Below are 57,082 nucleotides of genomic sequence, written 5' to 3'. Positions count from 1 at the left end.
ATCCTTCTTCTCCCTGTGGAAGAGATCCTGCTGCACCTGTTCCCGGGGTACTATGCCGGAGACAATCACACCAGCTTTCTTGTACTGCTAGGCTTCTCTATTCCCTCTTTCTTCACTATCAAGGCATTATGACAAGAAATGTGGAAAAATACCTACTTCCGGGTAAGAAGTATGTAAGATTTAAAGATTAAGTTTGATATTAAGTCCACAGCATTTTTCCATACACTATGTACCGTCGCATAATCTTTATCTTATTTCTGGTGTTGGCTTTCTCATGTCAAGATGAAGCCCCGGATGATATTACTACTACTGGCCCAAAAGAAAAGCCAATACCAGAAAGCATGCAATACCTAGAGGGTACGGTTGCGAAAGAATTCAATATGAATGGCGCAAAAGTTTATAGCCTTCATGATTCAGCAGTGGTTCAGGATGGAAGCTTCCGGTTGCTTGTCAAGAAAGATTCCGAAGGTCAGATTTTTATTACAGATGTAACTGGTGAGAAAGTACTGGCTCTTGTCAACATAAAGCCTCAAGTATTGAAGCTAACAGTGGATGCTGAAAAAGTGAGCCATGGGCTACTTGACTTGCTGCCAAACTATGTCATGCTAGATGAAGAACAGCAAAATAATACTTTGGACGTTGATATAGCAAAGTCAGAACAATTCCTAACGTTGATTAAAGCTGTAACTGATGTGATGGCTGCGGGTAAGGATATCTATGACATGAAACATGAAGACCTTCTTCAAGCTATAGTGTCCTTGAACAGCCATATAGGTAAGGAATATTTCCCAGCAATTGATGAGGGAGGACGCTTATCCGATTCCGAACCAAACAACATTCAAAGTTGGCTTTATAGAGGAGGAAATGCAGGCAAACCCTATCTTTACAACCCTATATGGAGTCATGCTGAAGTGAACTTCAAAGCAATTTCAAGTCTTTCTTCCAATGAACTTGTAACAATGCCTCTAGACCCACGAGAATATTATATCAGTGATGAGTTTCAAGAGAAAGTATCCTTATCCAGCCTTACCGATGACTGCTTTGAGGTGAAAGTAACCCAATCAAGCCAGGCAGTTAAAAATAAGAATATAATTCGCCTTACAGGGGGACTAATCTCATTAACGATGGGTAAAATAATGGGTATGATGGATGGTGACGCAGTTGGAGCAGCGTGTGCCTACGATATGGCGGAAAATATTAGTAGTGAGTTACATAGTCAGTTCTTTAGTCAATTTGAAAAAGATGGAGACACAGGAGTATCAGAATTAGTTTCTTTAGGGGTAAATGTAAGTTTAAGTGCAGGGTTTAACTTTCTGAACTCTGATAAGTGCCACAAAATAAGTGGTGGTGTGTTGCTCAAAAGGTTTCTAGGAAGAAGAATTAGGGCAATCATAGAAGTAATAACAAAAGTTAATTCTTTGAAAGACAATGTACTTACCGACTATGCTACTTTCCGCCATTCAATTGTTGCTCTTGTAGAACCCGTAGAATTAACAGAAAAGATGCAGCTGCACGATAGTAAACTCAAGGAGGCTTGTGTGGAGGTTGTTAAAGATGGTACACTTAAAGTCGAGTATAGTGCTGGAGAGAAAATTCATCCTAGCATCAAGCTGATACCTCAATCTCAATATGCAGAATGGGAAAAAGCAGGTTTCAAAGTTAATTGGAAAGTAGACGCTGGAAACGGCAGTGTAAGTTTAGCTGGTATCAAAGTCAATGAAACAAAGACTGATCCTGAAGGAAAGGCAATCGTAGAATGGACATTACCCGAGGAAAAAACTGAGGAAGCTGTTCTTACAGCTGAAGTTAAAGACAAAGAAGGAGATCATATAGCAGGTAGTCCCATTAAGTTCAAAGTCAAGGTAGAAGATCATATTAAATTCTATGAGCTTGAAATAACCAATTATAGATCAGATTATTCTTTACTAAAGCCGGTTTTTACTTTGAAGCCGAATGATAAAATAAAATTACCTAATAGATTATTAGAAATGGTGCGTTTAAAATACAAGGGGACATATGTAAAAGTAGGTCCCTATGGTTTAGATGCAACTAATCATTATTTAAAATTAGATAAGTACCCTGTTGATGCAGATGACCATTATGTTGGTAAATATATTATAAGTATTAAGGATGTGACAAATAATCGAGAAGTAAGGTTTCCTATTGATCTAACACTTAATAATGAAATCTACCGAGGAATGGTGGGTAAGACTATAACAGCAGATATTCCCCGCTATGGATACAAGAACGCTAAAATAACCTTAAATACAGATCTAACTGCTACTCTTACCACTGAAAATGGTTATGTAGTCAAGGGTAGTTATGTATTGAATCACGGACATACTCACAGCCATATTTATGCAGACTGTCCTTCACTTGGTCCTGAATTTGGTCCAGTGGTAGATAAACGAATTGTTGGATATGTTTACTTTGGGGAGGCTTTTGGTGGAGTCTTTTATTCTGTAGATTATGTTGTGCTCTTTGAAGATGGTTCTTTAGGAGGTAGGCCCGATCTAGGTGTTTGTTCAGCTCCAGATGACAGTTATAAAGGTTCAATTACAATCAATGAATATCGGTTTTAAAGGGGGTGTAATCTCAGTTGTTGTACTGAACAGCTGGTGCTTTAAGCTGGAGTTCCCCAAAAAGACGGAGGGTTAGAAAAGGTTATGCAGCAGCTGCATAATGATTGATATTTTCGTATTCATTTGGGCTAATGTAGCCCAGAGAGAAGGCAGTGTTTTAGGAACTGTGTAAATGAAGGTTCGGGATGAAAAATCACGGACCTTTTTTATTAACTTTTATAACAGTTCCAAAGCTATGATTTCGAAAGAAGACTTTTTGAATGCGGAGTTTTTGCGGACGCCGCGCGGAAACAGTTCAAGGACTCTGGTGAGTTTGCCTCTTTTATGGAAGAGCTTTATGTGTCGTAGTCCCAGAGAGTTAAGCCATATTATTTTTTTTTCTGCCATTGGAAAAATTAGCTATTTCGAGCACGGATGGTTTCTTTCTTTTGCTGGGATAGTCAAGACTTTACCTGACAGATGATCCTTGAAACATCAACTGAACGATTACTCCTTTATCTTCCATACAAGGGAATATGCACACTAGCGAATATGTTCTTCCAAGATATTATATAATGTTTCTTCCAGCAGCGGTTTTGTTAGATAATTGGTAACTCCTGCATTTTTTGCCTGCTCAATATCTTTTGGGTTGAGCGATGTAGTGAGCATTACGATCTTCAAAGAAGATTTACCAGGAAAATCCATTTCTTGGTAAGCTTCTAGAAATGCAAAGCCATCCATTACAGGCATATTGACGTCCAGCAGAATTAATTCTGGAAAATGCGCTGGTTGTTTCAATAGGCCTTGTAACAAATCAATGGCTTCTTTACCATTACGCGCTTGAAAAAGCTTTTCTGTTACATCCATCTCTGTAATCAGCATTTCATTGATGATGTTAGTCGTCTCATCATCATCTATCAAAAGGACGGCCTTTAATCTCTTCATTTTTAAAATTATTTATCACTTTAAGGATGAGTTATGGCTTTTAAAGTAAACTAGAAAAGTTGATCCTTCATTCAGTTTACTATGTACCACTATCTTACCCTTGGCATTCTCAATGATTTTCTTGACAATGTATAAACCTATTCCCGAACCTTCCACATGGTCGTGCAGGCGCTTGAACATGGAGTATATTTTATCTTCGTTGGACAGGTCCAATCCAAGCCCATTGTCCTCTATGGAGAGCACCTGATGTTCTCCTTCAAAATAACAACTGATCCGTATCTTTAACCTCCGCTCAGGTGAACGGTACTTGATAGCATTAGATAGTAAGTTATAAACGATGCTTCGAGCATTCTTTGCAGAAAAATGAATAGAGGGGCAATTATTAAGTTCCAAATCAATAATTGCATTTGCCTGCTCTATTTGATAGACCAGGTCGGCGCTCACTTCACTGATGACTTGAGAAAGATCGACCTGTGATAGGTCTTCTCCTAGGCCCTCTTTTTGGATCTTGGTAATTTGGGTCAGATCGTTGATGGTCCGCTTGAAGCGTTCAATGGAATGGGTAATTAATCCTGAAAGCTTTTGAATAACAGGCGCTTGTCTACTTTCAGGACTAAGGTTTCTCATCATGGCGATCATCAAACCCTCAATATTGGAAATAGGAGCTTTCAAGTCATGGGAGGCTGTATAAATAAAATTATCCAGGTCGGCATTGATACTAAGTAGCTTTTGATTAGCCTCATGCAACTCCTCTAGTCCGGCCATCACTTCTTCATGAGAGGCCCTTAGTTCTTCATTGGCAGCTGCAAGCTCATTATTTTGCTGCTTGGTAAGCTGTAAAAGGTCTGAGTTTTCCTTAATGACCTCCATGAGGCTCTGGCGGGTAGCATCAAGGGTAATGGTTAATCTTTCTGCCTTTTCGGCTAGCCTTGCACTATGCATTGATCTGCTTTCTGCCAAATGCGCCAGTTGCTCCTGCTTTAGTAGAGGAGCTGTAATGTTCAGTATTTTCGTTAGCAGAGCAAGGTCTTTATCTCCAGGACACCCCCCTATCAAAACGGCAATGGCCCCATCAACTCCCCGAACAGCCACAGCCGGACATGTTTCATCCCGATAAGGGACATGCCCTTTATAAATAACGTCTTCACTGCTTTTGAGGAAGCTTTGCCAGCTCTTGCTACCCGGTAAAGTTTGTGGAAAGCCTATCCCAGGAAGAAGAACGTTCAACTCAGGATCTTTAAGAAAAATAATAAGGTCTTCGGCATTTAGCAGGACTGAAATTTTTCTTGCTGTTTCCAGTCTGTTCTCCCGGTTTGTAAAATGTACAAGATAATCTAACCAATCCATTCTGATTCCCTTATTCCGGGATCACACATACTACTGCAGTACAATTGTGGAAACCACTAAACTGACCATTCACCCGGGCTATTTGACCATACGTATTACAGCCTGCATAATTTGTATCTCCCAGGATACTTTTTACCTGCTCCAGTTCATGTATGAACTGATTTCCCATTCTAAGGCGTGTAGCTACACAATCAAAAAACAAAGCTACACTTGGCTTACTGCCTTTTAAGCTATCAATTGCCATGGCAGTAGCCTGCTCAGCAGCATGTTTAGCTGCTTCAGGTTCAATAGCCATAAACGAAATGATTGATCCGACTGGAATATCAGATGCACAGGCGATGGAGCCGTCTTGCTGTGAGGCAAGTGGTACCCTCAGTTTGAACCCTTGCTCAGTTTCTATTCCTAAAAGATTATGAAGAAAAAAAGGAATTGGATCGTTGAAATCCAACGACTGCCCGGTAGCATCTGCATACTCCTTAAATACCTCTGCTGCAGGAGCCCCGTTCAGGCTTATTATCCGCATTCCCTCTGAGGCGGTAACCCGCATCTTTTCTCCAACTGGCTTCCATCCATGTTTAACTCCTAAGCCCAACGGCTTTTTAGACAGAATTTCTAAAATAACAGCAGCATCTGATAACGCTTCCTCACCCAAAAACACATGGGTTTTTTGAAAGTTTGCATTATCGCCTGCACCTCCTCCAAAAAACTGGTAGGTACCTGTCTTTTCCGTTAGCATATCGATGATCTCATCAGTATGCCCGGATAATGCATCTGCCAGTACTAGGCCTGACTGAAATGGATAGTCAAACTTATTTAAGCCTTTCAGAGGTGAAAGAAGCTCCTGTACTACCTGACTGCGGCTGCTTTTAATGCCAGTGCCTACACCTGCAGAAAAGACCATGTCGGTAGAGTAAATAACGACCGCACTGGCTGAATCCGTTTCAAAATCGGCAGAGGTGAATTCACCTGCTGAAGAACAGCCAATCAGAATTTCAGGTGTACAGTTCCGATTTATGGATTGGAGTAGTACTTCATAATTATAGGCTGAGGAAGCAAACAGAATAAATACACTTGGCAACTGCCCATTAAGTGCTTTTAGCGCTTGTGTGGCCAATTCCCTTCCGGCTTCTTCACTTGACTTTTTGCTGGTAAAAACAACAGTAGATGTGGTCATTGTCAAAAATGGATCTGGATAGAATTATTCATTTACTTAATGTTACTATTTCTTAATTAAAAAACTCTTAGTGTTTTATCTAAGCATAAATACATTAAAATCAAGCCTTGTTAAAAAACCAACAAATTCCAAATTTGGCTTTCCATACAATGTAGTTGATTACAACCTCCCCCAAAAATTCCTTATCTATTTTTTTAGGTTTATCTTCAGTAACACAAATCAACATTACCCCAGCAGGGTTCAGGGCTACAGGCAGGACCGAATCTTCGGAGCTATGGAGCATTACTAAACACCTGTTATGAAGGTGCTGCACCGCTTCCCAATGGAAGAATAGATAAGCCAGATGATGTTTTCCTGTAACAAATGATACACCATAAGACACTTCATCGTTTGTCCCGGGGTTTTATGGAGGCATTGGCGCATGATGTCTATCAAGGGCACCTCGACGTTATGAAGTGCTAATCAGTCAGTATGTTTATTGCTATAGAAATCAAAGTTCCTGATGTTCTTGTCTAGGCCCATTGCCTCCAGTACTATCCGATTGAACTTTTAAAAATAGTTTTTGCAAACATGTTCAGCCCCAGATTCATAAAACCTGGTAAAGACAAAATAGTGTACGGGAAATTTCTTGAATTTTAAATCCAGAATGAGATGTTTAAGGAAAGTATACGGTTCTCTGAATTTCGCACCTAATGCTGATTTACCCTAATTATTGATAAGGCATATTGCCTCAAAAACTATATCTCTAAATACAATGAAACGCTTGATTTCTGCGATGCATATAGCAGAAATTGGGACTGGTGCTACATAATTGTGACCCATGCTGAAACCAGATTAGATAAAGCCATTTTTTTTGAGCAGTTGAGTTGCCTAAAGAGAGCTATGGGATTTTCTAACTAGTCCATAATGCCTGAGCTTTACAACTCAGCTATTCCAAATTAACAATCATCATACCGATCTTGAATCCACCTGATTAAGCAGGTCAATATCCTTCAAAATGGTTTCGCAGTCTATACATGCTCTAATCTTTGGCACACTAGCTGAAAAAGAAACATTACAGATACTTTTCAAGAATTCCCTGCAAAGATTCTTCCAACAGTGGTTTGGTTAGATAATCGGTAACCCCTGCATTTTTTGCCTGCTCAATATCTTTTGGGTTGGGTGATGTAGTGAGCATCACGATCTTCAAAAAGTATTTACCGGGAAAATCCATTTCATGATAAGCTTCTAGAAAAGTAAAGCCATCCATGACAGGCATGTTAATGTCTAAAAGAATCAACTCCGGCATAGTTGGTTGGGCTTGCCTGGCTAGTTCTTTTAGTAAATCTATAGCCTCTTTCCCATTACGAGCCTGAAAAAGCTGCTGGGTAACTCCCATCTCCAGGATAAGCATTTCATTGATGATGTTCGCCGTTTCATCATCATCTACCAGAAGAATGCCTTTTAGTTTCCTCATTTGATTATTCTCGATTTTAATTCAAGGAATAGTTCTGATGTAAAAAATATACCCTAAAAGTTGAGCCTTCATTTAATTGGCTCTGCACCTCTATTTTCCCCTTGGCATTCTCGATGATTTTCTTGACGATGTACAAGCCCACACCGGAGCCTTCTACGTGGTCGTGCAGGCGCTTGAACATGGCAAAGATTTTGCTATCCTCGGTCAGATCCATTCCCAGGCCATTGTCTTCAATAGAGAGCACCTGATATTCCTGCTCAAAATAACAGCTGATCCGGATCTTTAAGTCACGCTCAGGCGAACGGTATTTTACAGCATTGGAGAGCAGGTTGTAGACAATGCTTCGGGCATTCTTTGCGGAAAAATGAATGGGAGCACAATCTTTCATATTGATCTCAATTGCTGCATTTGTCTGCTCTATTTGAGGGGCCAAGTCAAGTTTTACCTCACTAATGATCTCAGTAAGATCAACCTGAGAAAGATCTTCTCCTATGCACTCTCTCTGTATCTTGGTAATTTGTGTTAGATCGTTAATGGTTCGTTTGAATCGTTCTATAGATTGGGTGATCAGTCCTGAAAGCTTTTGAATCGTAGGGGATTGCCTGCTGTCGGCAGAGAGGTTCCGCATCAAGGCAATCATCAAACCCTCTATGTTAGAAATGGGAGCTCTTAAGTCATGGGAAGCCGTATAGATAAAGTTATCCATATCTGCATTGATAAGGCTTAGCTGCTGGTTAGTTTGATGCAGCTCCTCGTTGCTGGCTTGAATTTCTTCGTTCGCGGCTTGCAATTCTTCATTGGCAGCCGCAAGTTCCTCTGCTAATTTCTGTGCGGCTTTTTCACTCTGCTCCTGTTGCTCTCTGGCTAAAACTTCTTTTGTTTGATCCTGCAAGGTGCCATTGAAGCGGTAAGCTTCCTTACCTTCGTTGAACCAGGCTCTACCCTTAGCCCTCACAATGCGTTCCTGCTTCGTATGAGGATGAACAATCGTATAGTCAATGTCATACTGCCCACCTGATTCGTACTGCCAAGCTTGGGCAATAGCGTCGGTTACACGCCCTCTATCTTTTTCTGCAATTACATCCAGCGCCAACTGGAGGTCGATCTCTTCATCGGGCTGCAGGCCAAACCACTCCTTTAACCTGCTATTCGCTTTCAGTTTATTGGTCAGTGGGTTTACATCCCAAGTACCAAGCTCTGTAGCCTCGATAGCAAAACTTAGCTCATCTCTGCTTTCTTCTAGTTGTTCTTTTGCTTTTATTTGTTCTGAAATATCTGAAATGAGTGCAAAGAAACCAACAACCTCTTCTTCCATCTTATGGGGAATATAGCTTACAGAAATATCTCTAAGGCCAGCTTCCTTGAAATAGGTTTTAGTTACATAATTTACAGTATCTCCTCTTAAAACTGAATTTATGTTGGGTTTAACATTGGCATAAGCAACATTCCCTATCACTTCTTCAATCTTTCTACCGCAAATTTCAGAAGAAGACTGCTGAAACCATTTCTCATAAGCTTTATTATTGAATCTATACCGTTCATCAGCATCTACGTAAGAGATTAGTACTGGCATAGCATCAGTAATCAGCCTCATTTGGTGCTCACTAGCTGCCAACTCTTTGGTGCGCGCTGCTACTCGTTCTTCCAGTTCATTATTTGTTTCCAGTAATTGTTCTTCGGTTGCCTGTAATTCTTCGAGTGCAGTGGCCAATTCCTGGTTTAACGCATGCAGTTCCCTCATGGCTTCCTGCTGTTGCTTCTGGGCTTTTCTTAATTCAGTAACATCGTGCATTACGACTACTGCTCCTAAGGTATCTCCACTTGAGGATCGGATGGGTTGGCCATCAGCCAGAAGCAGCCTTTTTTTCCCATTCTCCGGTGCAATCACGATTTCTGCACCTTTGAAAGTTTCTCCTCTAAAGGCTCTGTACAAGGGAATTTCGGCTGTGGCCAGCGCTGTTTCTCCATCGCCGCAGTAGAGGTTGAAATAGGAGGCCCATTGCTCGGGGGGGAGAGGCCTTTCACTCAAGCCATGCATTTCGCGGGTGGCTTTGTTGAAAAGAGATGTGTGGCCGTTCTCATCGCAGGCGATAACGCCATCGCTGATATGCTCAAGGATAGCCTTTAAAAAGTTACGCTCCTTCTCAAGCACTTCTTCGGCAGTTTTTCTAATCGCTGCCTCTAATTTTAGTTTTTCATTGGTTTGCTGCAGTTCTTCCCGAGAGGTTAACAATTCCTCAAAAGCTTCTTCTAACTCAACCTGCTGCTCCTGAAGCTTATGATTGAAGGCCTGATGTTCTTCTTCTTTAAGATCAACATATTGATTGAAAGCAAACAATTCTACCTGAGCATAAAAAACATCCAGTTCCTTGGCGATGGCCAAGCCTTTCTGCAGATCCGTGGTATACTGGCCTACAAAATCCAGCATCATTTGTTTGCGCACATGATACACCAATACCAGATCAGCGGTTGCCACACCTCCTCTAGGGACACTGGGGAGTGTATTTGTACGCCATTTCCGTATGGATTCTTTTGAATACTCCAGTGCCGTTTGTTGCTTCAATTGAGCAAAGAAGTTTTCCAGTCCATCTTTGACAAAAGCAAAAAATTCAAGATCGCTTAGATGACTAAATACTTTTAGCAGTGGTAGATTTACCTCTCTGGCCAATGCAATATTTGCTTCAGTTGCCTGCTGCAAATGATTCTCCAAAAGGTAGGTTGCAAAGTCTTTTAAATGGGAAAAACTTTTATCCGCAAGTGTAGAAACAGTCATACTACAGCATCTTTATGGATCAGAAGTCGTGTCAGCATTATTCAGTAATCAAACATAGAATAAATTTTCTAATACAACCATGAAGGTTTACCGCAATTGTAAAATCAAGAAAAGCAAATAAACTGTGAATGATGCTTTACAAATCTTTTCCTTGAAGTAAGGACAGGCTGATTGTGGAGCGAAAGCATATCACATCTCTGGTATAGTAAACAAATGTAGATCACTACACCGACCTTTTGCTAGCCTTCCCATGTAATTTCAGCAGCAAATCGTGCGCATGAAAAATGGGGAGAGATTAATGCACCTTTGGGCAACACTTATGTTGATATGCTTTTATAACTTCAAGGGCATTTTCTGAAGTGAGCGGCTTAAACAAAAAGTAATCTACCTGGTAATTTGCTGCCCTTGCTTTATCTCGTTCATCCATTGAGGAAGTCATCAAAACAACAAACAGTTTTCTCATGTCTATGCCGGGCAGATTCTGAACTTCCTCTAAGAGCTCAAAAGAGTTGAGGATTGGCATGTTGATATCCAGGAAAATGATATCAGGACAAAAACCATTTCCAGCACCTTCGCTAAGGTAAGCTGTCTTTAAATATTCCAATGCCTGTGCCCCATCTGGCAGGCAAAGGATGGTATCCACAAACGGCTGCTCCACAAGAATCGACCTATTAAGGAAGCAGGTTATTTCATCATCATCAACAATTAACACTTTCAACAAAGTATTATTCATAATGCACTTGTATAGAACCTGATATATACATTCAAATTAACATTTTATCATTCTTCTGCAGATCGTTCGCCAAACCGAACAACACACAAAAGGAAAGCATAAACCACTGCAAGCATTTATAAAAAAACCTAGGCTATCATCAACAGCCTAGGCACATACTTGCTTGCTTAATAAATATGAAGTTCAAAAAAATCTATGCGAAACTCAGGTAAAAAAATATGCAAGCTTGTGGGTATTACGTTATCACAATCCAAATGGTTAGGTTCTGATCAACATTTTTTTTGGAATTAGAAAGCTGAAATTTATTTGATAATCATCCTTGTAATTGTACAAATTATCAAACACAGCTTTTACACTTTCTGTTAAATTGTGACGCCTTACTTAAGGTGGTGGCGTTTAAATAAATTAGCCGGATTTTTTCTCCTGCAAAGCTGTGAAATAGAAGTACAGCAATTTTCGAAAAGCATTTATTTTTCTTTTGGAACAGGAAAATGTAACCTAAAGCATAAGGAGCAAAACTATATTGAATTGGCTGTTGATTTTCTGGCCAACTCACAAGGGATTGTAGGAGCCTGAGTTATACCATTCATGTAGAATGTTGCTGTAAATAACATTTAATACGTTAAACAGATAAGAGGCTTTTTTTTCCATTTGTAAATAGCTGGACTATCTTGCAAATCATGATTGATGATATCTGATCCGGTTAAGGCATGAAAAGAGATAAAATATATTCTGATAAAACCACCACTTCTCAGGTAGACTTTTCTACCTCCAGTGCAAATTTACTAATCCTGGAAGAAGACGAAGCTACCTATAGAATGTTGGTAGATAGTGTTAAAGATTATGCCATTTTTATGCTGGACGCAAGAGGATATATCAAGACCTGGAATATAGGTGCTCAACGCCTTAAAGGTTATGATAAGGAAGAAATCATCAACAAGCATTTTTCTGTCTTTTACCCAGAAGAAGCACTCAAGATAAATCATCCTGCTTATGAGCTTGAAGTGGCTTCAAAAGTTGGCAGATTCGAAGAAGAGGGATGGCGGGTACGGAAGGACGGCTCCCTGTTTTGGGCCAATGTGGTTATATCTGCTGTTTATAATAAAGACAAGCAACTGATTGGTTTCTCCAAAGTTACCCGAGACCTGACCGAGCGAAAAACTCTTCAAGACCAATTAAAGGAGAGCGAAGAAAGAGCTCGCTTACTCATCGAAAGTGTTAAAGACTACGCCATTTTCCTGCTTAACCCAGAGGGCTATGTTGTTACTTGGAACGAAGGAGCAAAGCGAATTAAAGGATATGAAGCCCATGAGATAATCGGTTGCCACTTTTCTAAATTTTATCCCCTGGAAGCCAATCCAACTGAATACACAAAATTCGAACTGGCCACTGCAATTGAGCAGGGAAGGTTTGAGGACGAAGGCTGGCGCGTGAAAAAAGACGGATCCAAGTTCTGGGCCAATGTTGTTATTACGCCCATCTACAATAAGGAACATCAGCACATTGGTTTCACAAAAGTAACAAGAGATCTAAGCGAACGGGTTCGCAATGAAAACCTCATGAAGAAGAACCAGGAGCTACACAGGCTTAACACCGATCTTGACAATTTCATTTATACAGCCTCACACGATCTTAAAACTCCTATATCTAACCTAGAAGGCCTTCTGACGCTTATGGCAACCAAAGTAGGACCTAAACTGGATAGTACAGAAGAAAAATTCATAGAGCTGATGGCAACTTCAGTACAGAAGTTGAATGATACAATACTTAGCCTGCTTGAAGTAACAAAGGTCCAAAAAGATCTGAACAGTAAAAAAGAACCTGTTTCTGTTCAGCATATGCTAGAGGATGTAAAAGCAGAGCTTGTTGAGATGATAAACCAATTCCAGGTGGAGATCCAAGAGCAACTAGAGGTTAAAGAGATCATGATAGCCCGTGCACATTTAAGAAGTATTCTCTTTAACCTATTGAGCAACGCCATAAAATATCATTCCCCTGAAAGGCAGCCTAAAATCATCATCAGGACAATGGAAGAGGATTCCTGTGTTGTATTGAGCATCAAAGACAATGGCTTAGGACTCACCAAACCTCAGGAAGCCAAACTATTCGGCATGTTCAAGCGCTTCCACAGCCATATAGGAGGGATGGGCATTGGGTTATATATTATCAAAAGAATTATGGATAGCCTTAACGGCAAAATCGAAGTTGTCAGCAAATTGGATGTTGGAACAGAGTTCAAATTGTATTTCAGGGAGCACACTTCGTAATAAAGCTGTTCTATTTCTCTTGGTCTTATTATGACTGACTTGTCCTGAAAAAAGTTAACCGCAAAAATGGTTAACTTATGGAAGAACTTTTTCAGCTACGCATGCAAGAGCATGAACTTTCAATGCGCCAGATGGTGGAAGAAATCCACCGAGGTCAGCTCAATATTGGGCAAGCGGCAGCCAAGTTTAAGGTTACTCGTCAGACAGTGAAACATTGGCTGGATAAAGTAGAAGGTGAGGCAGCAACAGCTAATGAACAAATTCAAGTAGGTCCTACTATGCTGCCTAAAAAGAAGAAAAGAAAATCTCCACGGTCGGTAGATCAATCAGTAACACAAGTGGAGGAGCTACAGGCTCGGGTGTTTTCCCTGGAGCAAGAGCTGGAAGCGGCTAAATTCAAGGCTATCTACTACTCAACTCTTGTTAGAGTAGCAGAACAAGAATTGGGTATTGATATCGAAAAAAACTTCGTTACGGGGTCGCCTAGACCAAGCTATGGCGCGGCCACCGTCAGATTCATGCAAGTGAACTATCCTAATGTTCACATTCGCCAATTAGAGAGATTGCTTGCTGCTCCACAGCGGGATTCAGCCGACAAGCCTATTATCAATACTGGCAACGGCAGGTACAAGAACTCAACTACGATGAACAGCTACTAGAGCTGGTTGGATATTTCGGTAATGCTGGTTCAGCGTCAGATTTGGTGAAACTAAGCTGAATTGGCAAGAACACGTAGTCGCAGTAGCCCAAAGCTGGCCCTGCCGTACATTTGCCTTTTGATATTTTTCAAGCGGTTGACCTGCCCTTCTGTTTGTCCGTTGCTCCAAGAAGAGCTCATCGCCTGATAGACTGCATCAAAGTCCTGTCGGATTCCCTGTACAAAGCTTTTGAACGGAGCATGTTGAACAGCTTTTTCACACCAAGCCTGCAGATTATCTCCCTTCTTCTGCGCCATCATGCTTTTGAATTCCAGGTTCAGCTCCCAGAGCTGTTTTAGTAAGGAGCTTTTCTCTAGTAGTTTCGTCAGAAACGGCTTTTGCTTACCCTCCCATTCTTGCTCTGTTTTGCAAAAAGCGATGCTTAAGCTACGAGTGGAATAGTTCTCGACTTTTCGTGCAGGAGGCAGTGAAAATGCATCTCCTTTTTTGGGATAGTTCGATAGGAAGCCTGCCAGAATGGTATAGGAGCCATTATAGCCTCTTTCTTTGATTTCCTGCAAGAGTGTCTTTGCACACTGCTGGCCTTCTTGCCAGCGCTGGCGCAGGTAAGCTTCATGGGCTAAAAGATTGGTGAGCCGTGGATGGCATTTTGGTACAAAAGTCTCCAGGAGGAAGTACTTTTTTACCGTATTACGGGAGATGCCCAGATGACGAGCGATGGCTTTGATGGAATAATGCTCACTTTGCAACTGTTTTACCTTCTCATAGAGGGCATACCTTTTTTCCACACGTACACCGGTAGCTTTCTCTGGTAGTTCTGCTGCAGCCTCAGGCTTTGCCTGCTCAAAAACCTCCTGGGCTGTTTCTCTGATCAGGGATCTTTGTCTATCCAGAAATTGGGTGGTATTCTCTCCCAGATTCTTGAGCAAATGCCAGCGATCGGCTACCTGCACAGCGTCTGGACAGGCCCGGGTGATGGCATGCGCGTACACAGAAGATCGATCTCTGCTGACAATTGCAATGCCTGGGTGTGCCAACAGCCAAGCTTCTAAAGTTTTGCCTTCCCGATCCGGCAACAGGTCTATAGGCTTTCTTTTTTCCAGGTCTACTAGTATGGTGACATAGGTTTCCCGCTTGCGAAAAGCAAAATCATCTACACCCAGAATACTTGGAGTGTCTGGTTCACTTGTGGGGCACCCTTTGATGTTTCTTAGTACAGTAGAAGCGCTTAATGGTAAACCGATAAGCCTGCAAATCCGGGCCCCAGGCTTAGCGCCCATCTCACAACCAATACAGATCACCTGCTCACCTACCCGAAGCAGTCTTCTGCCATAGCGCTTCAGGCAACTTTCCTGCTGCTGAGCAAAGATTTTCCTGGGGCAGCCCTGCTGCTGGCAGAAAAATTTGCGGGTGCAGAGTCGCAGCTCTACTACTTTACCACTGATGGGCAGATCTTGCAGTTTCCGCTCATAGCAACTGTGGATGCGAGTACTTAAGCTATTACAGAGCGGACAGTAAGCGCCAGGGGCTGTAAACTGAAGCTGGAGGGTAACTTTTGCTTCGGTAACGGAAGTAGCTAATACTTCAAATTCAGGTGGTATAAGCAAGCTGGTTTCCATCTTTGCTTAACCATATTCAGGAGGTTTTTGACCTTCTTCACCAAATTTGACGCTGAACCAACATGCTCCGGAATATCCACTGGTAAAGCAAGTTAGAGCAGATCATCCACGACTTGGAGGCAGAAAGCTATATCTACTCCTAAAACCTGAAATGGACAAAAGGGAAATAAAGACAGGTAGAGATGCCTTCTTTGACTTACTCTCCACACATAAACTGCTAATAAGAAGACGCAAGCGCAGGATAATGACTACTTTTTCCAGGCATAGGTTTAGAAAATACCCAAACCTGATAAAAGAGTTGGTCATAGTAAGGCCCAACCAGGTGTGGGTAAGTGACTTTGCATCCACAGTCGCTTTGTTAAGCCCTCTGGCAGTTGCAAGCCAGATATTCCCAGCCCTGTCTTCTAAAATATCCAGTATATGATTATCAGAAATACTGTTTTCGTCTGCCGGATCATGATAAAACCACTCAAAACTATTCTTTTCTGATCATAGCGATTAAGTCCACTGGCAGTTCCTACCCACACAGTACCACTTTTTGTTGAGCAGACTGACCACACGGCATTATCAGAAAGAGAGGTGCTGTCCTTGGCATCGTTTAAAAAGCTGATGAATTTATTTCGCGAATAGTCATAGCGGTTCAGACCACGGAAGGTCCCTATCCACAAATCTCCACCCGCACCGGCTACAATCTCAATGATATCATTGCTGCTAATGCTGTTGCTATCTGCATTATCATGCTTATATACGCTGAAGTTGTGACCATCATACCTGTTTAGACCATCCCGGGTACCAAACCACACGAAGCCCATCTGATCCTGAGCAATCGTAATCACAGAACTCTGGGATAAACCATCAGAAACTGATAGATGCCTGAAAACAAAGTTGTTCTTTTGCCCTGATGCCGATAATGAGAGAAAAAAAAGCAAAGTACACAGAGAAAAAGTAAGCCTTCCCTCAGCAACAATGAATTTCTTGATATACTTGATATATAAGTAGCAGACATACCAGTTGATTGTAGTGCACCAGTAGATTCAATTCCAAAATACTAATAAGCTGCTGAATTCTTCAGCAAGACAGACTTTACTTTCTGTGGTTAAGCAGCAGTTTCATCACGATAAGCAATGGCTGTTGCAGTAATTATAATTTTTTAGCAGCAACCATTTCCTAATTGGCGCAGCAATTGTTATAACACAACCACTACATATGCACAGGCTGCTTGAGAAACCCATGACAGTTAGTTTGCCGGGCACGCCCTTACTGGCTACCCTGCCACTACCTGTCAGGCTTTACAATTAAACCAATCACTGTATAAATACTAAACTACCGTTACATGGAACCCCATAGCTTCACCCAATAAAATGTATACATTCTGAAAAGGTCTAAAAATGTTTTTATATCTATAAAATGAAGAAGAGGGATTTAGCCCAGTTAAACAAGCAGAACGAATAGTTTGTACGATTTTAGCCTTCAACCGTACTATTTTACCCTCCCTTATGTACAAGACAAAACTGCAACCTGGTTGTATCTTTGTGGAAATACAAGATTCCTCTTTTGATAAAATCAAGGTAATCAGGCACTAAGATTAATGGTACGCTCCAATTTTACCCTTTGTGAATAGTAGATGGCAAGATAAATGCAAAAAGCGGCTAGCAGGCGGAACTATGGCAGACAAATTTCATAGGTACGTAATTGGATTTACTTGAAGAATGTCTAAATTGAGTTGTCAACAGCACCATTGCTACAGCCCAACAGTGAATTACCCCTGCCACTTTGAGACTTCTCAAAAATTTTGATGTTGGTACAATCACTTCGGATTAACCTTATCCCTTCCCTACCCTTACATGCATTTTATAGCAAAGTCGCTTTTCCGCCTATTTATCATGGTAATTAGCACCACCCTTTGGGCATGCTCTGATACGGGAAGTTACACAGCCACAGGAACCATTACTGTTATAGAAATGGGCAAAGATGGCTATACGGCCACACTTAATACTGGTAATGGTCAGCAAGTCAATGCAGTGATCAGCCGTATAAACATGGCGAACAGCAACCAATACCGGCAACTGCAACAGGGTGAGCAGGTAACCGTTGTTGGTGATAGCACACGGATAGGAGACTTGATCAGCATCAGAGTGATGGAAATAAAAAACCCTTAGCCCCTCTCCGATGAGACGTATGCTTATCGCTTCAGCTATGCTTTGTAGTTTTTTCAGCTGTTCCACTACTAATGAAGAAACCTACAGCCAGGCTAATACTGCCAGGGACAGCGCTTCGACGCCGCCACAGGTGAACACCGGAATGTTGTGCTTCCTGAAAGTAGAAGGTCAGCAAAACCAGGATACTGCATTTATCCAAATGAATATTGAGGGCAACAATATCACTGGCTCGTTTCACAACCTGCCACATGAAAAAGACAAAAGAAAGGGAAAGCTGCAGGGAACATTAAATGACAACATCATCAGCGCCAGCTGGATCTATATGCAGGAAGGGAAAATAGACACCCTGCCTGTGCAATTTATGATATCGGATTACCAACTGCTGCAAAAGCCCTACCAGCATGATACTGTGACAGGAAAAGCCTCTTTAGCTGATTCCGCTGGTTTCACCATCCGTTTTCAGGCAACAGATTGCCAGCAGCAGCCCGGAGCAATCAAATAATATATGCTTTACTGAATAACACTTTGGGGGGTAACGGGATGCGTGCACAGCTTCATTATCAAGAGCTGGCGGGACAATTGGGAGGAGCTTTCCGTGCCACGGCGACTGCTTTTCTGGATTTTCCCCTGGAGATCCGTAAGATCATCTACACCACCCGGCGGCCCGGTACTAACATCATCGAAAACCTCAAAGGGAAAATCCACAAGTTTACCGCAGCGGCGGCCGCCAAAAATAAGCTTTCATATCCCACTGATGAGGCCGTGATGAAATCCGTTTTCCTGGCTGTGCAGAAAGCAACCAAGAAATGGACTATCCCCATCCAGAATTGAGGTGTGATCCTGAACCAATTTATGATTATGTTTGAAAATCGTCTAAAACTCTAGCTAGCCCAAAATTCATTTACACACTTTTCGGGATGGTGTAGGCCGGCAGTATCAGACATTCATATCTGCTTGTCAATCACTTTCGCCAGTTCTGTAATCCTGGCCAGATGATGGTCGTCGTGTTCAGCTACGAACAGGAATAGGTCCATGGTCCTCATCGGTATTTTGAGCCTTGGATGCAGGGCAGCCTTAAATACATCTTCCTCCTTAAGCGGTTCCAGCAGCTGAAGCGTCTGCTTTCTTACCTGTCTGAAGCTGCTTAGCAGATCTTCCAGCAGAACTGCATTATGATTGGCCTGGGTTGTTAGCGTGTTTTGTAAATCAGCAGGCCTTAACTCCTCTCTTCCATTGAGGATATCATGGAGCCGGCCCTGCCAGAGTGGTTCAAGATCAATTAAATGACCAACATTTTCCTTGATCGACCATTTACCCTCCAGCCCTTTAGCAAGTAGCTCGTGAGGTATCAACATGCATTTTTCCTCAAGACGCACAGGAGTGCCTGCAAGTCGCTCCAGGACAGCAGGAAATATGTTTTGGGTAGCACCAAATTGAAAGCTTCTGTCAAACCACCTGATCTGTTTCATGCTGTTTTGTATAATATCTAAGACTGGTAAGGTCTCATTTTCCTCCTGTGATATCGATAAAGGTACCGGTGGAATAAGAAGCTTCGTCTGATAGCAACCACAAAATAGCCTGTGCCACTTCTTCCGGTTGCCCACCCCTTTTCATCGGCACACTATCTTTAATCCTGTCAACTCTCCCTGCTTCACCCCCACTGGCATGAATATCTGTGTAAATAAAGGCAGGCCGCACCCCATTGACACGAATACCTTCATCAGCAACTTCCTTGGACAACCCCAGGGTCAGGGTGTCGACAGCGCCTTTAGAAGCGGCATAATCTACATACTCACCCGGGGCACCCGTGCGTGCTGCCAAGGATGATACGTTTACAATTGCACCGCCCACACCTCCTCTTTTTGTGGACATTCTTAAAACAGCTTCCCTGGCACAAAGAAAGCAGCTGACAACATTAGCCTGGAAAATCCGGTGCAGGCGGTCAGCCTCCATCTCTTCTACCCGCCTTTGTGGTTCCAGGATGCCTGCATTGTTCACCAGCGCGCTGAGATTGCCCCATCTGGAATCAAGGGTTGCAAACAGCCTCATCACCTCTGTTTCCGAAGATACGTCTGCCTGAAAAGTCTCCGCCCTGCCACCATTCAGCTTAATATGCTCCACAACACGCATTGCTGCCTCTTCATTTTTCAGGTAATTGATAAAAACCTGGTAGCCCCTGTTAGCTGCCACCATGGCCGTAGCAGCACCAATGCCACGGCTCCCTCCCGTAATAAGGATTGTCTTGTGCTTCATGGATCAGTACAAGCTTGTAATGGAGATAATTATTTCGGTACTATTGCCCTGGTCTGCTTCAAAAAATATAGTTGGTCAGATTGCTCCGCTCACCTCCCCTAGGCCCGTAAAACATTACCCAGGTGCTAAAATCCGGAGTAAAATCTATAAATCTATGATGCGCACCCGCCGGTACAAATAGAAAATCTCCCGGACTGAACGCTGTTATGCTATCTTCCAGGATAAACTTTCCTCCACCTGTAGCAATGATGTACACCTCATCCCTGTCATGGGGTGTTTGGCTGTCGATGGCATCGGGCTTGTACAGTTCTACAGAAAGGGTCCCATGCTCAAGCATAGTCTTAAATGCATCCCCCGATGCCTGCAGTGCCTCTAGTGCCTGTGCAAGTGCTACTTTATTCTGCATAAGGTTTTAGATTATCTGAATGATTTAATCGTGTATATTTTTACTATCGCTACTGAACAGGTGTCGCTACATTTGCAACTGTCTTCAGGCTATATATTAAATCCTGCTGCCTCTTTCAAATAACCTGTTTCCATTTTAACCTTCTCCTTCAAAAGCTCTTCAGGGGCAGATCCCGCTTATAGAAGATGAAATCTGTTAGTGGAGGTATTGCACCAGCCTGCCTTAGCAGGAAGGCTATCTGCCCCCTGTGATAGGCAGAATGGGTCAGGATATGGAAGTAAATTTCTTGAATGTTGTTAGTAAAAAGCTCTCCTTTTGTATTCTGATAGTTGACAGGCTTGCCCAGGTGCATACCAAATCCTGAAGCCTGCAGTAAGAGGAGCGTATTTCTGTAGTTCAGGTCATTATACTCCGAAAAATAAGCTTTATCTGTGCTTTGCCAGGGCGACACCTGAAGCAGGTTTGTTCCATATATACGATTAAGCCATATTTGGTGTGCGTTCAGCACATGGTTAAAGATCTCCATTGCCTTATCGGGAACCTGCTCCTCTTTGAGCAATACCTCAATTGTTCTTTGATTGGCTTCGTGGTTGTACGCAAACCAATCTTTGAAAAGGGATTCCATATTATATATAGAGTGTGAGTATCTTTTCAATGTTGCCTTATTTGTGTTGCAAATAAGGCAACACAAAGGTAGCGCCGGAGATGAAGGATAAGTTACCGCTTCAGGTTCAACAAATGTGGTGTGCAGTTCAGCAATTAAACAAGCACTGTTTTTGCCTGCCCTGGGGTGATGCCCCATTTTTCCTTGAATACTTTCACAAAATGTGATACGTTTTCAAAGCCAACTTCCATACTTACTTCAGAAACATTCATATCAGTAGATTTCAGGAGGAAAAATGCCTCCTGCAGACGCCTCTCCTGAATCCATTTACGGGGAGAAGTATGGTAGTGGTCTTCTACTCTTCTTTTAAAAGTTGAAAGGCTGTACCCTCCTAAAAAAGCCAGCTGCTCCAATGAAATGGATGCTCTGTAATGCTGTTCCATCAACCGTTCAATAGAATAGCTTTCCCTGTTCTGCAGCTGCTTCAAAAATGAAAGGAATTGACTCCCGGTATCAGCATGTGCCAGTAGCCAGAACAACTCCTGGAGCTTGATTTCAAGAAGTGGGGCAAGCCCATTGACAGCACTCTGCAGGTTAAAATAAGACTTGAGCGATTGTGCAAAAGAGAGGCAATTTGCAGCTAAAGGAATCCTGATAAGTTCCGTTAAAGGGCTATCGCTCTTGTGTAGCTGCCAGTGCATACCAGCAGCAATCCTTCCGGCAATGGCATCGTCAAAGAATACCATAATGCTTTCATAATGACTGGAAACAGCAGGTTTCTCTGTCATGATGTAGTTCCCTTTTTTAAGAAAGAACCCCTCACCCGCTTTGATGGCGATCTTGTGGGAAGCGCTCATCACTTCTTTATAGCCATCCAGCAGGATGATCACTGCATTTGCCGTAAACTGAACATTTGCTTTTACAGTTTCCTGCCTGGCCCTGTACAAGCAAATATCAATTCCAGCTCCTGCACTAAGGTAATTTTCAGATCCTTTAAAAATAAGGGGCAGATTCCAGATTTGCATAGGTATATGTGCTACAGCTAAACTGTTGAGAGTGCCTTTTAGAGAGAACAAGGTTAACACAATATACAAAGATCAGAGAAAGGGACAGTATGCCGGCCGTTCCTCCTGAAAGTCAATTTTCAGGTTTTGCTGCAAATCTTCAGGCATAGTTATAAAACACCTGCTTAAGATATACAGACTTTTTATCCTTCAGGGCAGTGAAGAACTGCCGTGTATAGCCTCCCAGATCATAGTCTGTGACTTTATCCAAACCCACCCATATCCATTCATCTGCTTCATCATTCAGCACCACCTCGAAGCCATCAGTCCTGCAGCTGTAATCGATAAAAATGAAATGCCTCTTTTCCTGAAAAGTATCGCTGTATATGCATTCCTGCAAGCCAATTAGCTCAATGCTATGTATTTTCAGGCCTGTTTCTTCCAGCACTTCTCTTCGCAGGGCATCTTCCATGGTTTCCCCCTGTTCAATATGGCCGCCGGGTATGACATACTGATTGTTCCACTTGGCAGATTTACAGAGAAGGACCTGGTTGAGCGGGTTAAATATGATAGCACTCACGGTAGGCTCCGGATATTTACTTATCATCGTTATGGATTTATTTGAATGTCAACATAAAAACAAGACTACAGGAATCCTATTGAGCTAATTTGTTTAAATGGGAGATTTCCATAAACAATATTATCCTACGCCCACCTTACCGCAAAGGCCAGCAGCAGCTTTACCAGGTAGAGTAAGACCAGGTGTAGCATAAGGGGTTGACTGAAGGGTTCCAGAAAAGCAATAGTAACTCCCAGAACAAGTAAAAATGCACCCATGATGCGTTGATTAGCGTACTCCCTGATATGATTGATTACAAGCATTGCGATTACTGTATAAACCGTTATCAGCAGCAGGGGCAGCATATTGACCGGATCTGAAAATGTAAAGTACAGTAACAGTGGCTGCAACACGTGTAGGGCAATAAATAAGCACCTCTTTCCAGGATTTTTTTGATAATACCGGGTGGTGCCCGCAGTAAAGTTAGCCACCACTCCTCCTGCCAGGTCGAGGGTCAAAAATCCCAGTAAATAAAATTGCCATGCTTCCAGTCCTATAGGTTGTGCTTGATAAAGAACCAGCGCTGTTGTAAGGACGGCCGCTAAGTACGTCAGTAACAGATCAAACACCGTAGCCTTTTGCCCGTGCAACTCCTGTAAAAATTCCGGAATCCTAATCTCATCATGTAGTGCTTTCATCCTAATGTGTGATTTCGCTGACACAAATTTCACAAACACCATTAAACAATCCTTTTACATTTGTTAAAATCATCATTTGCTCCTTGTTTTTACTACAAATAGCCCGTAGTATCATCTAAATACCGGAATAAGCTGTTGCAATGGCTGATCTTTCACGCCATAGGGCAAATGAGGTTATACCCCAGCAGCATCCGCTTACCCTGGCTTAACTGACTTAATTTATCAGGCTTATATATCATGGACTTTGAAGAATGTTTTTTACAACACGGCGCTATATTATCAGATGATGATATCGCCAGGGTAGCTGATCATATTGAGGTGAAAGAATATAAAGCCAGGGATGTTCTGCTCTATAGTGGTGAAGTATGTCAACATCTTTTCTTTTTAAAGAGGGGGCTGGTTCGCTGTCACTCCTTTGAGGATGACCGAACACTCTGGTGCGAGTTTGAGAACACATTTTTCACCAGCCCAAGAAGCTTTTATCAGCAGTGCCCCTCATCAGAAACACTTTCCTTTCTTGAGCCAAGCCTTGTTTACAGCCTAAGCCATACGAATCTGATGATGCTTTATCATAAAAGTCATCGCTGGGCCTTATGGGGAGTAAAGTTTATGGAGGCAGAATACCTAAAGCTAGAAAGTATCTATCAATCGCTGTTTTATGAGGATGCTACAGAACGTTACCATAAGCTTATATCAGTTCGTCCTGATGTAGTCACACGTATCCCGTTGAAATATATTGCTTCTTTTCTGGGTGTCTCGCAGGTGACTTTAAGCCGCATACGTGCAGGTAATCAGAAAAGGCAGGGATAAACCACCTGCTGACTGCTGCCAAAGCAGGTATATGCAGTACACAAAAAGAACACCGATCACCAGGACCCCAAAACATAAAAAAGCCCTCATGCAAGCATGAGAGGCTTTCCTGCGGGTTATCACTACCTGTGCTTTTATTTTGCTACAGGTCTGGTCAAATTGCTATACCTGATGATCTATTCTGGTACTGCCTTCGAGTTTTCAGTGAAAAGCTTAAGGTATTTTTTCTCTAGTGTGCAGATGCCGGTCCTGGAAGAGGTCTAGCGACAGCTTGTTTTGAGACTTGGTTTCTTCCAGCATCTTCCGGATATCATCAAAATCATAAAAGATAACACCCCCCACCTTCATGAAGGGCAGTGTTCCATTGACCCTTAGGTTCTGGAGGGTGCCGGGTGATATTCCCAGCAGCTCTCTGACTTCCTGAGATTTAAGCCATTTTTTCGAAGATTCCCCCCGCACTTCCAGGAGGAGTTTGCCAATCTCCTCTAACAGCTCTGCTTTGAACTCCCTTAAATCTTCCGTGGTGAGGAGTTGTTCCCGGTACAGCTTGCTTCTGGCAGCACCGGAAAAGGTTGAATTTTCTGCTGACATAATAAAAAGTGTTAAGTGAAGATAAATGAATTACTTACCAATGCCCCACCCCATCCTGCAAAAGGCTTATCTATCAAGATGCCCTCATCAACGGCAGTGGCGGTTTATTTCGCTTCATTCCCATTCATGTAAACAAAGCCTAGCGCCTGATCAGCAAACGCCTCTTTATCGTATGATCTGCCATCCTCAACACCAGCACATAATCCCCCTCCTGCAGCATGCGTACGTCAAGCTGGACTGGCAAAGCGTCTATAGATGTTTTATAGACAGCTCTTCCTGCCCCTGTCAGCAGCTCTATTTCAGCAGGAAAGGATATCGCCTCTCTGGCTGCGGAATGCAACTGATTTCTTTCCTGCTCTGTGTTCTGCTCCACATAAGAGGCAGCAGGATTAGGATACAGCGTCAGCATCGATGGATTGAAAAATGTGACAGTAACCTTATATAGTGTATTGGTGGAACAGTTAATCAATCGGAGGTCGCAAAAGTAATTGCCGGACGGTACATAATTCCCCGTCCCGTTCAGGCGACCATTCCAGCTGATCTGCCCGCCCAGCAGGCCAGTCGTACCGCTGCTGGTGGTTCCCGAAGCAGCATACACTTGGTTTCCCCAGTCGTTGATGATACTAAGTTCATAACGGTAGGCATTCAAGGGTCCTGTTGATTGATTGCTGTCAAGCAACCGCCAGAGATTGCCTGCCAGGAAAGCACTGGGGATAAATACACTTAGATTACCTGCCAGGCGTGGACTGATCAGGATACTCTTTTCCGCATACAGGCTTGAACTGTTGTCCCACACTGCAACTGTATAAGTTGTGGCTACAGCGGGACTCACGCTGATTGATGGTCCATTGCCCAGGTTCACACTGGAAGGGGGCGAGGAGGACCAGAAATAAGCATAGCTTCCGGAGCCACCGGATACAGACACGCTTATTGTTCTGGCATAGCAGTTGTTCGGCGTGTTGTTGGTGGCCGACAGGGACAGGCTAAGGCTCTGGCCCTGGGAGATGAATGGCAGGAGCAGCAGGCCGTAGAAGGCAAGTAGTGTTCTCCTGCCCGCTGGTAAAACCAGCAGTGGATGGTGATAAAAGTTCTTCATCTTTTGATTATGTTAGATAAAAACGTTCTTACAGACTGAATCGGAAACCCGTTCGAAACACAAATTCCTGCAGCCGGATTTGCTGCGTACCTTTCTTGAATTTATTGAGGTTATGTTGATATACAGGGGAGAGGTAGAAGGAAACCCTGGAGTTCAGGTCATAATGAAAGCCAATGCCTGCCTGCATACCCCACAAAAATCGACTTAGTGTAGACACAAGCATGCCCGTAGCAGGAAACATCCTGCCATCGTCCATCCAGGTCCTCTCCCCCTTCTCCAGCAGATGGCTGCCATACAGGCCGACTATACCACCTACTGCTATTTGCTTAAACTGGTACAGCCTCACATGGATATTGATAGGTATATCCAGATAGGCCAGCACCGCTTCCGTCATTAGAGGAAGCCCTAAAGGGTCAACTCCTGTTTCCAGCCCGTACCGGAGTGTAAAGACTTTCTGTCTATACAGGAAAAGCCATTCAAGTGCCAAATGCTCCCTAATATTCCACCAGCATACACTGCCGATGCTATAGCTTAAGCCTGCATCCACCTGCTGTTTATCAGCATAGCTACTCTGTAGGTCCAGTTGCATAAAATCCTTTGAGAAAACAGGACCTATCCTGATTGAAGCTTGCCTATGCCTGACAGGAGGCTGGGCTTCTTCCAAAATGATCCGGGTTGGCATACTCCATTCCGGCACATACACCTGAAATCCCACAGTAGGGGCAATACGCACCATCCGCTGCACGGTGTCCTGTTGTACAGATTGATCTCTGTACGATCTAGGTAGCCGTCCTGCACCCCTCCCTGCTTGCTCGGGGAGTACAACCTGAGTCTGGGGCTCCAACTTTCGCAGCACCACATAGCCCCCAATTACTTTATAAGTCAGTGCCACCTTTGCCAGGAGCAGGGAAAGGAACTGATTCAATGGCATTTTCTCTGCCCTGATGGAAAGCTTTTGTTCCAGGCCTGGCAGATGTCCCCCATAAGAAAAGCTAAGGTTGTAACGCTCCCCCACCTCCTGCAGCAATACCTCCAGCACCACAGCATCAGCCTCAATGGATACCTTCTGTTCCAGGTCCTGTGCACAGAGGTGTAACTGAAAAAACAGACATCCTATTACCATGGGGATTCTTCTCATTTTACCCCCTGTCCTTGGCAACTCCCCCCCCTGATAAGCAACTGCCCATTCTCCTGCTTTTCAACCGATACCCCCAGGCTGTAAGAGAAAATTTCCATCAGCTCCTCCAGTGCGGGATCCTGAAAAGAGCCGGTAAATCTGCAATTAAGCAGTTGAGGATTCTCCACGTCCATTACTGCTCCATAGTGTCGCTCCAGTGCAGGCAAAACCTCATGGAACGGGCTTTGCCGGAACACCAGTTTTCCATGCTGCCAGGAAAGGTAGTTCGGATCTACATTCTTTTCAAGCCGAGGATCTTCCTCCGGGAAGACGCGCAAAAGGTCATCTTTCCCCAGCCGGTAATATTGCCCATAGTATTGCACTTCCACACTACCGGAGGCAACACTTACTTCCAGTGGCTCACCTGATACAGCTTTTACAAAAAAGGAAGTACCCAATACTTTCACACGCATCCCTTCCATATCAATCTGAAAAGGATGGTGTTCATCGCGGGTTACCTGGAAATAAGCCTGTCCGGATAAGTAAACAGACCTCTTCTGATCTGCAAACTGATAGGAAAGCGTAGTTCCCTGCCTGGCAAATACCTTAGTGCTGTCGGGCAGCATGTACACCTGTACAGCCTGCTCGCCGGCAGGGTGCTCATAGCTGACAACAACTGCCTGTTCATCAGTATTTCGGAAAAGGATCCACCCTCCAGCTGCCAGCGCCAGCAAAAGCACAATGCCCACCAATTTGTAAAAGATCTGCCAGCGGAAAGGAGAAACACGGGAAGTCTGCTCCGGCACTTGGTGAATCCGTTGTTTTAGCCGCTTTAACTCTGCTGCTATTTCATCTTCTCCTGTTTCAGGAGGGGCTGTACTAGTGGTAAGGGCCCAGCTCATCCTGATCTCTTCTCGTAACTGCCGGTGCTGCTCGTTTTCCGCCAGCCAGACCTTCAGCATTTCCGCTTCTTCGGGTCTTAGCTGATGGGTAAGCTCCTTGTGCAGCAGACTAATATATTGAGGATCCGTTTCCATAGCAATTAACCCCTTGTAACTAAACAGACACAGAAAAGAGGTACTACCCTACTCCTCCTGTGAAAAAATTTTATCCCCCAGGTTTTTGGATTAGCTTTTGCTGGTATCAGGAGGTGACGCAACGAAGCGCCTCCTTTGTTATGTCATCAACTGCATACGCTTTACCAGTTAAACAACATAAGATAGCTTAAGTAAGGCTCCAGCATTTTCCTTAGCCTCTTTAAGGCTTTGGTGATGTGCTTCTCCACTGCCTTCACTGAAACGCCCATGTATTCAGCAATCTGAGCATTGCTCATTTCCTCCTCCCGGCTTAACTGAAAGGCAACTCTGCACTGAAGGGGAAGCTCCAGGATAGTGCGATTGATCAATGCATGCAGTTCCTGATCTTCCAACTTGGCACTTGTTTCATTGGACTGGGTAGCATGTTGTTCGGGCGTAAGCTCGTCCAGGGAAACTACCTGCAGGCGGGGATTGTCCCGTAAATAATTCAGTGAGCGGTTGATTACTGACCTGAAGAGATAGGCTTTTAGTGGTTTTGTCTCCCGCAGAAATTGGCGCTTTTCCCATAATTTGGCAAATACATCCTGAACTATGTCCCTGGCCTGCTCATTATTGCGCACAATTCTATAAGACACTCTTTTCAGGGCAGTATAGTGCTGTCTGAACAGAAATTCCAGCGCCTGTTCATCATCTGCGGCCAGTCTTCTGCCTAAAAAACCGTCATCATCAAACCACCTAGCCATGACTCCTGGAAAAAATTTACCTCTGCAAACTCACATTGCTGAATGCCGGCCTCAATGATGCCGGAAGAAGGAGCAACACACCTCCTTTTGGGTCTGTAGTAACAATATAAAATTCTAAAACAATAAATACAAGCCCGGCATCGGCTGATAATCAACACCTTAACTTTCGACCACGCCCCTCTGTAGCTTTTCTCTTAGCATTTTCATATCCTCGCTTAGCTTTCTCTCCACTACTTTGGCATAGATCTGGGTAGTGCGGATACTCCCGTGCCCCAGCATTTTGCTGACCGATTCGATGGGTACGCCATTGGCTAAGGTGACGGTAGTGGCAAAGGTGTGACGGGCCAGGTGAAAGCTTAGGTTTTTATCAACGCCGCACAGATCGGCGATCTCTTTCAAATAACTGTTGAGCTTTTGATTGGTGAGCACCGGTAGCAGCCTTCCCTGCACCTGCGCCCGGGGATCATCTTTATAGCGCTCAATGATCGTAAGTGCCTGTGGCAGCAGCGGCACCTTGAAGAACTCACCGGATTTGCGGCGTTGCCCCATTAGCCAAAGCGCCCCATCCATGCCCTTTACTACCTGATCCGGCGTCAACTCGCTTACTTCAATATAAGAAGCTCCTGTATAACAGCTGAAGACAAACAGGTCTCGCACCAGTACCAGACGCTTTACGGAAAAATTTTTATTTTCAATACGTTGTAGTTCCTCCAGACTTAGATGTCCCCGCTCTTTTTTCTCAAAGCGGGCTTTAAACTTCAGGAACGGATCTTTCTGAATCCATTCCTCTTTGACGGCCAGGTTGATCATTTTGCGCAGGCGCTCAATATGTTTCATCGCACCGTTCTGACCGCAGGGCTTGTGATGATCAGTTGGTTTATGGTTTTTCAGGAATTTTTCAAAGTCTTTGATAAACTTGTAGTTGAGCTCCTCCAGGTACAAATCAGAAGTCTTGTACTTTTCCTTTAAGAACTGCCTCACATATTTACAGGTGGTATAATAATTCTTTTGTGTGCCAGGTGCCAGTTCCCCTTTCATCTCCTCGGCATGATAGGTCATGAGCTCCTGCAGGGTTTTGCCCGATTCATCCTCTCCCAGGTATCGTTGTTTGACAGCCTCTGCCGTGAGAAGTCTTCTTTCCTTTTCCAACTCCTGCTGACAATCGTAGAGGCGGTTGCGCACCTGCTCCAGATATACAGCCAGCGCCCGGATCTCTTCTTTGTTGCCCTTTGTACATCCCTTTCCTTCGTCCCAATTGCGCAGGGGAACTTTTCTTTTCAGGGAAAGGTCCAGACTCTTGCCGTCAACAGTAATGCGGGCATAGACCGGCGCCAGCTCCCCCTTGAGCTTGTACTTCTTGATAAAAAAAGAAATGCCGAAGGTGTTTTTCGCTTTCATACAATCTTATTTAGCGGTACTTGAATTGGTTTATCTGTGCCCCTTAAAAAAGGGCACGGAAAAAGGCTCAAAAAGCACCAAATCCAGCCATTCGTTATGCCCTAAAAATTTTATATAACCAACTGATTTACAGATAGTTATCCCTGTTTTCGTGCCCTCAATTTAGAAAATAAAAAAGGGACCACGAATAGGGCATATTTTTATTGAGATTGTATAGATGATTTGGAGGGTAGAAAAAGAAAAAACCCTCTAAATCTTACGATTTAGAGGGTTTCAGGGGCTTTTGACAAGCCACTTTGTCGGGGTGGCAGGATTCGAACCTACGACCTCCTCGTCCCAAACGAGGCGCGATACCGGGCTACGCTACACCCCGAGCGGTATCTTCTTTTTTTGTCATTAAGACGTTTCAGCGGAGAGGGGGGGATTCGAACCCCCGGTACAGCATTACCCGTACGACAGTTTAGCAAACTGCTGGTTTAAGCCACTCACCCACCTCTCCGTTCGTCTACGCTTCCGGCTTCCTGGAAGTGCGCTCTCCGTTTACTGGAAAAGTGATGCAAATATAAGGGAATGGATGATTACACACCAAATAAATAATTAAATTTCTTCGTTTTTCTTTCAGCCAGAACCCTAACTCTATCTTTATAAAGGAATTGGGTACTCTGACTGCTACTTGCTATATTTACCACTGCTGCAATCTACTCCATGAACTGGTATAAAAACTTTGGTACTTACGAAATCGCGCTCATTTTACTTTTTGGTATTGGCTACCTGCTGTATGCCTACCGCTTTTACAAAGCCTCCCAGGTGGTAGAGGGGAAGACTAACATTTTCCTGGTGAAATTTATCTTGCGCACCCTCATATTTGCACTCCTGCTCATGGCTTGGCTGGGTCCAACCTTCGGACAGGCTAAAAGAGAAATCAAGGCTGTTGGTAAAGATATTTTCATTGCTGTCGATCTTTCCAAATCAATGAACGCCTACGATGTACAGCCCAGCCGCCTGGAGAAAGTAAAGTTTGAGCTAAAAAAAATGTTGAATGCCTTTTCTTCCGACCGGGTGGGCATTATTATCTTCGGTACCGAAGCGTTTATTCAGAGTCCGCTTACCTTCGATGGAAGTGCCCTGCAATTGTTTGTAGAAACCCTGCACACTGGCCTTGTTCCCTATGGCGGCACCGAACTGGCAGCACCGCTGCAGCTGGCGCTCGACAAGCTTAAAAAAGAAGGCACACAGGAGGGCAAGCCCTCCTCCCGCCTGGTAATCCTGATCAGCGATGGCGAAGATTTTGGTGAAGAAGCCCAGGCACTGGCCAATGAGTACAAGAAAGAAGGCATCAGGCTGTTTACCCTGGGCGTTGGTACCCAGGAAGGTAGCCGCATCAGGGAAAGGCGGCTCTATAAACGCAATAATGAAGGCGAAGAGGTAATTACGCGCCTGAATCCTGATGCACTTAAAAGGCTGGCCCAGGAGGCCAATGGCAGTTACTATGAAATCAATAACCGCCTGAACGAAACCCAGAAACTAATAAATGCCGTAGCAGCCGTTGAGGGAGAAATGCAGGATGCCCGCCTGGTAGATGTTTCTTCAAACCGGTATTACTATTTTCTGGCAGCAGCCCTTCTTTTGCTGGCCCTGGATGCCATGCTGCACCTAAAGTTATTGCGCTTATGAAATGGGGACTATTCTTTCTATTTATACTCACAGCCTGGCAGGGTGGCGGAAACAGCCTGACCCGCATTGCAGAAACCAACAGGTTAAAAAGAGCAGCTGCCGAAGCCTATATGGAGGAGCGATATGCAGAGGCTGCCTCAATATACGAGGTGCTGCGCACAAAATGGGGCGATGAGTCTGACGCTGTAAAGCTTAACCATGCCCACGCTCTTTTACGGGCAGAAGAAAAAGAAAAGGCTACCGAAGTTTATCGTCAGATAACCGAAGGCAGTGCCGGCAAACAGGCTAAGTCAGTAGCCCTGCAGCAGTTAGGCTTTCTTGCCTCAGAGGATGAGAAACAGCTCCAGAATGCCTTGCAGTACTTCAAGGAAGCCTTAAAGGCCGATCCTGCCAATGAAAGTGCCCGCATGAATTATGAGCTGGCCTGGAAACGTCTGAACGAACAGGACGATCAGCAGCAGGACCAGGAGGATCAGCAGCAACAGGAAGATCAGCCTAAGATTGAGCCTTCTGAATGGGCCCGGCAACAGAAAGCCAAAGCAGATGCATTGTCCAGGCAGTTCAGGTATACCGACGCGCTAAGGCTTATGCAGGAAAGCCTGGAGCAGGATTCTACCATTGCGGCATACAATGACTTTATCAGCCGGCTTGGCGATGTTGCCGAAATAGACCAGTAGCTTGCTCCCGCTGCCGCAAAGCCTTCTTAGGATTAGCTGTACAAAAAAGGAGTTTGACAGACATGAAAGCAGGAACAAGTTCAGGACATATAATGTAAAGCTAAAAGTACATGTCTCTGAGTTCTTTTGCCCGAATGCTACGTTATAGATGTAAAAATGTCCTGCCTGCACTGAAAACCGGACGGACATAAACCAGAAGACAGAATATGATTGCCATACAAAGCATAAGTATTAACAGCCTGATCAGGAAGCTGATCCTCTCCCTGCTTCCTGCTATGCTCTTTTTGTTACCCCTCATGGGCAGTGCCCAATCCGGCAGAGCTGCCACGAGTGGTCCTGAGGGAGCTTTTCATGCTGCTGCCAACCATTACATTGCGGGCCAGCAGCAGGAGGCGCTTCAAACCCTGGAGCAGGGCCTGCGACAGTACCCTAACGATCAGAAACTGCAGGCACTCCACCAGAAACTAAAACAACAGCAGCAACAACAGCAGCAGCAGGAACAACAGCAGAACGAACAACAAAACCAGCAGAGCCAGCAGCAGCAGAAATCATCTGCCGGACAGCAATCTGAAGAAGACCTGAACCAGCAGGGACAGGAGAAAGAGCAGCCAGGTGAGCAGCAACAACAGAATGCAGAGGAGCAGCAAGCGCAGCAGCGTGAAGCTAATGAAGGAGAAGAGGGCGAAGAGCGGGAAGTTCAGGCCCGTGACCCGCAGGGCGAAGTAAACAAGCGCCTGCAGGAAATGAACATCAGCCCTGAAAAGGCTAAAATGCTGCTCGAGGCCATGAAGAGTAACGAGATCCAGTACCTGCAGCAAAAGCAAAGACAACCGTCTCGCCGCCAGAAGAGTACTAAACCCGACTGGTAGGACAAACACTATCGCAAACGTTTTAAAGCCGGTGCCAGGGCATTTTCCCGGTGCCGGCTTTTTGTTTATCAGCCCCTTTTTCGATAAATTTGATCAGTTTTTTATCTATCAGTATTTTTTAACCGCCCTGGAAAACAAATGCCCCGCCTGTTAACAGGGGCCATCTAACCAAAAAATTATTTTAGCAATGAAAGAAGTGTATATCGTATCGGCCGTTCGCACACCTATAGGCAGTTTTGGCGGCAAGCTTGCAGGCATGTCGGCAACAGAACTTGGCTCTATTGCCATTAAGTCTGCACTGCAAAAGGTTGGCGTAGAGGCCAAAGATGTAGATGAAGTGATGATGGGTAACGTGGTTTCTGCAAACCTGGGACAGGCACCAGCCCGACAGGCTGCGGTGGGTGCCGGCTTGGGTTACAATGTTCCCTGCACCACTATTAACAAGGTTTGTTCCAGTGGTATGAAAGCAGCCATGTTTGGCGCCCAATCCATCATGCTGGGCCAAAACGATGTAGTTGTGGTAGGCGGCATGGAAAGCATGAGCAACATCCCTTTCTATGTGCCTAATGCACGCTGGGGCTACAAGTACGGCAATGGAGAGCTGGTAGACGGCCTGGCAAAGGATGGGCTGTTTGAAGTGTACTATAAATTCCCAATGGGCAACTGCGCCGATAATACGGCTAAGGAAATGTGCATCAGCCGTGAGGCACAGGACGAGTACGCCATCAAGTCTTATAAGAGAGCTGCCGAATCGTGGGAGAAGGGCTATTTCAAAGATGAGGTAATTCCTGTGGAAATTCCTCAGCGCAGAGGTGAACCGGTCATCATGGACAAGGATGAGGAGTTCACCAACGTTCACTTCGATAAAATTCCGGGACTGAAGCCTGTGTTTTCTAAAGAGGGTACTGTTACAGCCGCCAATGCTTCTACCATCAATGATGGGGCTGCAGCCATGGTGCTCATGAGCAAAGAGAAAGCCGATGCCATGGGCATAAAGCCACTGGCCAAGATTCGCGGTTTTGGCGATGCTGCACAAGATCCTATCTGGTTTACCACCTCTCCTGCCCTGGCCATACCAAATGCGCTTAAAATGGCCGGTTTAGGCAAAAACGAGATCGACTACTTTGAGATCAACGAGGCTTTTGCAGCAGTGGCCCTGGCCAACATCCAAAAGCTTGAGCTCGATGCAGATAAAGTAAATGTATTTGGTGGTGCTGTAGCCCTTGGCCACCCACTGGGCGCCAGCGGTGCCCGCATCATGACAACCCTTATTTCAGTACTCAACCAGCGTGATGCCCAGTTTGGTGCAGCCGGTATCTGTAACGGCGGTGGTGGCGCCTCTGCCATTATTCTGGAAAGGGTTTGAAGTCAGAAGATAGAGAATAGAAAATAGATGTTAGAAATGAGAGAGGCTCCACTTAATGGCAGCCTCTTCTTTTTTATTCTTTCCTCCACTGCTACTCCAGCCAAAATCACCCAGGTGCACGCTGCGCTGTTACTACCGCGTCCGCCTCCCGACGGGTGGCAACATTCGTCAAGCCTCCATGTTTGACACATGCATGGATAAATCTAAAAACAACCCAAGAGCCTTTTGCAAGGCTTCCATGCAAAGGAAGTGGGCAAGACAATGAAAAAGGAAAGGCTGCCTGTCTGGGCAGCCGCTCATAATTCTATCTTCTATCTTCTATCTTCTTCCCCTACTCGTCATCTTCATGCCTGCGACCTATTTCTCCGGTACCTTCCTGTCCTTCACCACTGATGCTCTGGCGCATACCGGTATCGGCCTGGATGTTCTGCATTTTGTAGTAATCCATAATACCTAAGTTTCCGTTTCTGAAAGCTTCGGCCATGGCAAGCGGCACTTCAGCTTCAGCCTGGATCACATTAGCTCTTGCTTCCTGCGACTTCGCCTTCATCTCCTGTTCATGGGCTACGGCCATTGCCCGGCGTTCTTCTGCCCTGGCTTCCGCTACTTTAAGGTCGGCATTGGCCTGATCTATCTGCAGCTTGGCACCTATGTTGGTACCCACGTCTATATCGGCAATGTCGATAGAAAGAATCTCGAAGGCAGTTCCTGCATCCAAACCGCGCTGCAGCACCAGCTGGCTTATTTTATCAGGATTTTCCAGCACTGCTTTATGCGAGGTAGCAGAACCGATGGAGGTCACGATACCCTCACCTACCCGGGCTAAAATGGTTTCTTCGCCGGCACCACCCACCAGCTGCGCAATATTGGCCCGCACGGTTACCCGCGCCTTTGCCACCAGCTGAATACCATCCTGCGCTACGGCAGCCACCGAGGGGGTATTGATCACTTTAGGATTTACTGAAATCTGCACCGCCTCAAACACATCACGACCAGCCAGGTCAATGGCCGTGGCCTGCTTGAAGGTTAACCTGATGTTTGCTTTATCGGCAGAAATAAGTGCTTTGATGACCGTAGGCACATTACCACCAGCCAGGTAGTGGGTTTCCAGCTCACTGGAAGTAATCTCGCTCAGGCCGGCTTTCTGTGCTGTAATCAGCGATTCAACAATCAGGCGGGGCGATACTTTACGGATACGCATGAAAACAAGCTCAAACAGGTTAATTCTAACACCTGAAAAGCGTGCCGTAATCCAGAGATTAATGGGCACAAAATAGAAAAAGATCATAATGGCCACCACAATGGCTATGATCACAAACACCAGCGCTAAATTTTCCATGCTATTGATAAATCGTTAAAGGTTCTACAAATATGGTTCGGTCTTCTACCCTGCTCACCCGAACCGGTGTACCTACCTCCAGGTGCTGTCCATGAGAGCGTACTTCATACACCACTCCATTGAACTCTGCATTGCCTGAAGGCCTAAGATTAGAAACTGTTACTCCCCTGGCGCCTACCTGCACCATTACATCATCTTCATTCACCCTGCTGTTTATTGATTTATCGAGTGAGAAGTTTTGCCATGATTTGTTCCTTATCGACAGCAGCACACTGGCAATTGCAGCAATAGAGGTGCCTATCAACAGCCACAGGCCAACTTCGGCTCCATAGGCGCTAAAGCCCAGAAACACCCCCAGGCCTGCAAAAGCAACACCTAAAATACCAACAAGGGTGGTACCCGGAATAAAGATAACTTCTGCCACCAGCAGGGCCAGGCCCAGCAGTATCAGCACTATAATAGCTATGAGGGTAAGCATACCGCTTCTTGGGTAATTAATCTGAAAGATACAGTTCTAACGTTAAAACCCAAAAAGCGGCGGATAATCCCATGCTATCTCAGCAAAAAAGCCAGCAAAGGCTGGCTTACTTATCAGGATTATGAAAAATTAATATGCCCGGGCAAATACCACGCGCTGCCGCGATGGTTTACCGGTATAAACGCATACACCTTCTTCTTCAACAGCATCGAGCTGGCCTGCCAGCGGAATGCAGCGAATAGTCGCTTTGGTCTCTTCCTTAATCTTTTCTTCTGTTTCGGCAGTGCCATCCCAGTGGGCAAGCAGAAAGCCGCCTTTATCATCAAGCACCTGCTTAAACTCATCCCAGCTGTTTACCACATGGGTATTCTCCTGGCGGAACTTAAGTGCTTTCTGGTATATGCTCTGCTGAATGTCAGCCAATAGCTGCTCAATATAATCCGGGAGGTTTTCATCTAGCGCAACCACTGTTTTCTCACCGGTATCGCGGCGGGCAACCTCTACCGTACCTTTTTCCATGTCTTTAGGACCAATCGCCAGGCGCACAGGCACCCCTTTTAATTCCCATTCGGCAAATTTAAAGCCCGGGCGTTCAGTATCACGATCATCGTAACGCATGCTGATGCCTTTAGCCAGCAGCGCGCTTTTTATTTCTGCTACTTTTTCGCCAATAAGCTGCAGCTGCTCTTCTCCCTTATAGATAGGCACAATTACCACCTGGGTAGAAGCCAGCTTTGGTGGCAGCACCAGCCCCTGGTCGTCGGAATGTGCCATGATGAGCGCTCCCATCAGGCGGGTGCTAACACCCCATGAGGTTCCCCATACCAGTTCCAGCCCCCCTTCCTTGGTTGCAAACTTTACATCAAATGCTTTGGCAAAATTCTGGCCCAGGAAATGGCTTGTACCTGCTTGCAGGGCTTTACCATCCTGCATCAGTGCTTCTATGCAATAGGTATCTTCTGCACCGGCAAAGCGCTCGCTTTCGGTTTTCACCCCCCTGATTACCGGCATAGCCATCCATTCTTCAGCAAAACGCGCATAAATATCCAGCATCTGACGGGTTTCTGCTATGGCCTCCTGTGCTGTAGCATGAGCGGTGTGCCCCTCCTGCCATAAAAATTCGGCTGTACGCAAAAAGAGCCTTGTACGCATTTCCCAGCGCACCACGTTAGCCCACTGGTTAATGAGCAGGGGCAGATCGCGGTACGACTGTATCCAGTTTTTGTAGGTGCTCCAGATAACAGTTTCAGAAGTTGGCCGAACAATAAGCTCTTCTTCCAGTTTTGCTTCTGGGTCAACAATAACCCCACTGCCATCTTCTGCGTTCTTTAAACGGTAGTGTGTTACAACAGCACACTCCTTGGCGAAACCCTCTACGTGACTTGCTTCGCGGCTTAAGTATGACTTTGGAATGAAGAGCGGAAAGTATGCGTTTACGTGGCCTGTTTGCTTGAACATCCGATCGAGCTGATCGCGCATGGCCTCCCAAATACCAAAACCGTAGGGCTTGATTACCATACAGCCCCGCACTCCGGAGTTCTCTGCTAGATCGGCCCGTTTTACCAATTCATTGTACCAAAGGGAATAATCTTCGCTTCTTTTTGGAATAGCCTTGCTCATGAACTTGTATTGGTATGATTATTGTTGTATTAAATTTAGTTCTAAGACTAGCAAATATAGTTAGTTGCCGGGGCAAATATCTATTTTTATATGAAGCACGTTTAGTAAATTAAGGACAATTTTAACGGCAAACCTATGAAAGCTCTCACATATACCCTATCCCTACTGCTGTCTGTAACGCTGATAAGTGGTTGTTCCAACAATCAGTATGCCCAACAGGAGTATGACGACATGTATTTTACTGCTCAGGACCGCGAAAAGGAAATTGCAGCAGAACAAGCCCGGCTGGAGGCCCGCAGGCAGGCACAGTTAGAACAGCAACAACAAAGAGAAGCTGCCGCTGCCGAGCGCAGCAAAAATGCTTACGATGAGTACGATACACAAGCTGCCCGGGAGCTAAATCCTGATGCAGCAGCTACCTATGGTACCGAATCTGAAGAACAGTATTACGAAGAAGAATATTATACCGAAGAGCAAGCAGCTACTGCCGGCTCAGGTACAAACGTTTACAACAACTATTACTATAATAACAGGCCTGTTTATGACCCCTGGATGTACGACCCCTACGGGTATGCAGCAAGCCCTTGGGCCAGAAACTCTTACTGGGGCCGCCCGGGCTGGGGTAGCGGCTTCTCTATAAGCTTCGGCATGGGCTGGAACTCATGGGGCTCCTTTTGCGATCCTTTCTGGGATCCATGGTGCGGAAGCAGCGCTTACTACTACAACGCTTATCGTCCTGCCTGGGCCTGGAATGGCTGGGGCTACCAAAACCCTTATGCACATGGCTACCGCAACGGCTTTTATGATGGTTATTACGGACGCCGCAACTACTGGGGCGCCTACTACCCAAGCACTGTTGTTGTAGTGAACAGCGACAACAATGCCAGACGTAATGTAACCTATGGCCCGCGCGCAAGCCGCTCTATGGCAGTTGCCGATATGGGCGTAGGCTCACGTGCCGCTAACAACCAGGGACTTCGTGAAGAGCGTCGTCAGCGTATTGAAAGCGATGCTGACCGCAGCCGCGGCATTATTAATGGCAGCCAGCGCTCTGTAAGACCTGCCACAGAAGGCGGCAGAGGACGTGCTGTACCAGCAGATGGAAGGAACCAGCGTACAACTACGCCTACTACCCGCCCGCAGCGTACACCACGTACCGAACCAAGCCGCACTAACGAGGCAAGGCCACAGCGCCAGCCTGCAGAGCGTAGCAGACCACAGGTAAGGCCTTCTACTCCACAGACAAGACCAACGCCTCAGACCCGTCCATCTTCCCCTACACGCGGAAATGGCGGCGGCGCAGCTCCTTCACGTAGCAGAGGTGGCCGTGGTGGCGAACCAATGAGCATCATGGAAGATAACAATCTGAATGAGGGGCGTGCACAACGCCCTTCTTCAGATGTTTCAAGACCGGAAGTAGCAGCCAGCCCGCTTCAAAACCGCGAGCAGGCAGCCCCTGCCGAGCGCAGAAATGAAGCAGTAGTGGAGCGTAACAGCTACACCAGGCCCCAAAGACCTGAGCGCCGTGTAGAAGACCGCCAGTACAGCTCACCTGCTCCTGAAAGAGCTACCCGTTCGGCAATACAAGACCGTAATTACAGCACTCCGGCCCGCACACAGCGTAACACCGACTACAACCGCAGCTACTCTGCTCCGGAGCGCAGCTCAAGCCCTTCAAGAAGCTACAGCAGCCCTGCGCCATCAAGCCGTCCGGCACCAGCCATGAGCAACGGAGGCAGCAGCCGCTCTACTTCGGGCAGTTCAAGCCCATCGCGCAGCAGCGATAACGCTCCTTCTCGTAGCCGTAGAGGGAATTAAGTAACCCTTTTTAACCTGATTGATGATGAAAAAGATTTTAGCACTTATATTTTTTAGTGCCGGCTGCTTCTTTGTTTCAACTGAAGGCCAGGCACAGTCTTACAGATACTCCAATGATGCCCTGCGGTTTAGCCGTTACAGCCCTGGTGGCACCGCCCGTATTGTAGGCATTGGCGGCGCACAGGTAGCCTTGGGGGGCGATATAAGCTCTGCCTACAGCAACCCCGCAGGCCTGGGTTTTTACAACCGTTCGGAGTTAAGCATTAGCCCAATATTTAACAACAGCGTAAACGATGCCTATTACCTGCCTCCGGGTGGTACACAGCAATCCAATACCCCCAGCACCTACGACTACCGCAGCAGGCTGGGCATAGGCAGCATTGGCGCTGCTTTTAACTGGAATAAAAAAGGAGAAGACAGGAATGGCGTGGTGAGTAATACATTTGCCATTACCTATCAGCAAACAAACAACTTCCACGACCGCATAACCTTTGAGGGTAATAACCCTACAAATACTTTTGTAGATATTTTCGATCTTGGCACCATTCAGTCTTTAGATGTTCTGGAAAATCCGGTTGGGCTTACCCGCCTTGCCTACGATGCCTACCTGATTGACATCTATGAGGGCGAAAATGAAGATGGCAGCCTGTATCATTATTACGACACCGAGCAGCCACTTCCCGATGCCGACTATCCTATTATGCAGCGTGAGGCGATTGAAACCTCTGGCTCGCAAGGCCAGGTTAATTTAGCATACGGCGCCAATATTGCCGATAAGATCTATGTTGGTGGTGGCATTGGCATTACCTCGCTGGAGTACCGTTTTGTTTCCCGCTACCAGGAGGTGGTACCGGAACAGCTTTACCAGGATTTCCCCGACGAAGCACCAAACAACCGCTTTGTATTTGAAACCGATCGCCTTACCACCGGCAGCGGCATCAATGCTACACTAGGTATTATAGCGCGCCCAATCTCTGCTATTTCTATTGGTCTTTCGTACCAGACGCCCACGCACTATGAAATATCAGAAGATGAACAGCTAAACCTAACCACCTATTTCAGGGATACCCAGAGCAGTGAGCAGGGGCAAATGTTAAACACCTGGGATTACAGGCTTAAAACGCCGGGCAGACTAACCGCGGGAGCTGCTTTCTTTGTTGAAAAATGGGGATTCCTCACTGCCGACATAGAGTATGTTAATTACAGCAACGCACGGCTCACAGACGACTACGGCGTAATGGGCCCGGATAACGATGCAATCAGGCAGGATTACCAGTCAGTGATCAACTACAGGCTTGGTGCCGAGCTACGGTACAACATTCTTCGCCTAAGAGCAGGCTTTGCGCATATGGCAAATCCATATAATTTTAACCTGATGACGGATGCCAGCACCAATACATTTTCTGTTGGTGCCGGGGTAAGGGTACAGCGTTTCTTTGCCGATCTTGCTTTAAGTCAGCAGCGCCGCGACTCTTCCTACCAGCCATACGAGCTGGAAGATGCGGCCCCTGTTGTTAATATTGAAAACAGGCTTACTTCAGCCATGTTAACCCTCGGATATAACTTCTAAGGAAATTCAGAATTACTGTATACACAAAAGAGCTGCCCAACCCAGGGTAGCTCTTTTATTTATTCAGAAGGGGGAGTAGCTGAAGGGCCAGCTCCTCTGCAGTTTGGGCTTCTTTAACACTTAGTTTTATATCGGCCTGCTGGTAATAGAAGATTCTCCAGCCAAATTTTTCCTCAAGAGACCGGCTCATCGAGTCAAGACTTACCCCCGTAAGCAAGGGCCGCTGTCCGGGCTGCCCTGAAAGGCGTTGGGCCAGCAGGGGCCACGGCACCTCGAGGTATATACTTTGCGCCAGCCGTTTAATGTACTGCATATTATCAAAGAAACAGGGAGTGCCGCCACCTGTAGCCAGTACCATGGCATTGGTACTGCTTAGCACATCTTTCAGCAGCCCCGACTCCTGCTGCCGGAAATAGGCCTCTCCCCTGCTTTCAAATAACTGGGATATGGTGGCGCCTTCCTGCTCCTCCAGCAGCACATCCAGATCATTGAAGGAGAGATTCAGCTTTTGCGCCAATACATTTCCCAGCGTTGTTTTACCGCTGCCAGGCATGCCAAGCAATACAATTAGGGGCTTATTGCTCATGAATTCAGGCGAACACGCGGGTCTAAAGCCGCATATAAAACATCTACAAATATGTTTACCACTACAAATATGGCAGCAATAAAGAGCGTGGAGCCCATCACAACGGGAAAATCCAGGCTTTGCACCGCTTTAAGTGTAACAAAGCCAAGGCCCTTCCAGTCAAAGATTAACTCAACAAAAAACGCACCCGCCATAAGAGATGCCAGCCAGCCCGATACAGCCGTTAGCACCGGGTTAAGGGCATTTTTTAGTGCGTGCTTACCAATCACCCTGTAGTACCGCAGGCCTTTTGCCCGGGCGGTGCGAATGTAATCCTGCGAGAGCACCTCCAGCATTGAGCTCCGTGTTAACTGTGTAATAATAGCCAGTGGCCGAAGTCCCAGTGTAAAAGCAGGCAAAATAAGATTTTCTATGTGAAGGGTGCGTCCGTAAAAAGGATGGTTCACCCACAGCTGACCCGTAAGATTCAGCCCGGTATAATCGCTTAGATAATAACCAAACACCATTGCTATTACAATGGCCGATACAAAAGAGGGCACCGATATACCCAGCACCGATGTGGTGATGATAAAATGATCGGCAAAGGTATTCTGCTTAAGGGCAGCAACCACACCAAAGACTATACCCAGCACCGTAGCAAAGGCCATAGCAGCCAGTGCCAGCCAAAGTGTGCTCTCAACATTCTCCAGCAATATTTCAGAAACCTCTTTATTGCTCTGAAAAGACCTGCGCAAGTAAGGCGTTTTTAGCGCCAGCACTTCTTCCTCTCCTACTGATGTAAGCGGAATGTAGCTATACTTTTTTTGGGCTTCTTCTCCCTTTTCGTGAATAGCCAGGGGCGAGAGGTCTTTCATGTACAACTTCAGCTGCTCAGCCAGGGGCTTATCCAGCCCAAGCTCCTTTTGAATGGCTTCACGTGTAGCAACATCAGTGCGCTGTCCGGCCATCATAGAAACAGGGTCTCCGGGCAGGGCATGAAAGAGAAAGAAGACTACCAGCACTACGCCCAGCAACACAAGAAAACCATAGCCCAAGCGCCGGCCTACAAAGCTAAGCATAGACTAGCGGTTCAGTAGTTTCAATACTTCCGTTGCTTCGGGCGTATCATTGTGGTGCCATTTTTCTACCACTGTTCCATCCTGAAGCAGCACCAGGCCTGGGTTTGAACGCATAATGGTTTTCAGGAGCGTTGCATCTGCAAAAGCATAGGGTATTGCAATCTGATGCTCGTGCCGGAAAGCTTCATAAGAAGCCTCGTCAGAGGAAGTCACAACCAGGGCATCGGCACGTCCGCCCAGGCTCTGGGCCAGGCGTCTGATTGCAGCCAGGTTATCTGTATCTGCTTTTTCTACCTTATGCACAATAATGAGCAGCTTTTTACCCTGCAGCACCTGCTCTGTGAGGTCACCTTCATTATTCCATATGCTGAAATCAGTTATTTTAGGCGCTGCCTCGGGGTTTAGCAGCCTGATATCCTTATACTCATAACCTTCTGAAGCATCGGGGTACTCAGATAGTTCATAATCTCTGCCTCCCTTTGCCATAATATAAGTATAGCGGTAGGGCTCTGTTGGCTGCATGGCTGTGGGTATGTGTACACCCTCTTTGTAAGCCCTGAAATCGATGAATGGCAGGTGCTCAATAGCAACAAAGGCTATAGCAATACTGATAAGACCGGAAGTAAGCACCCACAAACCGGCACCAGGAGATGGGTGGGGCTGCGGATCCTTCCTGTAGGCTACGAACAGAATAAGTATAAGCACCAGCAGCACCAGGTCTTTCATAAAGCTTTGCCAGGGGGTTAGCACCAGCGCATCGCCAAAGCAGCCGCAGTCGGTTACTTTACCGGTAACGGCAGAAAATAAGGTGAGTGCTGTAAAGAACACAATGGTTACCAGCAGCACAGCAGTGGTAATTTTAGGCCTGAACTTTAGCAGCAGAGCCACCCCCAGCACTACCTCCAGTACACTAAGTACAACAGAAAGTACCAGTGCCGTGGGCACCAGTGCATGAAAGGCCGGGCTAAAGGTTGAGGCAAAAACTTCAAAATACTCTTCCAGCTTAATTTGAGTACCTACCGGATCATTAATCTTGATCAAGCCGGAAATAATAAATAAAACGCCCACAAACCAGCGGGCTATGAGCCTAAGCAATGTCATGTTCGGATTCTTTTGATAGAATTAACGCAAACACAGAGTAGTTTAACATATCCTGGTAATTGGCCTGTACGCCTTCAGAGATAAGCGTTTTACCCTGGTTGTCTTCAATCTGCTTTACCCGCAGCAATTTCATCAGAATAATATCGGTAATGGAGCTAACGCGCATGTTACGCCAGGCCTCCCCGTAATCGTGATTCTTGTTGGTGAGTAACTGCAGCGTTTGGTCTACCCATTTATCATACAGGGGCTCCAGCTCCTCATAAGAAAGCTCCAGCCGTTCTTCCCGGGCAAGGTCTATCTGAATGAGTGCTATAATGCAATAATTGATGATACCCACAAACTCTCCTTCCACGGCATCTTCTACCTTTTGCGTGCCTTTTTCCTGAATGGAACGGATGCGCTGGGCTTTGATGTAGATCTGGTCTGTGATGGACGGCAGGCGCAGAATACGCCAGGCGGTACCATAATCTATGGTTTTCTTTCTGAAGATTGATTTACAATCCCCGATAACTTGCTTATATTCGCTGACAGTCTTTTCGATCAAGGCAAACAGGATTAAATTACGGCCGGAGGCCCTCTTTTGGAAGCGAAAGATACACCATTTTCAACAGATTACACACTCAATTTCCGCGGAAAACTGCTCTCTCTCTTACATCCGCGCGTAATGGGTATTCTCAACATCACACCAGATTCTTTCTATGCCGGCAGCCGTGTTATGGATGAAAAGGCGCTGCTTGAGCAGGCCTCCCGAATGCTGGCCGATGGTGCCGATCTGCTCGATATTGGTGGTTACTCCACAAGACCTGGTGCTGCAGAAGTTTCAGAAGAAGAAGAGCGAAAGCGTGTAAGCTGGGCTGCATCCTTGCTGATCAGGGAATTTCCGGATGCGCTCATCTCGGTAGATACTTTTCGTGCTTCCGTAGCCAAAGCAGGTGTAGAGGCAGGTGCCTGCATGATTAATGATGTAGGGGGCGGTACGCTTGATGCGCAGATGTTTGAAATGGTGGCCAGCCTCCAGGTGCCTTACGTGCTGATGCATATGCGTGGCACACCTCAAACCATGACAGGCCTTAACCAGTATGATGATTTAGCAAAAGAAATTATCGATTATTTTGCTGTAACGCTCAACAAATTAAGACAATTAGGGGTAAAAGATATTGTAGCTGATCCCGGGTTTGGCTTTGCCAAAAACATTCAGCAAAATTATATATTGCTCAATCGAATGCGGCTCCTGAAGGCGCTGGACGTACCACTGTTGGTGGGGATTAGCCGCAAATCACTGATCTGGAAAAGTCTGGGTATTTCGCCCGAAGAAGCCGGCAACGGCACTACTGTGTTGAATACAATTGCACTTGACAGAGGTGCTTCCATTTTACGTGTACATGATGTAAAGCAGACGGTGGAAACAGTTAAATTGTGGAGATTAACTAAAGCAAACGCTTGATACTAGGTTTTAATATAGGTTTTCTGGAGGTGGACTTTGTCGACATACTCGACATTGCCCTGGTAAGCTTCCTGTTGTACCAGGTGTACAAGCTTATGCGCGGCAGTGTGGCCGTAAAGATTTTTCTGGGTTTCCTCTCGCTGTATCTTCTTTACCTGGTAGTAAATGCCCTGGAAATGGAGCTGCTCTCCAACATTCTGGGGCAGTTTATGGGTGTTGGTTTTCTGGCAGCCATCATTCTGTTCCAGCAGGAAATCAGGAAGTTCCTCTTCATGATTGGCCGCACCACTATTTTTAACCGTGAGAATATTTTCAAAGGCCTGCCCTGGCGCAAGAACAACCGTGTTGCCGACCTCAACATCACGCCTATTATTGAAGCTGCCAAATCATTAGGCGCCACGAATACGGGCGCTCTTATTGTAATCAGCAAAAGCTCTGAACTTAAATTTTATGCCGAATCCGGCGACCGGATTGATGCTGTGATCAGCAAAAGGCTGCTGCTTAGCATCTTTAATAAGTACAGCCCGCTGCACGATGGCGCTGTAATCATTTACAACAAACGTGTGGAAGCAGCCCGCTGTATATTACCGGTAACCGAAAGGGAAAACCTGCCCGCACAGTTTGGCCTTCGCCACCGGGCAGCTATTGGTATGTCTGAAGCTACGGATACGCTGGTACTGGTTGTTTCTGAAGAAACAGGAAAGATCTCTACGGTACGCAATGGCATCATTCACCATAACCTCTCCCCGCAGGAGCTTAGGTCTAAAATAAATACCTATCTGTACGAGCAGGAAGATGATGATGACACGCCGGTTAAAAAGAAAAAGAAAGGCGTTAATTCTACCACCGGTGAGGCAGCTTCTACTACCAGCACAAGCACCTCAACTTCTACACAACCTTAAAGCAGGCGGTAAAACAGGTAAAAATAAGCACCCGGAATAATTTTACGTGCCTTGATACTATTTCGGATCCCGCTAAAGAATGGCCGTGGCATATACCCCCCCATTCCGGGAACTGCATGCGCAGGATGCCGTGGGTTGGCTGGCTCATGCAGCAGGATACTTTGCTGCAAATGCAGCTGAAATGCTACTTTGCCTAAATCAGCAAAAAGCCCCTGCCTGAACTCAAAAGCAGCTGCCCACGTCTGGTTTTCAAGTTCTTCGGTATACCGGTTACCAGGCCTTTGCCCCTCAAAAAGTTCTGAAGTGTAGCTGTATTGGAGCATCCCTTTTTCCGTGAAGTTTGCCAGACTCAGCCCACCGCCTAAGCGAAAGCCCGAATTTGCTTCCTTCTTGAAGTTCAGGTTAAGTTCGGCGCCACCCTTAACATACCAACCCTGGCTGGAGTAATCATACAAGTTTTTAAAAAGAGTGTCCCGGGTAATCTTCATCAGTCCGCCTGCTCCCCATACCGTAGCATACCTGCTTAAGTTAAGTACCACCATGGGCTGCAAAGAATAGCCACCTCTAGCAGGATGCGCGAATGTGCTGGGTATTTCCAATCCAATCCACAGCCGCTTTCTGTTAACCGATGTTGTATCCTGTCCGCTGGCCTTCAGGCTTACCAACCCCATCAACAACATGAAAAATAAAATAGCTATTCTGTAACTATAACGGTCCATGAGGAACTGTTGTCCTGAATTTGAACATCAGAAAAAGTGGATTCCGGCAGTACCCTCACATTTCTAAGCTCCATGAAAAACCCGCAGCCTGTATCTTCAAAATCAGATATTCTATCGTAGGTCAGGGCGAGGCGCCAAATCTTACCCCTCATATCCAGGAATTCATATACTGTGGTATCGGAGTTCAGCGCAAAAGGTAGTTGAAGTATTTCATTACTCCAGATGCGCCTGCCTTCAAGCAAATCGCTTCTCAATACATAGCTCCTCTCCTGCTGGAACTGCATTACAACCTGCAGGAGAGGCAGTTCTTCGGAGCGGCATGGATCGCAGCTATTACACAGAAAAGCAATGACTGGTAACAGTACCAGCCATTGCAGTTTTTTTATTTCCTGGAGCATGCACTAATATTATGCTTATTTCAGCACTCCCAGTTCTCTGCCTACTTCGGTAAAGGCCTCAATGGCTTTATCCAGGTGCTCCTGCTCATGTACTGCAGAAATCTGCACGCGTATACGTGCCTGCCCCTGCGGTACCACCGGGTAGTAGAATCCTATTACATAGATGCCTTTTGCCAGCAGGCGTTCTGCAAACTGCTGGGCCAGCGGGGCTTCATATAGCATGATGGGTACAATGGGATGCTCACCAGGCTTGATATCGAAACCAGCTTCGGTCATTTTCTGCCTGAAGTACTGCGTGCTGTTCATTAGCTTATCACGCAGCTCTGTGGTGCTGCTTAGCAAATCAAACACAGCAATAGAAGCGCCTACAATGGCAGGTGCCAGGGAGTTGGAAAACAGGTACGGCCTGGAGCGCTGCCGCAGCATTTCAATAATTTCCTTGCGGCCGGTGGTAAAGCCTCCAAGAGCGCCTCCCAGGGCCTTGCCCAGCGTACCTGTGATGATATCAATTTTACCGATCACATTACAGTGCTCATGCACACCACGGCCGGTATTGCCCATAAAGCCTGTGCTGTGGCTTTCGTCCGACATCACCAGTGCCTTGTATTTTTCGGCCAGGGCTACAATTTTATCGAGTTGCGCAATGGTGCCATCCATAGAAAAAACGCCATCAGTCACAATAATTTTCTGAACGGCTCCTGCGGCATCTGCTTCCTGCAGCTGTTTTTCCAGGTCGGCCATGTTGTTGTGCTTATAACGGAAGCGCTTTGCCTTGCACAGGCGCACCCCATCGATGATGGAGGCATGGTTCAGCTCATCAGAGATGATGGCATCGTCCGGACCAAAGAGGGGCTCGAACACCCCGCCGTTTGCATCAAAAGCAGCTGCATACAAGATAGTATCTTCGGTACCTAAAAAGTTAGCAATACGCTGCTCCAGTTCTTTGTGTATATCCTGGGTGCCGCAGATAAAGCGTACCGACGACATTCCATAGCCATGGGTATCGATGGTGCGCTTGGCAGCCTCCAGCACCACCGGGTGCGACGACAGGCCCAGGTAGTTGTTGGCGCAGAAGTTAATTACTTCGGTGCCTGCAGTAGTTTTGATATCGGCGCCCTGTGGCGTGGTGATGATGCGTTCGCTTTTATACAGGCCAGCCTGTTTTATCTTTTCCAGCTCCTGCTGCAGCACCGGTTTGAGGGTATCGTACATAGTTTGAATTTTAAGATTTCTTGTTTTCAGAAATAGGTAAAAGTGGATAGCTTCTGCGGATATCGTTTATCAAAAAAAGTTTGTGAGCAGTAAAACTATCCGGATGCATCTGCATAAACTGCCGCTCAAAATCTGCATACTGCTGGGGCGAACCCTTTTGGTATGCACGGGCATCTATTTTTTTCTGTGCCAGATATTCCTGCCAGTTTATTTGTTCCATACCTTACAAATATACACAAGCAGCCACCATTTGCCAGCCAAAGCCAACGACTTGGGGTGGATTTCGTAAATTAATAAAGCCTGTGTTTCGGCCGGTTCAAACGTTTTCAATAATTTTGAGCAAATGATATGTAAATAAGATGGAGAAAGTATTGGTGATAGGTGCTAACGGCCAGCTGGGCAGTGAACTAACGGATGCCTTACGCAAAAAATGGGGAACAGCTAATGTAATTGCCTCCGACATTCGCTTACCCCAGCAGCAGGAAACAGACAATCGCTTTGAAATTCTTGATGCGCTGGATAAAGCCGCCCTCTACAGGATTATAGAAAAGGAAGGCATTTCCCAGGTTTATCATTTGGCAGCAGTGCTTTCTGCCAGCGGCGAAAAGAACCCTCACTTTGCCTGGAAGCTCAACATGGAGAGCCTGCTGAATGTACTGGAGGCAGGCCGGGAGCTAAAGATCAGCAAAATTTTCTGGCCCAGCAGCATCGCTATCTTTGGTCCCGACACACCCAAACAGCAGGTACCTCAGCTAACTATCTGCAACCCCACCACCATTTATGGCATCAGCAAGCTTGCCGGAGAGCAGTGGTGTGAGTATTACTGGCGGAACTGGGGTGTAGATGTGCGCAGCCTGCGTTACCCCGGCCTGATTGGCTATAAATCCCTGCCTGGTGGCGGCACCACTGATTATGCCGTAGACATTTACCACAAAGCACTTGAAGGCGATACCTACAGTTGTTTCCTGCAGAAGGGCACCTATCTGCCCATGATGTACATGCCCGATGCCATACAGGCAACCCTTCAGCTAATGGATGCCCCTGCTAACAGCATCAGTGTACGTACCAGCTACAATGTAGGAGCCCTAAGCTTTGCACCGGAAGAAATAGCTGCAGCCATACGCAAATACATTCCGGAGTTCAGAATACAGTACCAGCCCGACTTCCGCCAGAAAATTGCAGACTCCTGGCCCGACAGCATCGACGACAGCCAGGCTAAAAAAGACTGGGGCTGGCAATCCTCCTACTCCCTCGACCGCATGACGGCGGATATCATTGTAAACTTAAAAGTTCTGAAAGAAGAGGGACACTTTGCTTAGAATCAAGTCAGGTGGTGTCATTCTTATGCTTTAATCTGACTCAGCACCAGATCCATCGTATTCAATCTGTAGCAGGAAAACAAAAAAGCCCCGGCAATTGCCGGGGCTTTGCTGTAAAAGACTGGTTACTGAATGACTAATCTTGCTTGCTTTACCTCCAGATGGTTCCAGACCCTTACAACGTATACGCCTGCAGGCAGCGCCGAAGTTGGCAGCCTTAGCTCCTGTTCAGACATTTGTATGCGCATCAGTTCATTCCCTGTTGTAGCTATTATGCTTAGCCAGGTTCCTTCGATAGCTCCAGGATTATTGATAGTAACCAATCCTCCTTTTGCCGGATTAGGATACACCTGCAAATCTCCTTTCATACCAGAATAAGCCAGCGCCATTCCTTTGTATTCAAAGCTATCATCAATATCCGTAGCCTTCAGGCGGTAGTAGTTAGCCCCAAAGCTAGGCTGCATGTCCAGGAAAGAATATGTTTTGGAGCTGTGGCTGTCTCCATTTACATATTCAGTATGAATAGGTGTAAATTCTTTACCATCTGAAGATCTTTCTACTGTATAGTGACTAAAGTTCCATTCTTTGGCAGAGGCCCATTCTAGCTGGATACCTTGATTAGTTGCAGTAGAACGGAAGTACAGGAGTTCTATGGGAAGCATTGTTGGACTACATCCAAGAGGTGAATATTGACAACCACCCCCATATCTAATAGTACTTGCATCAATATAATCTGGACTTCCTAAATTGTCTCTAATTTGCCATCCATTTATAGAAGTTCCTCCAATACTAATCCAATTATTAGTACCTGCATTATTACCACCCCCATTACCATCTGAAGTAATCAAGCCACCATCTCTTATAAAAATTTTTGAATCACCATCCATTGTTAGTCTACCTTCACTGCTGGTGTTTTGTTGAAAATATAAAGTGCCTTTCACAATTAATATTCCATTAAAAGTCCATGAACTACTTATTACTATTCTATGGCCTGCTTCAATAATAATTGTATCAATGGCTGAATTAGGCCTAGTATAAGTGGTCTCAGCTAAAGTAACACTATTCCATGAACCAGCATTACCCCAGTTGCCCGATGCTTTAGATGTCATTACAGATGCTAAAGCATGAATAGTAGTAAAAGTACATGTCAAAATAACTAAGAATGCAATATAATTTTTTTTCATGGAATACTAATTGTAAATGGTAAGGACTATAAAACAAAGCTAAATCCTTCTTTGCAGAAGGAAATTTGCAGATGAACCAAAGCATTACCCATGCATGTTCAAGAAGAAAATAGCAGAAGTTAACGATAAGTCTGTTTTATGGGTCCAGAAGAATTAGTGTTCTAGAAAAGGGCTTTACTGTTTTTTAGAAAAAGGAAGCAGGGAGAAGTCAAAAACGACTATATCATAGTCACCTATAAATCAGCTAGAAGAATTTATTTTTATCCAATTCGACACCAGAAGATATTCTTTTTTTGTCCTTCAAATCTGAACTTAATTTTGATGTAAGATAACACCTAAAAACCCCGGCTTAACCGAGACTTTATAACAAAGGAGCAGTTACTGAACAATTAATCTTGCTTGCTTTACCTCCAACTGGTTCCAGACTTTTACAAGGTACACACCTGATGTTAATACCGATGCAGGTAACCTAAGTTCTTGTTTTGGCATTTGTATGCGCATTAGTTCATTTCCTGTTGTAGATGTTATGCTCAACCAGGTACCTTCAATGGCTCCGGGATTTTTGATGGTGAGCATCCCTCCATTTGAAGGATTCGGGTATAGCTGCAGATTTCCTTTCATGCCTGAATAAACCAGTGCCATTCCTTTATTTTCTGTTGTTCCATCAACATCAGTAGCTTTCAATCTGTAAAAGTTAGCTCCAAAATGGGGCTGCATATCTAAGTATAAGTAGGCCTTGTTACTATGGCTGTCTCCACTTACATATTCTTTATGAATTGGCGTAAACTCCTTACCATCAGTTGATCTCTCTATAGTGTAATGGCTAAAGTTCCATTCTTTGGCAGAGGCCCATTCTAGCTGGATCCCCTGATTTGTTGTAGTTGAGCGGAAGTAGAGTAGTTCTACTGGGAGAGGAGATACACCATTTCTATTGATAAATTGCCAGATATCAAGGTGAGCATTCTTTAAATCCTCTTCATCTTTGAAGGTTGAGCTCTGACATGCTTCGTCGCATTTACTACCATTCACTTTTGTATTATCATTCAGTATTGGATTCGTATATAAATATGTTTCATCACCAGGTGCAATCCTGATTGCTGCATCATTCGCAGTAAAAGCTTTTTGCACAGCTATTATTCCGGCGTTACCTATATCAACACTACCAGAGGCTGTAAAATCTCCAAGTACAATCAAAATGGCATTAGAAGCTATTGAAATTTTGGCACTTCCCCCTAAGGTAAGCGATCCTTCAACAACTAGTATACCTTGGACAATCAAAGTATTATTTCCAGAGACAGAAAGATCTCCTTTAGCAGTAATATAAGCTGTGGAAGTAATGGTAACATTTTCAGTGAAATTCATTCCAGGAGCAGGTCCTAACTTCCATGATGTTGCTGTTGACCAGTCACCAAAATAATTATCCTTGGATTCCTTTTGAGCGAATACTGGCAGCGAGAACAAAAAAAGTAGCAGAAATAAATTTAAGTAATGTTTTCTCATATCTGTTTTCCTAGATTAAGCAAGTAAGATGGAACAAAGCTAAATCCTTCCCAACAGAATGATATTCCTACTAAGGGTTTACCATTACCTAAGCAAGATTAAACACTGAATAGTGGATTTAACGGTGTAGATATATGACACTTCTGCCACAGACTATAGTACTGTATGGCAGGAAAACACACTACCAGTACCACTATTTTAGTACAGCATGAACAAAAAAAGAAAACTTCTTAAGAGTAAGAAAGAGAAGTGAATACCTTTGATCACCTATCAAAGAACGTCAATAAAGTTTATATCTGTAGCTTACTATTCGGCTAGAAATTAGCCAATAGCAAGGATTTACTTAAAGATATACTTTTATAAAAAGCTGATGTAAGATTACAACAAAAAAGCCCGGTCATTAGCCGGGCTTTTGTCATGTTTTGTAACAAATCTTATTGTATCATTACACGCTGTGTCTTTTTTTCGAGCTCATTACTAATCTGCACCAGATAGATTCCAGGTCTAAGAGCTTCTGTTTCCAATCCTTCAGCAGCCAGAGCAGCACTCGAAACCTTGCGCCCCATCGTATCCGTAATAACTACTTTGCTATTTACAGGACCATTGTAATCAATATAGAGGCGCCCTTGCTTTGCATATACATTAAATATCGCTCCTCCAAGGCGTACAACCCTCAGGCCTTTGTCTTCTACCGCTCCGTCTATATCAACCGCCAGCAGGCGATAGTAAAGTGCGCCAGTCTGGCCAGGCTGGTGCTGAAAATTATAATGCTGTGTTCCTTTTTCAGTGCCTTTGCCAGCAACACTACCAGCATAATAGAAATTCTCTGCATCTGTTGACCATTCTATTTCATAGTGGCTGAAGTTCTTCTCAATGGCTACTGCCCAATCTAAATGTACCTCATTACCATGAGTCCTTATATCGAGCTTTAAAAGCTCTACAGGTAGCGGAAGGTATGGATTCGCACACTTAAGTATAGCAATCAGCTTCTCTTCCGTCCATACCTCGTCTTTCGACCAAGCCCCATTTGTTAAACACTTCAAAAAAGGAGCGTCTACCGGAACTTCTATAACACCACCTTTGGAATAAGCCATTGGTGAAGGAATGGCATTTATCCAAAGTCCATTAATCTTCTCCAGGTTAAGGCTTTGCTCACCTATCATCAGGAAGTCAGATGCATTTCCACTATCAAATTGTGAATTAGAGAAAATATCAGAAGCAGGTAGACCACGCATGAAAATAGTGGCACCTCTATCGATCATTTCTAATCTACCTTTATCCCCATGTACCTTATTAAAAATTAGCTTAGCTCCCGGCTCCAGTATAATACTTCCACTCAGCACTACATGGTCTCTCAGATAAAGGGTATGATTGCTGCGAACCACAACAATTACACGCTCGCCAGCCCCCGTACCTTCATTGCCGGTTGTTTCATCACTTCGCTTCTTCAACTCCCCTGGAAAATTAGTCGCCACCTGCACCTTTACAGGATCATCATACATAGCAGCATTGATTTCCGCAGGATCACCTGTATACTTTTCTTTAGATACTACCCAGCTTTTTGACAGGTGCCACACATCGTTTCCCAGGGTGGCATCGCCCGTGGTAAGAAACACTCTGTGCTGACTATAAACTTGCTGAGCAAATCCATGCCCAGCCGTGGCAATCAGGATGAGAAGAAGTAAAATTTTTTTCATCTGGGAATTAGATTTATGGAGAAGAGTAGTAATAATTATCGCTTGTTTCAAGATCAAAATTATAAAATCGTTTTGTTAGTTCAAAAACTTACATTACATTTTATTTAATTATTTAAATATTCGTTTGACGTATTTTATGATCATATATATGATACGTTCATGTTTTTTCTAATTTCTGTGGAAATTATACACAGTTGCAGCAGCCCATTACATGTGATATATATATTGTAGATCTTACATAAAATCAGCTAACCTTCCGGCCAGGCAATACCGCTTCATCCTTGTAGGTTCTGGCCTTTGCTTCTATCTTTGAACCTAACCTTATTACTATTAGGTATGAATGAATTTGAAAATCTGCTTCTGGATATAAATAGTACCGGCATCCTTTTCCTGACAATCAATCGTCCGGATAAAATGAATGCTTTAAACAGCACTACCATTGAAGAAATACGCACTGCAATTCAGCGTGTGTACGACGATAGTACCATCAGGGGCGTAGTGATTACCGGCGCCGGTGATAAAGCTTTTATAGCCGGAGCCGATATTGCCGAACTGGCCGAGCTCAACGAAGTGAACGGCCGTAAATTTTCCGAACAGGGACAGGAGGTGTTTGCCCTGATTGAAAACTGCCACAAGCCGGTAATAGCAGCTGTAAATGGCTTTGCCCTCGGCGGAGGTTGCGAGCTGGCTATGGCCTGCCATATGCGCATTGCTTCACAAAATGCCAGATTTGGCCAGCCAGAAGTAAACCTGGGCATCATCCCTGGCTATGGCGGTACCCAGCGCCTTACCCAGCTGGTAGGCAAAGGCAAGGCGCTTGAACTTATCATGACGGGCGATATGCTGGGCGCCGAAGAGGCGAAGACGCTTGGACTGGTAAACCATGTGGTACCATCAAGAGAAGCTTTAATGGAGAAATGCCTGGAGCTGATGAACAAGATCATTGCCAAAGGCCCGCTAGCCATTGGCATGGTGGTAGATTGTGTAAATGCAGCCTACGACCCAAAACAGGATGGCTACCAGGTAGAGGCCAATTCTTTTGGCAGCTGCTGCCGTACCGGTGATTTTAAAGAAGGCACCCGCGCTTTTCTGGAAAAACGTAAAGCTAAATTTTCCGGAAACTAAACGCACAGGCACGTCCTGTCTATGAGTAGCTTAAAAAAACTGGCCAGCGATACGGCCCTCTATGGTATTAGCAGCATTCTGGGCCGGGTGCTCAACTACCTGCTCGTTATTCTGCATACGCGTGTTTTTGTAGCAGGTGAGTTTGGGGTAGTAACAGAACTCTACGCCTATGTTGCATTCTTTAATGTACTCTACACCTATGGCATGGAAACTGCTTATTTCAGGTTTGCCACCAGAAATAAAGCCGACAGCAAAGTAGTATTTCATACTGCTTTTACCTCCATCCTGTGCAGCAGCCTTATTTTGTCGGCACTCCTAGCCGTGTTGGCCTACCCTATTATGGACTGGCTCGACTACGAAGGCAAGGAACATATTGTATACTGGCTGGCAGCCCTAATGGCCATTGATGCTATTACAGCCATTCCATTTGCCAAACTTCGGCTGGATGGTAGGCCTATTCTGTTCGTTACAGCCAAGCTTATCAACATTTTTCTGAATATAGGGCTGAACCTGCTCTTTCTACTGGCTCTGCCTAAGATAATGGCTGGCACATGGCTGCCGGGTTTAAGAGGGCTAACAGAATTTATGTGGGTAGAGGGATGGAGTGTAGAGTATGTATTTTTAGCAAATCTACTGGCCAACAGCGCACTACTGGTACTGCTGCTGCCTGTGTGGAAACAGGTTAGGCTGCGTATTGAAAAGCTGTACTGGAAACCCATGCTGGTATATGCTTACCCCCTTTTACTGATGGGACTGGCAGGCGCTACCAATGAGATGCTGTCGCGGGCTATGCTGAAGCCTTTGTTGCCTGAAGGATTTTACGAAGGCTACGATAATGAAGCTGCACTAGGTATTTTCGGTGCCTGCTATAAGCTTTCAATCTTTATGATGCTGGCCATTCAGGCTTTCCGTTATGCATCAGAGCCTTTTTTCTTTAGCAAAGCCGAAGAAAAGAACTCCACGACTATGTTTGCCACCGTTATGCACTACTTTATTATAGTCTGCTGCATGATCTTATTTGCTGTAACAGTAAACCTTCCCTGGATTGCTCCCATCTTCCTGAAAAGAGATATTTACCTGGAGGGGCTTGAGGTGGTGCCCATCCTGCTGCTGGCTTACCTCTTCTTCGGCGTTTATGTAAACCTAAGCATCTGGTTTAAGCTGTCGGACAAAACCGGCTATGGCACCTGGTTTACAGGCACCGGCGCTGCACTTACGGTTATTTTAAACCTGCTGCTAATTCCGATAATGGGCTATATTGGCGCCGCGCTTGCAACACTTATCGTGTACAGCTACATGGCCTTTATTTGTTATTACTACGGGCAAAAGCATTATCCAATACCGTACAAGCTTGGTCCGGCACTCGTTTATATCATTTTTACTACAGTAGTGGCTTGTCTGCTGCTTTACTTCATGC

At 45.2% G+C, this 57,082-nt stretch carries 54 protein-coding genes and 2 tRNA genes (1 of these 56 running past the window's edge); 18 read left to right on the top strand and 38 right to left on the bottom strand.

What is annotated here, in order from left to right; translation table 11 throughout:
• The first annotated feature begins 227 nt into the window (after positions 1-227).
• Positions 228-2,582 (top strand): hypothetical protein, encoded by a 2,355-nt coding sequence (locus KWJ01_RS04530; protein ID WP_224995235.1) that lies wholly within the window; start codon positions 228-230, stop codon positions 2,580-2,582.
• A 522-nt stretch (positions 2,583-3,104) separates the two neighbouring features.
• Here KWJ01_RS04530 and KWJ01_RS04525 read toward each other — a convergent pair.
• From KWJ01_RS04525 to KWJ01_RS04500, 6 genes are all read right to left on the bottom strand, one after another.
• A complete protein-coding gene (locus KWJ01_RS04525; protein WP_224995234.1) occupies positions 3,105-3,506 on the bottom strand; it encodes a response regulator in 402 nt (133 codons plus the stop codon).
• Between the two features lie 15 nt (positions 3,507-3,521).
• Positions 3,522-4,853 (bottom strand): ATP-binding protein, encoded by a 1,332-nt coding sequence (locus KWJ01_RS04520; RefSeq protein ID WP_224995233.1) that lies wholly within the window; start codon positions 4,851-4,853, stop codon positions 3,522-3,524.
• Positions 4,854-4,863: 10 nt separating this feature from the next.
• On the bottom strand, positions 4,864-6,027 hold the full coding sequence (locus KWJ01_RS04515) for an FIST signal transduction protein (RefSeq protein WP_224995232.1): 1,164 nt from the start codon (positions 6,025-6,027) through the stop codon (positions 4,864-4,866).
• Between the two features lie 1,054 nt (positions 6,028-7,081).
• Positions 7,082-7,483 carry a response regulator gene (locus tag KWJ01_RS04510; RefSeq protein WP_224995231.1) on the bottom strand — a complete coding sequence of 134 codons (402 nt, stop codon included), beginning with the start codon at positions 7,481-7,483 and terminating at the stop codon, positions 7,082-7,084.
• 16 nt (positions 7,484-7,499) lie between these two features.
• Positions 7,500-10,193, bottom strand: coding sequence for a PAS domain-containing protein (locus KWJ01_RS04505; protein ID WP_224995230.1), 2,694 nt, complete (start codon positions 10,191-10,193; stop codon positions 7,500-7,502).
• 358 nt (positions 10,194-10,551) lie between these two features.
• Entirely contained in the window at positions 10,552-10,989 is a 438-nt protein-coding gene (locus KWJ01_RS04500; RefSeq protein ID WP_224995229.1) for a response regulator, read from the bottom strand.
• Positions 10,990-11,699: 710 nt separating this feature from the next.
• Between KWJ01_RS04500 and KWJ01_RS04495 the strand changes: the two genes are divergently transcribed.
• Both KWJ01_RS04495 and KWJ01_RS04490 read left to right on the top strand, forming a co-directional pair.
• Positions 11,700-13,256 carry a PAS domain S-box protein gene (locus KWJ01_RS04495; RefSeq protein ID WP_224995228.1) on the top strand — a complete coding sequence of 519 codons (1,557 nt, stop codon included), beginning with the start codon at positions 11,700-11,702 and terminating at the stop codon, positions 13,254-13,256.
• A 77-nt stretch (positions 13,257-13,333) separates the two neighbouring features.
• Positions 13,334-13,915: a helix-turn-helix domain-containing protein gene (locus KWJ01_RS04490; protein ID WP_224995227.1), complete on the top strand. Its 582-nt coding sequence runs from the start codon at positions 13,334-13,336 to the stop codon at positions 13,913-13,915.
• Positions 13,916-13,965: 50 nt separating this feature from the next.
• Here KWJ01_RS04490 and KWJ01_RS04485 read toward each other — a convergent pair whose 3' ends face one another.
• The 3 genes from KWJ01_RS04485 to KWJ01_RS04475 all read right to left on the bottom strand — a co-directional run bounded on the left by KWJ01_RS04485 (position 13,966) and on the right by KWJ01_RS04475 (position 16,463).
• On the bottom strand, positions 13,966-15,534 hold the full coding sequence (locus tag KWJ01_RS04485; RefSeq protein ID WP_224995226.1) for an ISL3 family transposase: 1,569 nt from the start codon (positions 15,532-15,534) through the stop codon (positions 13,966-13,968).
• A 102-nt stretch (positions 15,535-15,636) separates the two neighbouring features.
• Positions 15,637-15,945 (bottom strand): hypothetical protein, encoded by a 309-nt coding sequence (locus KWJ01_RS28255; RefSeq protein WP_224995253.1) that lies wholly within the window; start codon positions 15,943-15,945, stop codon positions 15,637-15,639.
• Positions 15,939-16,463 carry a two-component regulator propeller domain-containing protein gene (locus KWJ01_RS04475; RefSeq protein ID WP_224995225.1) on the bottom strand — a complete coding sequence of 175 codons (525 nt, stop codon included), beginning with the start codon at positions 16,461-16,463 and terminating at the stop codon, positions 15,939-15,941. The genes KWJ01_RS28255 and KWJ01_RS04475 overlap by 7 nt, the downstream gene beginning before the upstream one ends.
• 954 nt (positions 16,464-17,417) lie before the next feature.
• On the opposite strand from KWJ01_RS04475, the gene KWJ01_RS04470 reads away from it, so the two are divergent.
• From KWJ01_RS04470 to KWJ01_RS04460, 3 genes are read left to right on the top strand one after another with little or no spacing between them, the layout of a single operon-like run.
• Positions 17,418-17,693, top strand: a complete 276-nt coding sequence (locus KWJ01_RS04470) for a hypothetical protein (protein ID WP_224995224.1) — start codon at positions 17,418-17,420, stop codon at positions 17,691-17,693.
• 37 nt (positions 17,694-17,730) lie between these two features.
• Positions 17,731-18,195, top strand: a complete 465-nt coding sequence (locus KWJ01_RS04465) for a hypothetical protein (protein ID WP_224995223.1) — start codon at positions 17,731-17,733, stop codon at positions 18,193-18,195.
• A 38-nt stretch (positions 18,196-18,233) separates the two neighbouring features.
• The gene (locus KWJ01_RS04460; protein ID WP_224995222.1) at positions 18,234-18,524 is read left to right on the top strand and encodes a hypothetical protein; all 291 of its coding nucleotides are present in this window, start codon (positions 18,234-18,236) and stop codon (positions 18,522-18,524) included.
• Between the two features lie 113 nt (positions 18,525-18,637).
• On the opposite strand, the gene KWJ01_RS04455 is transcribed toward KWJ01_RS04460, so the two are convergent.
• The 7 genes from KWJ01_RS04455 to KWJ01_RS04425 all read right to left on the bottom strand — a co-directional run bounded on the left by KWJ01_RS04455 (position 18,638) and on the right by KWJ01_RS04425 (position 23,217).
• Complete coding sequence (locus KWJ01_RS04455) at positions 18,638-19,162, bottom strand: DinB family protein (RefSeq protein WP_224995221.1); 525 nt, start codon at positions 19,160-19,162, stop codon at positions 18,638-18,640.
• Between the two features lie 34 nt (positions 19,163-19,196).
• Positions 19,197-19,946 (bottom strand): SDR family oxidoreductase, encoded by a 750-nt coding sequence (locus tag KWJ01_RS04450; RefSeq protein ID WP_224995220.1) that lies wholly within the window; start codon positions 19,944-19,946, stop codon positions 19,197-19,199.
• Positions 19,947-20,004: 58 nt separating this feature from the next.
• Positions 20,005-20,352: a cupin domain-containing protein gene (locus KWJ01_RS04445; RefSeq protein ID WP_224995219.1), complete on the bottom strand. Its 348-nt coding sequence runs from the start codon at positions 20,350-20,352 to the stop codon at positions 20,005-20,007.
• Positions 20,353-20,500: 148 nt separating this feature from the next.
• Positions 20,501-20,977 (bottom strand): DinB family protein, encoded by a 477-nt coding sequence (locus tag KWJ01_RS04440; protein ID WP_224995218.1) that lies wholly within the window; start codon positions 20,975-20,977, stop codon positions 20,501-20,503.
• A 134-nt stretch (positions 20,978-21,111) separates the two neighbouring features.
• A complete protein-coding gene (locus tag KWJ01_RS04435) occupies positions 21,112-21,981 on the bottom strand; it encodes an AraC family transcriptional regulator (RefSeq protein WP_224995217.1) in 870 nt (289 codons plus the stop codon).
• Positions 21,982-22,120: 139 nt separating this feature from the next.
• Positions 22,121-22,567 carry an NUDIX domain-containing protein gene (locus KWJ01_RS04430; protein WP_224995216.1) on the bottom strand — a complete coding sequence of 149 codons (447 nt, stop codon included), beginning with the start codon at positions 22,565-22,567 and terminating at the stop codon, positions 22,121-22,123.
• A gap of 98 nt (positions 22,568-22,665) precedes the next feature.
• Positions 22,666-23,217 (bottom strand): hypothetical protein, encoded by a 552-nt coding sequence (locus KWJ01_RS04425; protein ID WP_224995215.1) that lies wholly within the window; start codon positions 23,215-23,217, stop codon positions 22,666-22,668.
• 237 nt (positions 23,218-23,454) lie between these two features.
• On the opposite strand from KWJ01_RS04425, the gene KWJ01_RS04420 reads away from it, so the two are divergent.
• Positions 23,455-24,027, top strand: coding sequence for a Crp/Fnr family transcriptional regulator (locus KWJ01_RS04420; protein ID WP_224995214.1), 573 nt, complete (start codon positions 23,455-23,457; stop codon positions 24,025-24,027).
• A 213-nt stretch (positions 24,028-24,240) separates the two neighbouring features.
• Here the strand turns inward: KWJ01_RS04420 and KWJ01_RS04415 are convergent, their stop codons facing one another.
• The 8 genes from KWJ01_RS04415 to KWJ01_RS04380 all read right to left on the bottom strand — a co-directional run bounded on the left by KWJ01_RS04415 (position 24,241) and on the right by KWJ01_RS04380 (position 30,508).
• Positions 24,241-24,618 (bottom strand): helix-turn-helix domain-containing protein, encoded by a 378-nt coding sequence (locus KWJ01_RS04415; RefSeq protein ID WP_224995213.1) that lies wholly within the window; start codon positions 24,616-24,618, stop codon positions 24,241-24,243.
• A gap of 139 nt (positions 24,619-24,757) precedes the next feature.
• A complete protein-coding gene (locus KWJ01_RS04410) occupies positions 24,758-25,714 on the bottom strand; it encodes a hypothetical protein (protein ID WP_224995212.1) in 957 nt (318 codons plus the stop codon).
• Positions 25,715-25,742: 28 nt separating this feature from the next.
• Positions 25,743-26,837, bottom strand: coding sequence for an STN domain-containing protein (locus KWJ01_RS04405; protein WP_224995211.1), 1,095 nt, complete (start codon positions 26,835-26,837; stop codon positions 25,743-25,745).
• Between the two features lie 11 nt (positions 26,838-26,848).
• The gene (locus KWJ01_RS04400) at positions 26,849-27,868 is read right to left on the bottom strand and encodes a FecR family protein (protein ID WP_224995210.1); all 1,020 of its coding nucleotides are present in this window, start codon (positions 27,866-27,868) and stop codon (positions 26,849-26,851) included.
• Between the two features lie 161 nt (positions 27,869-28,029).
• Positions 28,030-28,611, bottom strand: a complete 582-nt coding sequence (locus KWJ01_RS04395; RefSeq protein ID WP_224995209.1) for an RNA polymerase sigma-70 factor — start codon at positions 28,609-28,611, stop codon at positions 28,030-28,032.
• Between the two features lie 159 nt (positions 28,612-28,770).
• Positions 28,771-30,009 carry a site-specific integrase gene (locus tag KWJ01_RS04390; RefSeq protein ID WP_224995208.1) on the bottom strand — a complete coding sequence of 413 codons (1,239 nt, stop codon included), beginning with the start codon at positions 30,007-30,009 and terminating at the stop codon, positions 28,771-28,773.
• 299 nt (positions 30,010-30,308) lie between these two features.
• Positions 30,309-30,382: transfer RNA gene (locus KWJ01_RS04385), tRNA-Pro, on the bottom strand.
• A 37-nt stretch (positions 30,383-30,419) separates the two neighbouring features.
• Positions 30,420-30,508: transfer RNA gene (locus tag KWJ01_RS04380), tRNA-Ser, on the bottom strand.
• Positions 30,509-30,714: 206 nt separating this feature from the next.
• Between KWJ01_RS04380 and KWJ01_RS04375 the strand changes: the two genes are divergently transcribed.
• From KWJ01_RS04375 to KWJ01_RS04360, 4 genes are all read left to right on the top strand, one after another.
• Positions 30,715-31,683 carry a VWA domain-containing protein gene (locus tag KWJ01_RS04375; RefSeq protein WP_224995207.1) on the top strand — a complete coding sequence of 323 codons (969 nt, stop codon included), beginning with the start codon at positions 30,715-30,717 and terminating at the stop codon, positions 31,681-31,683.
• Entirely contained in the window at positions 31,680-32,360 is a 681-nt protein-coding gene (locus KWJ01_RS04370; protein WP_224995206.1) for a hypothetical protein, read from the top strand. The genes KWJ01_RS04375 and KWJ01_RS04370 overlap by 4 nt, the downstream gene beginning before the upstream one ends.
• 206 nt (positions 32,361-32,566) lie before the next feature.
• The gene (locus KWJ01_RS04365; protein ID WP_224995205.1) at positions 32,567-33,229 is read left to right on the top strand and encodes a hypothetical protein; all 663 of its coding nucleotides are present in this window, start codon (positions 32,567-32,569) and stop codon (positions 33,227-33,229) included.
• A 187-nt stretch (positions 33,230-33,416) separates the two neighbouring features.
• Entirely contained in the window at positions 33,417-34,595 is a 1,179-nt protein-coding gene (locus tag KWJ01_RS04360; RefSeq protein ID WP_224995204.1) for an acetyl-CoA C-acyltransferase, read from the top strand.
• A 331-nt stretch (positions 34,596-34,926) separates the two neighbouring features.
• Here the strand turns inward: KWJ01_RS04360 and floA are convergent, their stop codons facing one another.
• The 3 genes from floA to proS all read right to left on the bottom strand — a co-directional run bounded on the left by floA (position 34,927) and on the right by proS (position 38,032).
• Positions 34,927-35,934 carry a flotillin-like protein FloA gene (gene floA, locus KWJ01_RS04355; RefSeq protein WP_224995203.1) on the bottom strand — a complete coding sequence of 336 codons (1,008 nt, stop codon included), beginning with the start codon at positions 35,932-35,934 and terminating at the stop codon, positions 34,927-34,929.
• 1 nt (position 35,935) lies between these two features.
• On the bottom strand, positions 35,936-36,412 hold the full coding sequence (locus tag KWJ01_RS04350) for an NfeD family protein (RefSeq protein WP_224995202.1): 477 nt from the start codon (positions 36,410-36,412) through the stop codon (positions 35,936-35,938).
• Positions 36,413-36,541: 129 nt separating this feature from the next.
• The gene (gene proS, locus KWJ01_RS04345; RefSeq protein ID WP_224995201.1) at positions 36,542-38,032 is read right to left on the bottom strand and encodes a proline--tRNA ligase; all 1,491 of its coding nucleotides are present in this window, start codon (positions 38,030-38,032) and stop codon (positions 36,542-36,544) included.
• 135 nt (positions 38,033-38,167) lie between these two features.
• Here proS and KWJ01_RS04340 point away from each other — a divergent pair, with 135 nt between their 5' ends.
• A complete protein-coding gene (locus tag KWJ01_RS04340) occupies positions 38,168-39,850 on the top strand; it encodes a hypothetical protein (RefSeq protein ID WP_224995200.1) in 1,683 nt (560 codons plus the stop codon).
• Between the two features lie 25 nt (positions 39,851-39,875).
• Positions 39,876-41,420 (top strand): OmpP1/FadL family transporter, encoded by a 1,545-nt coding sequence (locus tag KWJ01_RS04335; protein WP_224995199.1) that lies wholly within the window; start codon positions 39,876-39,878, stop codon positions 41,418-41,420.
• Positions 41,421-41,475: 55 nt separating this feature from the next.
• Here the strand turns inward: KWJ01_RS04335 and KWJ01_RS04330 are convergent, their stop codons facing one another.
• From KWJ01_RS04330 to KWJ01_RS04315, 4 genes are read right to left on the bottom strand one after another with little or no spacing between them, the layout of a single operon-like run.
• Positions 41,476-42,006 (bottom strand): shikimate kinase, encoded by a 531-nt coding sequence (locus KWJ01_RS04330; protein WP_224995198.1) that lies wholly within the window; start codon positions 42,004-42,006, stop codon positions 41,476-41,478.
• Positions 42,003-43,064, bottom strand: a complete 1,062-nt coding sequence (locus KWJ01_RS04325) for an ABC transporter permease (protein WP_224995197.1) — start codon at positions 43,062-43,064, stop codon at positions 42,003-42,005. Before KWJ01_RS04325 ends, KWJ01_RS04330 begins: the two co-directional genes overlap by 4 nt.
• 3 nt (positions 43,065-43,067) lie before the next feature.
• Positions 43,068-44,165, bottom strand: a complete 1,098-nt coding sequence (locus KWJ01_RS04320; RefSeq protein WP_224995196.1) for a BT_3928 family protein — start codon at positions 44,163-44,165, stop codon at positions 43,068-43,070.
• Complete coding sequence (locus KWJ01_RS04315) at positions 44,152-44,709, bottom strand: DUF1599 domain-containing protein (RefSeq protein ID WP_224995195.1); 558 nt, start codon at positions 44,707-44,709, stop codon at positions 44,152-44,154. The genes KWJ01_RS04320 and KWJ01_RS04315 overlap by 14 nt, the downstream gene beginning before the upstream one ends.
• 36 nt (positions 44,710-44,745) lie before the next feature.
• On the opposite strand from KWJ01_RS04315, the gene folP reads away from it, so the two are divergent.
• Both folP and cdaA read left to right on the top strand, forming a co-directional pair.
• Complete coding sequence (folP, locus tag KWJ01_RS04310) at positions 44,746-45,609, top strand: dihydropteroate synthase (protein WP_224995194.1); 864 nt, start codon at positions 44,746-44,748, stop codon at positions 45,607-45,609.
• The gene (cdaA, locus tag KWJ01_RS04305; RefSeq protein WP_224995193.1) at positions 45,606-46,511 is read left to right on the top strand and encodes a diadenylate cyclase CdaA; all 906 of its coding nucleotides are present in this window, start codon (positions 45,606-45,608) and stop codon (positions 46,509-46,511) included. Before folP ends, cdaA begins: the two co-directional genes overlap by 4 nt.
• Here the strand turns inward: cdaA and KWJ01_RS04300 are convergent.
• From KWJ01_RS04300 to KWJ01_RS04285, 4 genes are read right to left on the bottom strand one after another with little or no spacing between them, the layout of a single operon-like run.
• On the bottom strand, positions 46,508-47,191 hold the full coding sequence (locus tag KWJ01_RS04300) for a hypothetical protein (protein WP_224995192.1): 684 nt from the start codon (positions 47,189-47,191) through the stop codon (positions 46,508-46,510). The two genes, cdaA and KWJ01_RS04300, sit on opposite strands and share 4 nt — an antisense overlap.
• 14 nt (positions 47,192-47,205) lie before the next feature.
• Positions 47,206-47,628 carry a hypothetical protein gene (locus KWJ01_RS04295; protein ID WP_224995191.1) on the bottom strand — a complete coding sequence of 141 codons (423 nt, stop codon included), beginning with the start codon at positions 47,626-47,628 and terminating at the stop codon, positions 47,206-47,208.
• Between the two features lie 15 nt (positions 47,629-47,643).
• A complete protein-coding gene (gene kbl / locus KWJ01_RS04290; protein WP_224995190.1) occupies positions 47,644-48,840 on the bottom strand; it encodes a glycine C-acetyltransferase in 1,197 nt (398 codons plus the stop codon).
• 10 nt (positions 48,841-48,850) lie between these two features.
• Entirely contained in the window at positions 48,851-49,060 is a 210-nt protein-coding gene (locus tag KWJ01_RS04285; protein ID WP_224995189.1) for a hypothetical protein, read from the bottom strand.
• A 139-nt stretch (positions 49,061-49,199) separates the two neighbouring features.
• On the opposite strand from KWJ01_RS04285, the gene KWJ01_RS04280 reads away from it, so the two are divergent.
• Positions 49,200-50,159 carry an NAD-dependent epimerase/dehydratase family protein gene (locus KWJ01_RS04280; protein ID WP_224995188.1) on the top strand — a complete coding sequence of 320 codons (960 nt, stop codon included), beginning with the start codon at positions 49,200-49,202 and terminating at the stop codon, positions 50,157-50,159.
• Positions 50,160-50,284: 125 nt separating this feature from the next.
• On the opposite strand, the gene KWJ01_RS04275 is transcribed toward KWJ01_RS04280, so the two are convergent.
• From KWJ01_RS04275 to KWJ01_RS04265, 3 genes are all read right to left on the bottom strand, one after another.
• On the bottom strand, positions 50,285-51,343 hold the full coding sequence (locus KWJ01_RS04275) for a T9SS type A sorting domain-containing protein (RefSeq protein ID WP_224995187.1): 1,059 nt from the start codon (positions 51,341-51,343) through the stop codon (positions 50,285-50,287).
• Between the two features lie 378 nt (positions 51,344-51,721).
• Complete coding sequence (locus tag KWJ01_RS04270) at positions 51,722-52,843, bottom strand: T9SS type A sorting domain-containing protein (protein ID WP_224995186.1); 1,122 nt, start codon at positions 52,841-52,843, stop codon at positions 51,722-51,724.
• 434 nt (positions 52,844-53,277) lie between these two features.
• Positions 53,278-54,591 carry a T9SS type A sorting domain-containing protein gene (locus KWJ01_RS04265; RefSeq protein WP_224995185.1) on the bottom strand — a complete coding sequence of 438 codons (1,314 nt, stop codon included), beginning with the start codon at positions 54,589-54,591 and terminating at the stop codon, positions 53,278-53,280.
• 285 nt (positions 54,592-54,876) lie between these two features.
• On the opposite strand from KWJ01_RS04265, the gene KWJ01_RS04260 reads away from it, so the two are divergent.
• Together KWJ01_RS04260 and KWJ01_RS04255 are read left to right on the top strand one after the other, a co-directional pair.
• A complete protein-coding gene (locus KWJ01_RS04260) occupies positions 54,877-55,665 on the top strand; it encodes an enoyl-CoA hydratase/isomerase family protein (protein ID WP_224995184.1) in 789 nt (262 codons plus the stop codon).
• Between the two features lie 21 nt (positions 55,666-55,686).
• A protein-coding gene (locus KWJ01_RS04255; RefSeq protein ID WP_224995183.1) for a polysaccharide biosynthesis C-terminal domain-containing protein crosses the window boundary here: on the top strand, positions 55,687-57,082 show its 5' portion. Its footprint extends 104 nt past the window's final position; the window shows 1,396 of its 1,500 coding nt (coding positions 1-1,396); its start codon is at positions 55,687-55,689; its stop codon lies off the right edge, out of view.

The organism is Cesiribacter sp. SM1, from assembly GCF_020178975.1.
Classification (GTDB): domain Bacteria; phylum Bacteroidota; class Bacteroidia; order Cytophagales; family Cyclobacteriaceae; genus Cesiribacter.
Note: the sequence above shows the minus strand (reverse complement) of the source record. Positions and strands in the feature narration are given on the sequence as shown.

Excerpts from the sequence above, each read along its gene's own strand:
- KWJ01_RS04325 (WP_224995197.1), bottom strand. The coding sequence starts at position 43,064 with ATGCTTAGCTTTGTAGGCCGGCGCTTGGGCTATGGTTTTCTTGTGTTG.
- KWJ01_RS04400 (WP_224995210.1), bottom strand. The coding sequence starts at position 27,868 with ATGGAAACGGATCCTCAATATATTAGTCTGCTGCACAAGGAGCTTACC.
- KWJ01_RS04270 (WP_224995186.1), bottom strand. The coding sequence starts at position 52,843 with ATGAGAAAACATTACTTAAATTTATTTCTGCTACTTTTTTTGTTCTCG.
- KWJ01_RS04500 (WP_224995229.1), bottom strand. The coding sequence starts at position 10,989 with ATGAATAATACTTTGTTGAAAGTGTTAATTGTTGATGATGATGAAATA.
- KWJ01_RS04280 (WP_224995188.1), top strand. The coding sequence starts at position 49,200 with ATGGAGAAAGTATTGGTGATAGGTGCTAACGGCCAGCTGGGCAGTGAA.
- KWJ01_RS04395 (WP_224995209.1), bottom strand. The coding sequence starts at position 28,611 with ATGGCTAGGTGGTTTGATGATGACGGTTTTTTAGGCAGAAGACTGGCC.
- KWJ01_RS04510 (WP_224995231.1), bottom strand. The coding sequence starts at position 7,483 with ATGAGGAAACTAAAAGGCATTCTTCTGGTAGATGATGATGAAACGGCG.
- KWJ01_RS04430 (WP_224995216.1), bottom strand. The coding sequence starts at position 22,567 with ATGATAAGTAAATATCCGGAGCCTACCGTGAGTGCTATCATATTTAAC.
- KWJ01_RS04425 (WP_224995215.1), bottom strand. The coding sequence starts at position 23,217 with ATGAAAGCACTACATGATGAGATTAGGATTCCGGAATTTTTACAGGAG.
- KWJ01_RS04485 (WP_224995226.1), bottom strand. The coding sequence starts at position 15,534 with ATGGAAACCAGCTTGCTTATACCACCTGAATTTGAAGTATTAGCTACT.
- KWJ01_RS04295 (WP_224995191.1), bottom strand. The coding sequence starts at position 47,628 with ATGCTCCAGGAAATAAAAAAACTGCAATGGCTGGTACTGTTACCAGTC.
- KWJ01_RS04435 (WP_224995217.1), bottom strand. The coding sequence starts at position 21,981 with ATGCAAATCTGGAATCTGCCCCTTATTTTTAAAGGATCTGAAAATTAC.
- KWJ01_RS04460 (WP_224995222.1), top strand. The coding sequence starts at position 18,234 with ATGCGTGCACAGCTTCATTATCAAGAGCTGGCGGGACAATTGGGAGGA.
- KWJ01_RS04365 (WP_224995205.1), top strand. The coding sequence starts at position 32,567 with ATGATTGCCATACAAAGCATAAGTATTAACAGCCTGATCAGGAAGCTG.
- KWJ01_RS04440 (WP_224995218.1), bottom strand. The coding sequence starts at position 20,977 with ATGGAATCCCTTTTCAAAGATTGGTTTGCGTACAACCACGAAGCCAAT.
- KWJ01_RS04445 (WP_224995219.1), bottom strand. The coding sequence starts at position 20,352 with ATGCAGAATAAAGTAGCACTTGCACAGGCACTAGAGGCACTGCAGGCA.
- KWJ01_RS04465 (WP_224995223.1), top strand. The coding sequence starts at position 17,731 with ATGCTTTGTAGTTTTTTCAGCTGTTCCACTACTAATGAAGAAACCTAC.
- KWJ01_RS04370 (WP_224995206.1), top strand. The coding sequence starts at position 31,680 with ATGAAATGGGGACTATTCTTTCTATTTATACTCACAGCCTGGCAGGGT.
- KWJ01_RS04350 (WP_224995202.1), bottom strand. The coding sequence starts at position 36,412 with ATGCTTACCCTCATAGCTATTATAGTGCTGATACTGCTGGGCCTGGCC.
- KWJ01_RS04415 (WP_224995213.1), bottom strand. The coding sequence starts at position 24,618 with ATGTCAGCAGAAAATTCAACCTTTTCCGGTGCTGCCAGAAGCAAGCTG.
- KWJ01_RS04340 (WP_224995200.1), top strand. The coding sequence starts at position 38,168 with ATGAAAGCTCTCACATATACCCTATCCCTACTGCTGTCTGTAACGCTG.
- KWJ01_RS04375 (WP_224995207.1), top strand. The coding sequence starts at position 30,715 with ATGAACTGGTATAAAAACTTTGGTACTTACGAAATCGCGCTCATTTTA.
- KWJ01_RS04260 (WP_224995184.1), top strand. The coding sequence starts at position 54,877 with ATGAATGAATTTGAAAATCTGCTTCTGGATATAAATAGTACCGGCATC.
- KWJ01_RS04390 (WP_224995208.1), bottom strand. The coding sequence starts at position 30,009 with ATGAAAGCGAAAAACACCTTCGGCATTTCTTTTTTTATCAAGAAGTAC.
- KWJ01_RS04470 (WP_224995224.1), top strand. The coding sequence starts at position 17,418 with ATGGTAATTAGCACCACCCTTTGGGCATGCTCTGATACGGGAAGTTAC.
- KWJ01_RS04300 (WP_224995192.1), bottom strand. The coding sequence starts at position 47,191 with ATGTTGTTGATGGGGTTGGTAAGCCTGAAGGCCAGCGGACAGGATACA.
- kbl (WP_224995190.1), bottom strand. The coding sequence starts at position 48,840 with ATGTACGATACCCTCAAACCGGTGCTGCAGCAGGAGCTGGAAAAGATA.
- KWJ01_RS04285 (WP_224995189.1), bottom strand. The coding sequence starts at position 49,060 with ATGGAACAAATAAACTGGCAGGAATATCTGGCACAGAAAAAAATAGAT.
- KWJ01_RS04495 (WP_224995228.1), top strand. The coding sequence starts at position 11,700 with ATGAAAAGAGATAAAATATATTCTGATAAAACCACCACTTCTCAGGTA.
- KWJ01_RS04405 (WP_224995211.1), bottom strand. The coding sequence starts at position 26,837 with ATGGTAATAGGATGTCTGTTTTTTCAGTTACACCTCTGTGCACAGGAC.
- KWJ01_RS04455 (WP_224995221.1), bottom strand. The coding sequence starts at position 19,162 with ATGAAACAGATCAGGTGGTTTGACAGAAGCTTTCAATTTGGTGCTACC.
- floA (WP_224995203.1), bottom strand. The coding sequence starts at position 35,934 with ATGGAAAATTTAGCGCTGGTGTTTGTGATCATAGCCATTGTGGTGGCC.
- KWJ01_RS04275 (WP_224995187.1), bottom strand. The coding sequence starts at position 51,343 with ATGAAAAAAAATTATATTGCATTCTTAGTTATTTTGACATGTACTTTT.
- KWJ01_RS04525 (WP_224995234.1), bottom strand. The coding sequence starts at position 3,506 with ATGAAGAGATTAAAGGCCGTCCTTTTGATAGATGATGATGAGACGACT.
- KWJ01_RS04515 (WP_224995232.1), bottom strand. The coding sequence starts at position 6,027 with ATGACCACATCTACTGTTGTTTTTACCAGCAAAAAGTCAAGTGAAGAA.
- KWJ01_RS04490 (WP_224995227.1), top strand. The coding sequence starts at position 13,334 with ATGGAAGAACTTTTTCAGCTACGCATGCAAGAGCATGAACTTTCAATG.
- KWJ01_RS04530 (WP_224995235.1), top strand. The coding sequence starts at position 228 with ATGTACCGTCGCATAATCTTTATCTTATTTCTGGTGTTGGCTTTCTCA.
- KWJ01_RS04335 (WP_224995199.1), top strand. The coding sequence starts at position 39,876 with ATGAAAAAGATTTTAGCACTTATATTTTTTAGTGCCGGCTGCTTCTTT.
- KWJ01_RS04320 (WP_224995196.1), bottom strand. The coding sequence starts at position 44,165 with ATGACATTGCTTAGGCTCATAGCCCGCTGGTTTGTGGGCGTTTTATTT.
- KWJ01_RS04360 (WP_224995204.1), top strand. The coding sequence starts at position 33,417 with ATGAAAGAAGTGTATATCGTATCGGCCGTTCGCACACCTATAGGCAGT.
- KWJ01_RS04520 (WP_224995233.1), bottom strand. The coding sequence starts at position 4,853 with ATGGATTGGTTAGATTATCTTGTACATTTTACAAACCGGGAGAACAGA.
- proS (WP_224995201.1), bottom strand. The coding sequence starts at position 38,032 with ATGAGCAAGGCTATTCCAAAAAGAAGCGAAGATTATTCCCTTTGGTAC.
- KWJ01_RS04420 (WP_224995214.1), top strand. The coding sequence starts at position 23,455 with ATGGACTTTGAAGAATGTTTTTTACAACACGGCGCTATATTATCAGAT.
- KWJ01_RS04450 (WP_224995220.1), bottom strand. The coding sequence starts at position 19,946 with ATGAAGCACAAGACAATCCTTATTACGGGAGGGAGCCGTGGCATTGGT.
- KWJ01_RS04410 (WP_224995212.1), bottom strand. The coding sequence starts at position 25,714 with ATGAAGAACTTTTATCACCATCCACTGCTGGTTTTACCAGCGGGCAGG.
- KWJ01_RS04330 (WP_224995198.1), bottom strand. The coding sequence starts at position 42,006 with ATGAGCAATAAGCCCCTAATTGTATTGCTTGGCATGCCTGGCAGCGGT.